Source organism: Actinopolymorpha alba DSM 45243, from assembly GCF_000373925.1.
Taxonomy (GTDB): domain Bacteria; phylum Actinomycetota; class Actinomycetes; order Propionibacteriales; family Actinopolymorphaceae; genus Actinopolymorpha; species Actinopolymorpha alba.
On the sequence record NZ_KB892707.1, the window covers coordinates 172,569 to 230,239 of the forward strand.

General features: G+C 68.2%; 45 protein-coding genes and 1 pseudogene (2 of these 46 cut by a window edge). 20 read left to right on the forward strand and 26 right to left on the reverse strand.

Annotated elements, in window-relative coordinates; all coding sequences use genetic code 11:
- Positions 1-457: the 5' portion of a type I methionyl aminopeptidase gene (gene map, locus B141_RS0100775; protein ID WP_020573257.1), read on the reverse strand. Its footprint begins 392 nt before the window's first position; only the first 457 of its 849 coding nucleotides appear in the window; the start codon lies at positions 455-457; its stop codon lies beyond the left edge, outside the window.
- 113 nt (positions 458-570) lie between these two features.
- On the opposite strand from map, the gene B141_RS0100780 reads away from it, so the two are divergent.
- Both B141_RS0100780 and B141_RS50505 read left to right on the forward strand, forming a co-directional pair.
- Entirely contained in the window at positions 571-780 is a 210-nt protein-coding gene (locus tag B141_RS0100780; protein ID WP_020573258.1) for a hypothetical protein, read from the forward strand.
- Between the two features lie 204 nt (positions 781-984).
- A complete protein-coding gene (locus tag B141_RS50505; RefSeq protein ID WP_202805607.1) occupies positions 985-1,809 on the forward strand; it encodes a hypothetical protein in 825 nt (274 codons plus the stop codon).
- Between the two features lie 113 nt (positions 1,810-1,922).
- Here the strand turns inward: B141_RS50505 and B141_RS0100790 are convergent, their stop codons facing one another.
- Positions 1,923-2,510: a hypothetical protein gene (locus B141_RS0100790; RefSeq protein ID WP_020573260.1), complete on the reverse strand. Its 588-nt coding sequence runs from the start codon at positions 2,508-2,510 to the stop codon at positions 1,923-1,925.
- Positions 2,511-2,579: 69 nt separating this feature from the next.
- Between B141_RS0100790 and B141_RS0100795 the strand changes: the two genes are divergently transcribed.
- Together B141_RS0100795 and B141_RS0100800 are read left to right on the forward strand one after the other, a co-directional pair.
- Positions 2,580-3,584, forward strand: a complete 1,005-nt coding sequence (locus tag B141_RS0100795; RefSeq protein WP_020573261.1) for a TIGR03557 family F420-dependent LLM class oxidoreductase — start codon at positions 2,580-2,582, stop codon at positions 3,582-3,584.
- A 99-nt stretch (positions 3,585-3,683) separates the two neighbouring features.
- Complete coding sequence (locus B141_RS0100800; RefSeq protein ID WP_020573262.1) at positions 3,684-3,944, forward strand: hypothetical protein; 261 nt, start codon at positions 3,684-3,686, stop codon at positions 3,942-3,944.
- Positions 3,945-4,271: 327 nt separating this feature from the next.
- On the opposite strand, the gene B141_RS0100805 is transcribed toward B141_RS0100800, so the two are convergent.
- Positions 4,272-5,969, reverse strand: coding sequence for an alpha/beta fold hydrolase (locus tag B141_RS0100805; RefSeq protein ID WP_020573263.1), 1,698 nt, complete (start codon positions 5,967-5,969; stop codon positions 4,272-4,274).
- A 114-nt stretch (positions 5,970-6,083) separates the two neighbouring features.
- On the opposite strand from B141_RS0100805, the gene B141_RS0100810 reads away from it, so the two are divergent.
- The 4 genes from B141_RS0100810 (at position 6,084) to B141_RS48900 (ending at position 12,581) form a co-directional block, all read left to right on the forward strand.
- Positions 6,084-7,415: a sensor histidine kinase gene (locus B141_RS0100810; protein WP_020573264.1), complete on the forward strand. Its 1,332-nt coding sequence runs from the start codon at positions 6,084-6,086 to the stop codon at positions 7,413-7,415.
- On the forward strand, positions 7,412-8,080 hold the full coding sequence (locus B141_RS0100815) for a response regulator (protein ID WP_020573265.1): 669 nt from the start codon (positions 7,412-7,414) through the stop codon (positions 8,078-8,080). Before B141_RS0100810 ends, B141_RS0100815 begins: the two co-directional genes overlap by 4 nt.
- Before the next feature lie 300 nt (positions 8,081-8,380).
- Positions 8,381-11,662 carry a sugar-binding protein gene (locus B141_RS0100820; protein WP_237742587.1) on the forward strand — a complete coding sequence of 1,094 codons (3,282 nt, stop codon included), beginning with the start codon at positions 8,381-8,383 and terminating at the stop codon, positions 11,660-11,662.
- Positions 11,663-11,879: 217 nt separating this feature from the next.
- On the forward strand, positions 11,880-12,581 hold the full coding sequence (locus B141_RS48900; RefSeq protein WP_157180717.1) for a hypothetical protein: 702 nt from the start codon (positions 11,880-11,882) through the stop codon (positions 12,579-12,581).
- A 596-nt stretch (positions 12,582-13,177) separates the two neighbouring features.
- Here the strand turns inward: B141_RS48900 and B141_RS48905 are convergent.
- Positions 13,178-13,345 (reverse strand): hypothetical protein, encoded by a 168-nt coding sequence (locus B141_RS48905; protein ID WP_020573269.1) that lies wholly within the window; start codon positions 13,343-13,345, stop codon positions 13,178-13,180.
- A gap of 76 nt (positions 13,346-13,421) precedes the next feature.
- The gene (locus B141_RS0100840; RefSeq protein WP_020573270.1) at positions 13,422-15,230 is read right to left on the reverse strand and encodes an NAD+ synthase; all 1,809 of its coding nucleotides are present in this window, start codon (positions 15,228-15,230) and stop codon (positions 13,422-13,424) included.
- A gap of 254 nt (positions 15,231-15,484) precedes the next feature.
- Between B141_RS0100840 and glnA (B141_RS0100845) the strand changes: the two genes are divergently transcribed.
- Positions 15,485-16,831: a type I glutamate--ammonia ligase gene (gene glnA / locus B141_RS0100845; RefSeq protein ID WP_020573271.1), complete on the forward strand. Its 1,347-nt coding sequence runs from the start codon at positions 15,485-15,487 to the stop codon at positions 16,829-16,831.
- Between the two features lie 131 nt (positions 16,832-16,962).
- Here glnA (B141_RS0100845) and B141_RS0100850 read toward each other — a convergent pair whose 3' ends face one another.
- Positions 16,963-19,212: an FdhF/YdeP family oxidoreductase gene (locus B141_RS0100850; RefSeq protein WP_020573272.1), complete on the reverse strand. Its 2,250-nt coding sequence runs from the start codon at positions 19,210-19,212 to the stop codon at positions 16,963-16,965.
- A gap of 314 nt (positions 19,213-19,526) precedes the next feature.
- On the opposite strand from B141_RS0100850, the gene B141_RS0100855 reads away from it, so the two are divergent.
- From B141_RS0100855 to B141_RS0100865, 3 genes are all read left to right on the forward strand, one after another.
- The gene (locus B141_RS0100855; RefSeq protein ID WP_020573273.1) at positions 19,527-22,571 is read left to right on the forward strand and encodes a bifunctional [glutamine synthetase] adenylyltransferase/[glutamine synthetase]-adenylyl-L-tyrosine phosphorylase; all 3,045 of its coding nucleotides are present in this window, start codon (positions 19,527-19,529) and stop codon (positions 22,569-22,571) included.
- Between the two features lie 176 nt (positions 22,572-22,747).
- Positions 22,748-24,442 (forward strand): tetratricopeptide repeat protein, encoded by a 1,695-nt coding sequence (locus B141_RS0100860; protein ID WP_157180718.1) that lies wholly within the window; start codon positions 22,748-22,750, stop codon positions 24,440-24,442.
- A gap of 45 nt (positions 24,443-24,487) precedes the next feature.
- Entirely contained in the window at positions 24,488-25,030 is a 543-nt protein-coding gene (locus B141_RS0100865; protein WP_020573275.1) for a hypothetical protein, read from the forward strand.
- Positions 25,031-25,138: 108 nt separating this feature from the next.
- On the opposite strand, the gene B141_RS45180 is transcribed toward B141_RS0100865, so the two are convergent.
- The 8 genes from B141_RS45180 to B141_RS0100905 form a co-directional block, all read right to left on the reverse strand.
- Positions 25,139-26,530: a serine/threonine-protein kinase gene (locus B141_RS45180; RefSeq protein ID WP_051113910.1), complete on the reverse strand. Its 1,392-nt coding sequence runs from the start codon at positions 26,528-26,530 to the stop codon at positions 25,139-25,141.
- 814 nt (positions 26,531-27,344) lie between these two features.
- Positions 27,345-28,178, reverse strand: coding sequence for a hypothetical protein (locus B141_RS0100875; protein WP_020573276.1), 834 nt, complete (start codon positions 28,176-28,178; stop codon positions 27,345-27,347).
- Between the two features lie 217 nt (positions 28,179-28,395).
- The gene (locus tag B141_RS0100880) at positions 28,396-28,665 is read right to left on the reverse strand and encodes a hypothetical protein (protein WP_040420318.1); all 270 of its coding nucleotides are present in this window, start codon (positions 28,663-28,665) and stop codon (positions 28,396-28,398) included.
- Between the two features lie 184 nt (positions 28,666-28,849).
- Entirely contained in the window at positions 28,850-29,635 is a 786-nt protein-coding gene (locus B141_RS0100885; protein WP_202805608.1) for an FHA domain-containing protein, read from the reverse strand.
- A 401-nt stretch (positions 29,636-30,036) separates the two neighbouring features.
- Positions 30,037-31,422, reverse strand: coding sequence for a DUF2786 domain-containing protein (locus B141_RS38315; protein WP_040420274.1), 1,386 nt, complete (start codon positions 31,420-31,422; stop codon positions 30,037-30,039).
- Positions 31,423-31,526: 104 nt separating this feature from the next.
- Positions 31,527-32,609: a 3-deoxy-7-phosphoheptulonate synthase gene (locus B141_RS0100895; protein WP_020573280.1), complete on the reverse strand. Its 1,083-nt coding sequence runs from the start codon at positions 32,607-32,609 to the stop codon at positions 31,527-31,529.
- 204 nt (positions 32,610-32,813) lie between these two features.
- Positions 32,814-33,698 carry a hypothetical protein gene (locus B141_RS0100900; RefSeq protein WP_020573281.1) on the reverse strand — a complete coding sequence of 295 codons (885 nt, stop codon included), beginning with the start codon at positions 33,696-33,698 and terminating at the stop codon, positions 32,814-32,816.
- 92 nt (positions 33,699-33,790) lie between these two features.
- A complete protein-coding gene (locus B141_RS0100905) occupies positions 33,791-34,234 on the reverse strand; it encodes a GNAT family N-acetyltransferase (RefSeq protein ID WP_020573282.1) in 444 nt (147 codons plus the stop codon).
- A 149-nt stretch (positions 34,235-34,383) separates the two neighbouring features.
- Here B141_RS0100905 and B141_RS0100910 point away from each other — a divergent pair, with 149 nt between their 5' ends.
- Positions 34,384-34,692: a hypothetical protein gene (locus B141_RS0100910; protein ID WP_157180720.1), complete on the forward strand. Its 309-nt coding sequence runs from the start codon at positions 34,384-34,386 to the stop codon at positions 34,690-34,692.
- A 70-nt stretch (positions 34,693-34,762) separates the two neighbouring features.
- Here the strand turns inward: B141_RS0100910 and B141_RS0100915 are convergent, their stop codons facing one another.
- Together B141_RS0100915 and glnA (B141_RS0100920) are read right to left on the reverse strand one after the other, a co-directional pair.
- On the reverse strand, positions 34,763-35,806 hold the full coding sequence (locus B141_RS0100915; protein WP_020573284.1) for a phosphotransferase family protein: 1,044 nt from the start codon (positions 35,804-35,806) through the stop codon (positions 34,763-34,765).
- Between the two features lie 351 nt (positions 35,807-36,157).
- The gene (glnA, locus tag B141_RS0100920; protein WP_020573285.1) at positions 36,158-37,582 is read right to left on the reverse strand and encodes a type I glutamate--ammonia ligase; all 1,425 of its coding nucleotides are present in this window, start codon (positions 37,580-37,582) and stop codon (positions 36,158-36,160) included.
- A 267-nt stretch (positions 37,583-37,849) separates the two neighbouring features.
- On the opposite strand from glnA (B141_RS0100920), the gene B141_RS0100925 reads away from it, so the two are divergent.
- Positions 37,850-38,329, forward strand: coding sequence for an RDD family protein (locus B141_RS0100925; RefSeq protein ID WP_026256781.1), 480 nt, complete (start codon positions 37,850-37,852; stop codon positions 38,327-38,329).
- 98 nt (positions 38,330-38,427) lie between these two features.
- On the opposite strand, the gene B141_RS0100930 is transcribed toward B141_RS0100925, so the two are convergent.
- From B141_RS0100930 to lipA, 3 genes are all read right to left on the reverse strand, one after another.
- Positions 38,428-39,543, reverse strand: coding sequence for a methyltransferase (locus B141_RS0100930; protein WP_020573287.1), 1,116 nt, complete (start codon positions 39,541-39,543; stop codon positions 38,428-38,430).
- A 418-nt stretch (positions 39,544-39,961) separates the two neighbouring features.
- Positions 39,962-40,660 (reverse strand): DUF4191 domain-containing protein, encoded by a 699-nt coding sequence (locus tag B141_RS0100935; protein WP_020573288.1) that lies wholly within the window; start codon positions 40,658-40,660, stop codon positions 39,962-39,964.
- A gap of 79 nt (positions 40,661-40,739) precedes the next feature.
- The gene (gene lipA, locus B141_RS0100940; protein WP_026256782.1) at positions 40,740-41,687 is read right to left on the reverse strand and encodes a lipoyl synthase; all 948 of its coding nucleotides are present in this window, start codon (positions 41,685-41,687) and stop codon (positions 40,740-40,742) included.
- Between the two features lie 175 nt (positions 41,688-41,862).
- Here lipA and yjjX point away from each other — a divergent pair, with 175 nt between their 5' ends.
- Positions 41,863-42,447, forward strand: a complete 585-nt coding sequence (gene yjjX, locus B141_RS38320) for an inosine/xanthosine triphosphatase (RefSeq protein WP_020573290.1) — start codon at positions 41,863-41,865, stop codon at positions 42,445-42,447.
- Positions 42,448-42,558: 111 nt separating this feature from the next.
- Here yjjX and lipB read toward each other — a convergent pair whose 3' ends face one another.
- On the reverse strand, positions 42,559-43,218 hold the full coding sequence (lipB, locus tag B141_RS0100950) for a lipoyl(octanoyl) transferase LipB (RefSeq protein WP_020573291.1): 660 nt from the start codon (positions 43,216-43,218) through the stop codon (positions 42,559-42,561).
- Between the two features lie 198 nt (positions 43,219-43,416).
- Between lipB and B141_RS45185 the strand changes: the two genes are divergently transcribed.
- From B141_RS45185 to B141_RS45190, 3 genes are all read left to right on the forward strand, one after another.
- Positions 43,417-45,090 carry a serine/threonine protein kinase gene (locus tag B141_RS45185; protein WP_020573292.1) on the forward strand — a complete coding sequence of 558 codons (1,674 nt, stop codon included), beginning with the start codon at positions 43,417-43,419 and terminating at the stop codon, positions 45,088-45,090.
- A 183-nt stretch (positions 45,091-45,273) separates the two neighbouring features.
- On the forward strand, positions 45,274-46,989 hold the full coding sequence (locus tag B141_RS0100960; RefSeq protein WP_026256783.1) for a serine/threonine protein kinase: 1,716 nt from the start codon (positions 45,274-45,276) through the stop codon (positions 46,987-46,989).
- 91 nt (positions 46,990-47,080) lie between these two features.
- A complete protein-coding gene (locus B141_RS45190; protein WP_020573294.1) occupies positions 47,081-48,877 on the forward strand; it encodes a serine/threonine protein kinase in 1,797 nt (598 codons plus the stop codon).
- A 41-nt stretch (positions 48,878-48,918) separates the two neighbouring features.
- On the opposite strand, the gene B141_RS0100970 is transcribed toward B141_RS45190, so the two are convergent.
- The 3 genes from B141_RS0100970 to lpdA form a co-directional block, all read right to left on the reverse strand.
- A complete protein-coding gene (locus tag B141_RS0100970; protein WP_020573295.1) occupies positions 48,919-49,827 on the reverse strand; it encodes a TIGR01777 family oxidoreductase in 909 nt (302 codons plus the stop codon).
- Between the two features lie 101 nt (positions 49,828-49,928).
- Positions 49,929-51,683, reverse strand: coding sequence for a 2-oxoglutarate dehydrogenase, E2 component, dihydrolipoamide succinyltransferase (gene sucB, locus B141_RS0100975; RefSeq protein ID WP_020573296.1), 1,755 nt, complete (start codon positions 51,681-51,683; stop codon positions 49,929-49,931).
- Positions 51,684-51,733: 50 nt separating this feature from the next.
- Positions 51,734-53,122, reverse strand: a complete 1,389-nt coding sequence (lpdA, locus tag B141_RS0100980) for a dihydrolipoyl dehydrogenase (protein WP_020573297.1) — start codon at positions 53,120-53,122, stop codon at positions 51,734-51,736.
- A 262-nt stretch (positions 53,123-53,384) separates the two neighbouring features.
- Here lpdA and B141_RS0100985 point away from each other — a divergent pair, with 262 nt between their 5' ends.
- Positions 53,385-53,744 (forward strand): hypothetical protein, encoded by a 360-nt coding sequence (locus B141_RS0100985; RefSeq protein WP_020573298.1) that lies wholly within the window; start codon positions 53,385-53,387, stop codon positions 53,742-53,744.
- 195 nt (positions 53,745-53,939) lie between these two features.
- Here B141_RS0100985 and B141_RS0100990 read toward each other — a convergent pair whose 3' ends face one another.
- Positions 53,940-55,445, reverse strand: a complete 1,506-nt coding sequence (locus B141_RS0100990; RefSeq protein ID WP_020573299.1) for a leucyl aminopeptidase — start codon at positions 55,443-55,445, stop codon at positions 53,940-53,942.
- Positions 55,446-55,623: 178 nt separating this feature from the next.
- On the opposite strand from B141_RS0100990, the gene gcvT reads away from it, so the two are divergent.
- Entirely contained in the window at positions 55,624-56,718 is a 1,095-nt protein-coding gene (gcvT, locus tag B141_RS0100995) for a glycine cleavage system aminomethyltransferase GcvT (protein WP_020573300.1), read from the forward strand.
- Between the two features lie 86 nt (positions 56,719-56,804).
- Here gcvT and B141_RS52640 read toward each other — a convergent pair whose 3' ends face one another.
- Positions 56,805-57,371, reverse strand: coding sequence for a hypothetical protein (locus B141_RS52640; RefSeq protein WP_237742588.1), 567 nt, complete (start codon positions 57,369-57,371; stop codon positions 56,805-56,807).
- Between the two features lie 294 nt (positions 57,372-57,665).
- Positions 57,666-57,671: pseudogene (locus tag B141_RS52645) on the reverse strand (type IV toxin-antitoxin system AbiEi family antitoxin domain-containing protein); its annotated part runs 141 nt beyond the window's last position; the annotation flags it as partial.

Below are 57,671 nucleotides of genomic sequence, written 5' to 3' on the forward strand. Positions count from 1 at the left end.
ACTCCTCGTCAACGTCGCCGACGAAGAACGTCGCATTGGTGTCGCCATGCACACCGTCGATGAACGCGGTGATGTCGATGTTGACGAGGTCGCCGTTATCCAGGGGGCGCGAATCGGGTATCCCGTGGCAGATGACCTCGTTGACCGAGGTGCACAGGGATTTGGGAAAGCCGCGGTAACCAAGAGTCGACGGGTAGGCGCCGGCGGCGATGAGGAAATCATGGCCGATCTGGTCGAGATCGTCCGTGGTGACACCGGGAGCCACCCGCCGTCCGACCTCCTGCAACGCTTGGGCAGCAAGCCGACCCGCCACCCGCATCCGGGCGATCGTGTCGGCGTCCTTGACCTCGGAGCCATCGAACCTCGCCGGACTCGGCCGGTCGACGTACTCAGGCTGGGCGATGTCGAGAGGGACCTTGCGGCGTGGCGAGATCGTGGCAGGAACAAGTGGGCCCATGATTCACGGAGTCTACGGTGCGCCACCGGGCACCCGCGCGGGCGCCGGTCTCAGCCCACAGCCGGCGGGGGAGGCGGGTTGCCGCGGGTCGGAGGCTGGGGAAAGCTCTCAGCATGAGCACCGAGAACGCACAGTGGTTCTACTGCCTGCGGCATCACCGTGTCGAACCCTTCGAGGGCTGCAAGGCCGCCGATCGGCTCGGACCCTATCCCAGCGTCGCCGAGGCTGAGGGTGCCCTCGAAAAGGTCGCCCAGCGCAACGAAAACTGGGACAACGACCCCCGCTGGAACGACGACGACAACGGCGCCGACGACGAACGCTGAGCACCTCGTCGGGCGCCGGTCAGCGAACGCCGAGCCCGACCCGGCCGCCTCGGCGGAACCAATCCGGCGTGGGCGTACCTAACGGGGGATTGGGCTGGGCGTGGTGACGTGCCACGGCGTACGTCGCCACACCCAGTCGCCTACATCATCCGTCCGGATGCCCGGCGCGACATTCCCCGCATCGTCTTCGGGGTCGTCGCACGCGTGGCACGCGTGGAGCGCTTGGCGATCGAGGCGGAGCGGGTCGCCGTCGACTTCCGCATGGACGTTCTCCTGGTGGCGGCCTTCTTGGTGGTCGAGCGCTTCGCCGCCTTCTTCGCGGGAGCCCGCTTCGTGACCTTCTTCGCGGGAGCCCGCTTGGTGACCTTCTTGGCGGGTGCCCGCTTGGTGACCTTCTTGGCGGGTGCGCGTTTGGTGACCTTCTTGGCGGCCTTCTTCGCAGGTGCGCGCTTCGCCACCTTCTTGGCGGCCTTCTTCGCGGGGGCTCGCTTGGCGGCTGCCTTCTTCGCGACCTTCTTGGCCGGAGCCCGTTTGGCCGGAGCCCTTTTGGCGGCGGCCTTTTTGGCGGGCGCCTTCTTCGCCGCCTTCTTGGCGGCAGTCCGCTTGGCAGCAGCCTTCTTTGCCGGCGTTGCCTTCCTGCGGCCCGGAGCGGCCTTGCGTCCGCCGGTGACCATCTCGGTAGCCTCCTGGGCGATCTTCCTCGCCCTCGTCGTCCGCTTCGTGATGGACTTGGCCGTCGACCTCGCGGTCGCCCGAGCAGCAGAGACCGCGGACTTCGTGGCGGCCGCCGCCGAGCCAGGTCGTCGCTGGGTGGTCGCGGCCCTGGTTACTGCATTCCTTCGTGTGGGCACCGTACTGCCTCCCTCTGAGGGGACCCCGGCCTCTACCGGACCGTATGTGTATGGCAGGAACGTCATTCTCGCCTGGTGTCTATGGCAACAACGCGGTTTGCCATCCTCGGTGGATCGTGCGGCATTCAGGCGGCTCGTAAACCACGAAGGACAAACGATTTTCTTGATCCGTGGATAAACGTCTGGTCTTCGGGCCTACGAGATTTCACGACCGCAACTTCGGTGAAGGCGTGATTCTCGGTCTATCGCCAAATATGTAAACAGATTCGAGCGACCGGCGGTGCCATTTCGTCAAGCGTCTGGTCCTGAGATGGTGTCGAGTAGCCGGTTAAGTCGGGCACGAAGTCCGCGTAGCCGGGGTTCGCCGCTTTCTGTGGTTGCGATACTCACCAGATGTTGGGCGTTTTCGAACGACACGATGGCCTGAGTCGCCACGTCGACGGTGAGAACCTCATGCGCCAATGTGGAGAGTTCTGACTGGCCGTTTTCCAGAGCGAATACGTTCGCGCCTTTACGGCGTACGTCATCAACGCGTTCAAGAAGGGCGTCCGGAGGAGCGGATTCCGCGACGACGAGAAGCGACTCGCCGCGGCGGGTGGCGCTCAACCGGTCGAGACCGACCGCGAGATGAGGCGGCGCCTCGGTTGGGGGATTCCAGCGCACCAGAGTGGGGGCGATCTCGGCCAGCCGCGCGAACCGCGCCTCGTCGTCGAGATGGGCAGTGAGATGCCAGGGCTCCGCATCTGGTGGGCCCATCAGGAGAAGCCCGCCTGGCCTGCGCGTGCTGGTGCGGAGCGCGCGGCCGAACTCCTTGGAACGCTCGATCCAGCGAGTCCCTTCCAGGACGTCGCGGAGCGCTCTTGCCTGCTGAAGATCCATCGCTCATACCGTGCCACACTGGGCGGGTGAGTGGGCAGCCTGTCGGGCTGCGACGGAGAGGGGCGTTCAGTGAAGTACGGCTACAAGGCTTCGGCGGAGCAGTTTGGCACTCGCGAACTTCTCGACTACGCGTTGCTCGCCGAGCGGCTCGGGTTTGACCTGGTGGCGGTGTCTGACCACTTCCAACCGTGGCGGCACACCTCCGGCCGCGCTCCACTGGTGTTCAGCTGGCTCGGCGCCCTGGCTTACGCCTCGGAGCGGATCACCATGGGCACGAGCGTCCTCACCCCGATGTTGCGTTACCACCCTTCGGTGGTGGCGCAGGGGTTCGCCACCATCGACCAGCTCGCTCCCGGCCGGGTCTTCCTCGGTGTCGGCACGGGCGAGGCGATGAACGAAGTACCCGCGACCGGTGCTGCGTGGCCGAGCGGCAAGGAGCGGCGCGCCCGCCTGGCTGAGGCCGTCACGCTGATCCGCCGGCTCTGGACCGAAGAACGCGTCGACTTCGACGGCACCTACTACCAGACCGCCAAGGCGACCGTCTACGAACGCCCTGACGTGCCGCTGCCCATCTACGTCGCGGCGTCCGGACCGCTGGCCGGCAAGCTCGCGGGCCGGATCGGTGACGGCGTGATCGCTACCAGTGGCAAGGCGCCGGAGCTCTACGAGTCTGTCCTCGGGAACGTCCGCGAAGGTGCGGAGAGTGTCGGGCGGGATGCCACGAAGTTCCCCCACCAGATCGAGATCAAGGTGTCGTACGACACCGACCTCGACGCCGCCAGGAAGGAATGTGCGTGGTGGGCGGCGCTCGGGTTGGCGCCGGAGCAGAAGCAGGGCGTCGAGGACCCCGTGGAGCTGGAACGCCTGGCTGACGCCGATCCGCTCGCCGGCACCAAGCGGTTCATCGTGTCGAACGACCCCGACGAGGTGGTCGACAAGATCGCGCCGTACGTCGACCTCGGCTTCACCGAACTCGTCTTCCACGGCCCGGGCAACGACCAGCAACGGTTCCTCGAGCTGTTCGCCCGGGACGTCATGCCCAGGTTGCGGGAGCGCTGGCCGGTCACCGGCTGAGCTCCGCCGGGTGCGTCTCACGTGGCACGACCCGCCCCAGGTTGAGGCGCGTTCGCTGATCGGGCGATATTTGTCGGCGGTAATGGGCACCATGAGCGAATGAACCTTCTTTCGCGGGTTGGCGCGTCGGCCGGGCTGGCCGGCCTGCTGCCGCTGCTCCTGCTCTACGCCGCGAGCGGCCTGGTCGCTCCGCTCTGGGCGGTGTGTGGGCTCGTCGTGGTCTGGGTGGTCCTCGTCGTGTTCGCGCTGCGGTGGTTCCGCCGGCGGCCGTGGGCCGTCCTGGCGATGCCCTTCGCGGGTGTCGCGGTGTGGTTAGCGCTCCTGCAGGTAGGCGAGTCGTTCCTCGGCTGGACCGCGTAGGCCTGGGCTGCTGGGTACTTCCTCGAGGCTTGACGTAAGGGCGTCTTCAGGTCTGCCCGCGATATGAGACCGGACCCCTGAGCTTGCCGGGTTGTCATAGGTTTCTCGTTTTCTTAGCCGAGATACCTATGACAACCCGGGGTTGGCGGCGGGTTGTCCCGCGGGCTGGACGGATTGTGGCCTGATCGCGGTCCGGTTCCCGCTTCAATCAGATCCGGCTGGTTCATGATCAAGATGCAGAAACGCCCAGGATTCGCAGGAACCCTGGGCGTTTTCTGCATGTTGATCATGGTCCGGCGCGAGGGCGTGCTCACTCCGCCCGTTCAGTCACCTCGAGCCGAGTAGGGCGTCCACCCCGCGGAAAGCCGGCAGTCCGCCCGGCCAGGAGGTGGCAAAGCCGCGTGCTGCGGACGCCGCAGACGCCGCGGACTCTGCCGCCCGCGGCTCGGCGTCCGGACCTGCCGGTACAGGTACGCCCTGACAGCCCCGCGCCCCAGCGGACCCGGTCTCGAAGTAGCGGAGGATGTGGGTAACGCAGCCCGGCTCCATGAGAGCCGACCCGTGGACGTCATCCTCGACGGTGAACGTCGTCCCTCCCACGGCCTTCCGCATGTCGGCGGTCCATTCGTACACCGAGACCGACTCGTACCGATGGCCCGACAACACCAGCGAGCCGCCGCCGTGATGGAGCCGGATGCGTTCCACCGGAAGCGGCCAGCCCGCGCACGGTGGGACGAAGTTGCTCAGGACGCCGGTCACGGGATAGCGCTCGAGCCGATCCTGGTACGCCGCCCACGTGGAGTCGAAGTCGCGCGCGCCACCGTCGCCGTTGCAGAAGATGGCGGTGTTGGCCGACCTGTTGCCTTGCTCGGGCAGGCCGTCCGGCGGTGGCGGCCGCTCGCCCGGCGGAGGGCCGATCAGCTCCTTCAGCGACTCCGGTGCGGTGGGACCGGTGGCGTCCCGGAGATCCGCGAGCACCCTGGCTGTCATGGGCCACGCCAGGGATGGCTGCGCCGAGAGGAACGCGATGGCGTACCCGTCGATGGGCATGTCGACGTCAGTGAAGTGCCGTGGATGTGCGTCGAACTCCGCCCGAAGTGCGGCGAGTGCCGCCTCCACCTGCTCGCCCGTCGTTCCGAAGCCGTACGTGGAATCGAAGCGGGCAACCCATTCGGCCATCCGGGAGAAGTCTCTGGCGGTGGCCATCGACCGGCCCGCCACGAAGGCGTCCATCCGCGGGTCAGGTGGGGCGACGCTGTCGACCCACATGCGCCCAGAGTTGCCGGGGAAGAGGTTCCGGTACACCGGACCGAGCCAGCTTCCCCAGGAGACCCCGAAGTAGTTCAGCTTCGGCTCACCGAGTGCCTTCCGGACCTGATCCAGGTCGCGGGCAATGGCGCCGGTGGTGAGGTTCCGGAGGAACTCCGGATCGGTCGCGGCGCAGACCTGGTTGGACCGCACCACCCACGCGTACACCTCTCTCGCCTGCTCCTCCGTAACCGATCCCGTCGGCTGCGGAGGCGGGTCCTCCTCTCGTGGGCAGTTGACCTTCGTGCTGTAGCCGACTCCACGCGGGTCGAAGCCGATCAGGTCATACCGCTCGTTGAGCTTCGCGCTCTGCTCCATTGAGGCGACCTCGATCGGCATGAGATAGCCGCTGCCACCGGGCCCGCCGGGGTTGAGGGCGAGGCTGCCGAGCCAACGCGCCTGGTCGGTCGCCTTCAGTCGGGTGATGGCGACCGTGATCGAGCGTCCCTGAGGCCTGTTGTAGTCCAGCGGAACTCGCACGGTGCCGCACTCGGTGCGGTCCCAGAGCTGCCGGAACCCGGGGATGTCCGAGTCGCGCAGCCCCATTGCTCGAAGGACCTCGTCCGAGTACGTCGGACAGGCCTGCCAGCTCACGGTCTGAGGTCGGTCGGTGGACACGGACGCGGCCATCGCTGGCATTCCCGCCGCGCCCGCTCCGGTCGCGGTGAGGGCGGCCGCCAACGCGGCCAGCCCGGCGAATGATCGTCGTAGGTTCATGCGGCTCAGGCTGCAGAGCCCTCAGCCCACCGCGCCTCTGTCTGGGGTTATGGATCAACCCATGACTCCAGACAGGGGCTCGGTGACCCGCGAACTCCTAAGCTTTGTCCAGCCATGAAGACGTACACGACGGCGTTTCGAGCTTTGCTGGGCCGGCCGGTGGTCCAGGACGTCGGCCTGGCCGGATTGCTGTTTGTCAGTACGTCGGTGTTGATGGAGAGCCTCGGCGGAACCCCCATCCTCGCTGGCGCGCCAAAGCCCCTGGCTGAGCTGGCCACGGCGGGGATCTGGTGGTTCCTGACGAGTGCGTGCGTCGCCAGCGTGTTGGGCCGTCGCCGTTGGCCGGTCGCGATGCTGGCCGTGGCGATGGTGGCGACTGTGCTTCAGATGGCTGTGGCCGCTGGGCCGAATCCCGCCAACCTGGCCGTCCCGATCGCCCTCTACACCGTCGCGAGTCGTCGGCCGCGCAGGGAGTCTCTCGGGATCCTCTGCGCCACGTTGGTCACCGCGATGGCTTGGTCGGTGTACGTCGCGAGCGATGGCAAGATCGATGGCTGGTTGTTCAGCCAACCCCTTGAGATCAGGGCTGGGAAAGCCGCTCCGAAAGGGGATCTGCCGTTTCCGCCGCCACCACCGATGCCAACCATCGGGCTCAGTTCCCAACTTGGGCCAACAGACTGGGGCGGATTCCCCATCCTGGGCTCGGTCCTGACCGCCGCTTGGGCGGTCGGCTCCAGTGTGCGCAGCCGGCGCGCGTACCTCGACGAGCTCAGGGCGCGAGCACGCGACCTTGAACGCGAACGCGACCAGCAGGCCGCCCTTGCGACAGCGGCTGAGCGCGGCCGGATCACCCGCGAGCTCCACGACGTCGTGGCACATGGCCTGTCCGTCATCGTCATGCAGGCCCAGGGTGGCATGGCGGCGTTCGCCAACCGGCCCGCGGATACGCTCGCGGCACTGAACACCATCGTCGACACCGGCCGGGCCTCGCTCGCCGACATGCGTCAGGTGCTGGCGGTCGACGGCGAGGTTGACAGCTCACCCCATCCGGTGCCCGGCCTCGGGCGGCTGCCTCAGCTGGTCGAGCAGGTCCGGCAGGCGGGTACGCCGGTGCTGCTACAGGTCGATGGATCGCCGGGCGTACTGCCCACCAGCGTGGACGTGTCGGCGTACCGCATTGTCCAGGAGGCACTGACCAACACCATGAAGCATGCCGGGCCCGGAGCGTGTGCCCAGGTGATCGTCGCCTACGGTACGAACGACCTGAAGCTCGACGTGAGCGACAACGGCACGGCGCGGCCCACTGCTGACGGCGTCGGCAACGGCCTTCGGGGCATGCGCGAGCGGGTGGCGCTGCTGCGGGGTGAGTTCTTCGCCGGCCCCGGACCGCGCGGTGGTTTCGTCGTCCGCGCGCGGCTCCCGATCCAGCAGGAGTTGGTGGCATGATCCGCGTACTCCTGGTTGACGATCAGGCGCTGCTGCGTGCCGGCGTCCGGATGATCCTGGAGAATGCCGACGACATGGAGGTGGTCGGCGAGGCCGACGACGGTGCGGTGGCCGCTGCCATGGTGGCCGAGACCGTGCCCGATGTGGTGCTGATGGACATCCGGATGCCGGACGTCGACGGCGTGGAAGCCACCCGCCGGATCAGGACGGCCATGCCTGACGGACCGAAGATCCTGATCCTCACGACGTTCGACCTCGACGAGTACGTCTATTCCGGCCTGCGCGCCGGTGCCAGCGGCTTCATTCTCAAGGACACCCTCGCCCCCGACCTGCTGTCGGCGATCCGTGCCGTGGCACGAGGTGACGCCATCGTCGCGCCGGCCGTCACCAGGCGACTGATCGAACGCCACATCGGAGGGCGCGGAGACCCTCTTCCCCGTACCGAAGTCGAGTTGCGGGTGCTCACCGAGCGGGAACGCGAGGTCCTCGAACTCATCGCGCGCGGCCTCTCCAACGCCGAGATCGCCGGCCGCTTGTTCCTCACCGAAGGGACCGTGAAAGGACACGTCAGCCGGATCCTCGCCAAGCTCGAGCTGCGGGATCGCGTCCAGGCCGTGGTTTTCGCGTACGAATGCGGTCTGGTGCGCGCCGGCAGCACCTCGTGACTCGCCGCCGCTACGCCGAGGCGACTGCTCGGCTATGACGCATTAAGGCGTACCGCCAGTGCTCGTTGAGCCGATGATACGACCAGTCTGACGTCAGTTTATTGACATGTTAATACTGCATTACTACGGTGCGATGTGTTCTCCTCAGCTCGGTGGAGACAGCGCAGATCCGGTCCGTTCGTTGCGACCTTGCCTCCGGTTTTTGATCTTCCTTGTTCCAGCGACACATCCTCAGTGGTGGCGTTCCCGGGATTGAAGGACTGATCCCGGCAGAGCGCCCCGGAATCGAGAGGTGCCACCATGCACAGAGCTCGAAGATTCGCTGGTTGTTGGCTCGCCGCGATGGTTGTGCTGGCGAGCGTGGTCATGATGGTTCCAGGTCAGGCCGCTCGCGCCGCCGACATCGCCACCCTGATCGGCGGGTTCGAGGCCGCCGACGAGGCGTGGACACTCGGGCTGGGCGGTGAGTTCCCAGGCGCCAAGGGAAGTTTTAGCCGCGACTCCGCGGATGCGAAGTCGGGAAGCTTCTCCGGGCTGCTCCACGGTGACTTCAGTGGCGGCGGAAACTACGTCCAGACGTCTCGCGTCATGAACGTCGATCTCCATGAGCTCAGGCTGTGGGTACGCACGTCCGATGCCAATCGGGTCGGTCTACGTCTCACAGACAGCACCGGTCAGGTCCATCAGCAGCGGATCGCTCTGGCAGGTGGCGGAGACTGGCAGCAGGTGGTCGTCACCAACTTCACGGGTGGGGAGGGCTACGGCCATTACGGCGGGGCGAACGACGGTGTCTGGCATGGTCCCGCGACCCAGGTGGCACTGCTTCTGGACAAGGGGTACCTCCCAGCGGGACAGACCAGTGGTGACGTGCGTTTCGACGACATCACAGCGCTCGCACCCGCGCCGGACCTCGCGATCGAGCAGACCAAGGTCGGCAACGTCTTCACCGGGACCGAGCCCGCCGAGTTCGGCCTGATCTCCAACGGCGATTCGGTGGTCTGGAACGTTCGCGACTTCACCGGCAACGACGTCGGGAGCGGCACGCAGGCCATCGACTCCGCTGGCAGGGCGACCTTGCGCGTGCCGGTGGACCGGATCGGCTACTACCAGCTGAGCGTGACCGCGCAGAATGACGGCACCACGATCGCCACCAGGTCCACGACGTTCGCCCGGCTGGCGCCGTTCGACATCTCGAGGTACCCAGATTCGCCGTTCGGGATGGGGGTTCGCGTGCCCGAAGGAGCGGCCGGCCTCGAGGTCCTTTCACTCTTGACCAGGGCAGGCGTCAAGAACCTGCGGAACGGCCCCAGCTGGGCCGCGGTCGAGAGAACCAAGGGACAGTACGACTTTTCGCAGACGCCGGAGTTCTTCGCGGCTCTGCGGGACACTACCCACCAGTTGATGCCTGTGGCCCTCTACAACAACCGGCACTACGACAACAACGCGACGCCGTACACCGACGAGGGACGTGCGGGCTTCGCGAGCTACGCGGCAGCGGTCTCACGTCAATTCGCCGACCAGGCGAAGTGGATCGAGATCTACAACGAGTTCAACCACCCGGGGTTCGGCGACATCGGCGACGGGCCGGCCGATGCGCGGGCCGACTACTACTATCCGCTGCTGAAGGCGAGTTACGAGAAAGTCAAAGCGCAGAACCCGAACGTCACCGTGGTCGGCGGTGCGACCGCCGGCGTACCGCTGGAGTGGCTGGAGGAGTTGTTCCAGCTTGGTGGGCTGCAATACATGGACGTCCTCTCGATTCACCCGTACGTCTACCCAGGAGCGCCGGAGAACGCGATCCAGAGCTTGACCGCCGTGAAGGAACTCGTCAAGAAGTACAACGGCGGCAAGCTGAAGCCGATCTGGATCAGTGAGATGGGCTGGCCGACACACGTCGGGAGCACTGGCGTGAGCGAGGCGACGCAGGCGGCGAACCTCGTTCGTTCGTACGTGATCGCGTTGTCCCAGGGTGTGGAGAAGTACTTCTGGTACAACTTCATAAACGACGGTCTCGATGCGGGCTACAACGAGCACAACTTCGGTGTCGTCCGCTACACCACCGACCCGGCCGGCAGGTGGACGCCGAAACCCGCGTACGTTTCCTACGCCGCCATGACCCGGCTGCTGACGGGCGCGACCTACCAACGGCAGGAAGACGTCGCCAACGGAGTCTGGAGTTTCGTGTTCGCCAAGGACGGCAAACAGATCCGTCCGATGTGGTCGACCACGCCCACCACGGTGAGCGTGTCGACTGACAAGCCGATCACGGTGACCGATCTCACCGGAGCGTCGGCAACGTACGCGCCGCAGAATGGCCGCGTCGATCTGTCGCTGTCGGGTGCTCCGATCTATGTCGCCGGTGATGACGTACGCGTTACTGCCAACGCGAAGTTCTCCCTGACCGCAGTGGATGGCGGGACGGCCGTGCTGGGCGATGCCGTCAAGCTCAACTTGACAGTGGACAACACCAAGGCGCCGAAGGCGGCAGTCAGGGGCACGTTCGAGGTGGCCGGAGAATCGGTCCCGGTGTCAGTGGGTGTCGGGGAGAAGAAGACGATTCCGGTGACCGTTCCGGCACGGAGCACCCTCGGTCGGCATGATCTCGTGGGTGCGTTCGTGGCGTCCGGCAAGGCGAGAGCGCGGCTGGCCACCCAGGTCACCGTCGTTCATCCGATCAGCGTGCGGGCCAAGCATGTCGTCGCGGGCGGCGCCGACGGCACTGACGTGCTCCGTGTCACCGTGCGGAACCTCGCGAGCGAGGGCCGCGAGGTCGGGGACCTCACGTGGAAGGTAGGGGACCGGAATGGTACGGCGGACCTCGCCTCACCAATCCCGGCCGGCGGCCGCCGTACGGTCGACATCTCCCTCGCCGACCTGGCCAGGAGCAAGACGTACGCCTCGCAGTTGCGGGTCAGCGTGCCTGGCACCACCGACATCGTGGTCTCCGGCAAGGTGGCCCTGGTCGAGCACGCGTCGATGGCGCAGGTGACGAAGAAGTCGATCGCGGTGGACGGAACGCTCGACGACCTGTCTGGCGTACCAGGGGTGGACCTCGCCGCCGACGGTGTGGTGAAGATGAGCGGCTACGGCGGCACCGACGACCTGTCGGGCAACGTGTGGGTGACCTGGGACGCGGACAAGGTGTACCTGTCGGCGCGGATCCACGACGACACGCACTTTCAGCCGGCTACCGAGAGCCAGATCTGGAACGGCGACAGCATCCAGTTCGCGATCGGTGGGGGAGTGCCGGGTGAGATCACGGCGTGGTACGAGTACGGCGTCGCGCTCACCTCAGCTGGTCCACAGGTCTACCGCTGGCAGGCCGCGGAGGGGTCCGTCGGCCTGGTGACCGATGCCGACCTCAAGGTCACGCGGGACGACGCCACCAAGGAGACCACGTACGAGCTGGCGCTGCCGTGGACGCACGTGGCGCCGTTCCAGGCCGACGACCGGTTGCTCGGACTGTCACTCCTCGTCAACGACAACGACGGCTCGGGCCGGAAGGGCTATATCGAGTGGGGATCCGGCATCGGAAACAGTAAGGATTCCAGCCTCTTCAAGCCCGCGCGGCTGACGGACTGACACGTACGTAGGGGCTCCCTGGCTGGTGATCGAGACCGGCCAGGGAGCCCTCGTCACGCCCGCCGCGGTTTCGCACAGTGACGACCAGCCTGCCGGTGGTGCCTACAATAAGTCGGCGTACCAACGACTCTCCAAGCCGGGGGACGGCCTGACGGAGGCTGGGGTTCACGTGCGGCCCTGTTAGCGCCGGGAGTCGCGCAACGGGGGGTGGGGCGAAATGCGGCGGATGCTGGTGGTGTTTCTGGTCACGGCGTTCGTGACGGTCGCCTGCGGGTCTCCCTCGACGTCCCAGCCCACCTCGAGTCCTTCCCCACAGTCGACCGCCAAGGCCACCTCCTCGCCGCCGACACCTCGTGCCGTCCGTGGTCCGCGGGCGCCGCGGGACTACCAGCAGTCCTGCGCATGGCACCCTCAGATCTGCCGGCGCCAGCCCGGAGCCGTCCCCTCGCAGTTGTGGCGCCCGCTGCGTTTTCCCACGGTTGGTGACCGCTGCCCGACTACGCACGGGCGGCGACTTCCCGGCGAAACGCCGTTCGATGGGGTCGCGCTCGGATCGGGTCCGGTGCGGGTGGTGCCCGCGGGGGACGATGCGGATGCCACCGCAGGGATCCTGACCTTGCTCCCGACGCCCCGGGACGGGTGGTACGCCGCGAAGACTCTGTGGTTCGCCGACCCGTCGTACACCGGCCCCGTCCTGCTCCGGGGCAAACGGCTCGACGAGTGGGGCGAGGTGGCGTTCGGAATGGGCCGGCCGCACACGCTCCTCGTGCAGATTCCCCCAGGACCCGGCATCAACGTCGTCGACGGCTACCGGCGCTGGGCGGGCGCCACCTGGATGCGGGCGCCGGGCTGTTACGGACTCCAGGTGGACGGTACGTCGTTCAGCATGTCACTGGTCGTCGAGGTCAGGTTCCGGTGAAGCAGGCGCCCTGAGCGGCCATTCAAGAATGAGGCTCGTTCAAAACTCCGTGCGAGTTCCAGGCCCTTGGTTCGGATCCTCACAGCGGCGCGGTGACCAAGAGTTTTGAATAGGCCTCAGGGTTCTAAAAACTCTTCGGTAGGTGCTCGAACGCGAGTGGGCCCCCGCATCAGGCAGTCCCGGACCGCGAGACCGGGCGTGCCGCGGGTGGCGTCTCACATTGTGCATTTGGCGGGTGAGGTCCAGCGGCATGCGGGCGCGACGGCCGTAATGGACGGCCAATCTCAGGATCGTGAAGATTTTGGGGTGCTATGACCCCCTGAAGTTTTCACGGTCTTGCTGAGGTACGGCGGGTGTGAGACCCGTTCGGGTCCTCGTTGCGGCGAGTCGTCACCCGAGCAAGGCGAGTTGAGCGTGTTCCGTGGGGAGATTGCCCGCGAGCGGGCGCTCCGTCTCGAATGGCGTACCTCCCCGCGTGTTCGGATGCTGAGAAAGCAGGGGGCTGGGCCCGGGTTGTCAGAGGTTTCTCGGCTAAGAGACCGAGAAACCTCTGACAGCTCGGCAGTAATGTGAACAAGCCTCTGACCGACGACGGGTCAGTCGAGCGCGCCGACGTCCTCGAGCCAGCCTTCCTCGTCGCAGGTCGGGCACCGCTGCCGGACCAGGGCCGTGCCGCTGCGGTCCTTTGCGAGTTCGACCGCCGCCCGGTCGACGGCGAGATGACCTGAGCCAGCGCAGGACGGACACAGCGTTCTCACCCCCATCACCGTTCCTTTCCGACGCCGCGGCGAGGGGCCCACACTCTAGCCCGGCCGAGGGACTTGGAGGCCGCACGACCTCTTACTCCCTCGGCCCTTCGCCAGGAGGTGCCGTCCGGTCAGGTGGCGTGACATTCGGGTGCCCGAGGGGCATCGTCTCGCGCCAGCGGTTGGTGATCGGGAGCCTGCGGTCACGGCCGAATGCCTTGAAGGAGATCTTCGGCCCCGGTGGGTACTGCCGGCGCTTGAACTCCGCGGCGTCGACCATCCGGATCACGCGTTCGACCAACTCGGCTTCGAAGCCCGCCGCCACCAGGTCGGCGGCGCCGGCGTCCTGCTCGACGTAGTCGTCGAGCATGTCGTCGAGGAGTTCGTACGGCGGGAGGGAGTCGGTGTCGAGCTGGCCCGGACGCAGCTCCGCGGACGGCTCCTTGTTGATGGAGCTCGTCGGGATCGGCGGCGACTCGTCGAGGTCGCGGGCGGCCTGGTTGCGCCAGCGGGCGAGCCGCCACACCCAGGTCTTGGGCACGTCCTTCAACGGCGCGAACGCGCCGACAGCGTCGCCGTACATCGTGGAGTAGCCGACGGCGAGCTCGCTCTTGTTGCCGGTCGCCAGCACCAGGTGGCCTTCCTGGTTGGCGATTCCCATCCAGATCATGCCTCTGATCCGGGCTTGGAGGTTCTCTTCGGCGATCCCGGTGAGCTCGACGTTGTCGAGGAACGTGGAGACGATCGGCTCGATGGGGAGCACGCGGTAGTTGAGGCCCGTGCGTTCGGCGAGGTCGGCCGCGTCGTCCTTGGAATGCTCGGAGGAGTACCTACTCGGGTTGGAGATTCCGTAGACGTTCTCGGGTCCGAGGGCGTCGCAGGCGATGGTGGCGGCGAGCGCGGAATCGATCCCGCCGGAGAGCCCGAGCGCCACGCTGGAGTAGCCGTTCTTGTGGATGTAGTCGCGCAGGCCGGTGACGATCGCGGTGTAGATCTCGGCCTCTTCGTCCAGCCGGGGTGCGATGCCGGAGCGGCTGGGTTGGTAAGCCGAAAGTGGGGCGTCGGTGAGGACCGTGCGTTCGATCCGGATCCCGGCGTACTCGTCGGCGCCGTGGGTCGTGGTGGCGAGGTCGAGATCGACGGTGAGCAGCCCTTCGGTGAACTGCGGCGCCCGGGTCAGCACGTTGCCCGTCTCGTCGACCACGATGGAGTCGCCGTCGAAGACGAGCTCGTCCTGGCCGCCGACCATGTTGACGTACGCCAGCGGGCACATCGCCTCCCGCGCGCGCCGGGTCACCAGGTCGAGGCGTACGTCGTCCTTGGCCCGCTCGTACGGCGAGGCGTTCACGGTGAGGAGCAGCCCGGCCCCCGCGGCGCGCGCCGCCCGCACGGGACCGCCGTCCTGCCAGAGGTCTTCGCAGATGGCGACCGCGATGTCGATGCCGTGGACCGTGATGATCTGGAGCGTGTCGCCTGGGACGAAGTAGCGGAACTCGTCGAAGACGCCGTAGTTGGGCAGGTGGTGCTTGACGGCGCGGGCGACCACCTTGCCGCCGTGGAGGATGGCGGCGGCGTCCTGCGGGGAGCCCTTCGGGCGTCCGACCTGGTCGAGGCTGCCGTCGGCGCGGTCGAGGTAGCCGCACACGACGACGAGCTGGGAGAGCCCGGCGGCGGCGAGTTTGGCGGCGAGGTCATCGATCGCGTCCCGTGAGGCCTGGACGAACGACGACCGTAACGCGAGGTCCTCCACCGGGTATCCGGTCAGCGCCATCTCCGGAAAGGCGACGATGTGGGCGCCCCGGTCGGCTGCGTGCTGGGCCCACCGGAGGATCGCGTCCGCGTTTCCGGGGATGTCGCCGACCGTGACATTGAGCTGGGCGAGGGCGAGGCGGATTTGTGCCACGCCCCGAGAGTAGTCGGTGACAGCTGGGTGTTGGGAGGGAGTCGGAGCCAGCCGGGTGCGGCTGGTTGGACCCGCATGGATCCGGGTTGCTCAGGGTCACGCACAGGATCCGGTCGTGAACTCTCCGAGGGCCGGTAAGGAGACTCGTGATCGTCGTGCCGGGTGCGGAGGTCGTGCCAGCTGGGGCGCGGTAACGTGCTCGAAACGCGACCGCGTGAGGATGGCGGTCACAGGGGTGCTCGACTCGAGCGGAGATGGGACCAGTGGACAAACAGCAGGAGTTCGTTCTCCGCACGCTCGAAGAGCGGGACGTGCGGTTCGTCCGACTGTGGTTCACCGACGTGCTCGGCTTCCTGAAGTCGGTGGCGGTCGCACCGGCCGAGCTTGAAGGTGCCTTCTCGGAGGGAATCGGCTTCGACGGCTCGGCGATCGAGGGCTTCGCCCGGGTCTACGAGGCGGACATGCTGGCCAAACCCGACCCGTCGACGTTCCAGATCCTTCCGTGGCGCGGCAATTCGCCCAGCACGGCACGGATGTTCTGCGACATCCTGATGCCGGACGGGTCGCCGTCGTACGCCGATCCGAGGTACGTCCTCAAGCGCACCCTCAGCAGGGCCGCCGACCTGGGGTTCACCTTCTACACCCACCCGGAGATCGAGTTCTTCCTCTTCAAGGACTCGCCGGAAAAGGGCCGGCCGCCGGTGCCCGTCGACCGCAGCGGCTACTTCGACCACACCGCGCACGGCATGAGCCAAGACTTCCGCCGCGAGGCGATCACCATGCTCGAGGCGATGGGAATCTCCGTGGAGTTCAGCCACCACGAGGGTGCTCCCGGGCAGCAGGAGATCGACCTGCGCTACGCCGACGCGCTGACCACCGCCGACAACATCATGACGTTCCGGGTCGTGGTCAAGGAGGTCGCGCTCAGCCAGGGCATCTACGCGTCGTTCATGCCCAAGCCGTTCACGCAGTGGCCGGGCTCTGGCATGCACACCCACATGTCGTTGTTCGAGGGCGACCGTAACGCGTTCTTCGAGTCCGGCTCGGAGTACCAACAGTCCAAGGTCGCCCGGTCGTTCATCGCGGGACTGCTCCAGCACGCGAGCGAGATCACCGCGGTCACCAACCAGTGGGTCAACTCCTACAAGCGGCTCTGGGGCGGCGGCGAGGCCCCGGCCTACGTCTGCTGGGGACACAACAACCGCTCCGCGCTGGTCCGGGTGCCTATGTACAAACCGGAGAAGGGGCAGTCGACCCGGATCGAGTTCCGGTCGCTGGACTCCGCCGCCAACCCCTACCTCGCGTTCGCCGTGATCCTCGCGGCCGGGCTCAAGGGCATCGAGAAGGGGTACGAACTCCCGGCCGGGGCCGAGGACGACGTGTGGTCCCTCACCGAGGGCGAACGCCGGGCGCTCGGCATCGACCCGCTGCCGCAGAGCCTGGACGAGGCGATCCGGGTGATGGAGCGCAGCGAGCTGGTCGCGGAAACGCTGGGCGAGCACGTCTTCGACTTCTTTCTCCGCAACAAGAAGACGGAGTGGGAGGAGTACCGCCAGCAGGTCACATCGTTCGAGCGCGACCGCATGCTGCCGGTCCTCTGAGCGCGGCCCGCCTCGTTGTATGGGTGTGCCGCCGAGCCCCCCTCCCGGTGATCATGAAGCCGTATGGGGCCTAACAGCCCGCCAGCCTTCATGATCACGATCATGATCACCGGAAGGGCCTTGTGGGGCGGTCAGGCGGCAGGGTCGGGGGTCTCCTCGCGGTGGCGGCGGACCCGCACCACCGCGTTGTAGTCGGGGATCTTGGCCTGCGGTGAACGCCGGGACCGGTCGAGGAGCACCTCACCCTCCGGCCAGTGCACCTGCAGGTTGCCCGGCGCGATCGGTGCCCGCACCACCTCACCGGCCAGCGAGCCGGTCGCGCTTGTCAAGACCACCTTGTCGCCGTCGGCGAGCCCGAGCCGTTCGGCGTCGTACGTACTCATGAGGACCGACTCCCGGACGGCGCCGGTGAGGGCATCCCGGCGTTCCTGGACCATCGAGTTGAACTGCTTCCCGCGCCGGGTGGCGACGACGAAGGCCCCGTCCGGGCGGGTCAGCGTGGGCAGGCCGACCACCGAGAAGTGCGCCCGGCCGTCGTCGGTCGGGAAGTTCCAGTCCGCGCACAGGTGCGGCCCGCCGTACTGCACCGAGTCGCCGAACGCCGACAGGTGCTGGATCCCGTCATACATCGGCACCGCCCGCGCGATCTCCGCGCGGATCTCCGGGGTGCCGCTGAACCGGACCGCCTCGGCCCGGTCGAGACGGGTGCGGGCGGCGAGTTCGCCGAAGATTTGGTACTCCGGCCAGGCCTCCGCGATGCGCGGCCCAGCGATCTCGGGGCTGAAGATGATCCGGCGTTCGGTCGAGGTCTCCGTGACCCCTCCGACCATTTCGTACCTCGTCTGAGCCGGCAACACCAACACAGTCTCGGCCGGATCGACCAGCATCTGGCTCGACAGGCAGATGTCGATATGGATCCGCAGCGGGATACGGGCGAGCGCGTCGTGGCAGTACGCCGGGTCGGGCAGCACCTCCAGGAAGTTGCCGCCGGAGCTGATCAGGATGTCGAGCGCGCCGTCGTGCGCGGCGTCGAGCATTTCCGTGGCGGTGAGCCCGGTGGTGGTCGGAACGTCGAATCCCCACAGGTCGCCGAACTTGCGCGCATTCTCCGTCGTGATCGGAACACCACCAGGAAGGACCGTCGAATAGGCGCCCATCTCCGCCCCGCCCTGGACTCCCGAATGCCCACGGATCGGCATCAGTCCGCATTTCTCGCGGCCCACGAAGCCCTTCGTCAGGCCGAGGTTGATGATCGCGCGGATGTTGTCTTCGCCGAATTCGTGCTGCGTCACGCCCATGCTCCACACGAGAACGGCGGTCTTGGCCTCCCGCAGCATTTCCGCGAACTCCCGCATCTGGCCGCGGTCGACGCCAGCCAGCGCCTCGAGTTCCTCCCAGGACTGGGTGGAAAGGGATTCGACCAGATCGGCGTAGCCGGTGGTGTGCTGCTCGACGAAATCCCGATCGACCCAGTCGTTCTCCACCAGATGCTTCAGGGTGCCGTTGAGGAATCCGATGTCACCGCCCACGTTGATCTGGAAGAACCGGTCGGTGATCTTGGTGCCGAAGACCGCGCTTTCGAGATTTGACGGCACCCAGTAGCGGTCCATTCCCGGCTCGCGGTACGGATTGATGGAGACGATCCGGGTGCCGGCCTTCTTCGCGTGATAGAGGTATTTCATCGCGACGGGTTGGTTGTTGGCGACATTCGACCCGACGAACACAACAAGGTCGCTGCCGATCCAGTCGCGGTAGGAGCACGTGGTCGCCGCCACGCCGAGCGCGTCCTTCAGGCCGAAGGTGCTGGGTGAGTGGCAGATCCGGGCGGCGTTGTCGACGGAGTTGGAGCCGAGCGCCCGGATCGCCTTCTGGGCGGCGAAGTAGTTTTCGTTCGGCGTTCCGCGGCTGGTGAGGTAGGCGCCCAGCCGGTCAGCCGGAGTGTCCCTGAGCCGGGTGGCGGCGATCTCGAGCGCGTCGTCCCACGAGATTCGGGTGAACCCCGCATCGCCCGCGCGCCGGATCAACGGGAACGGCAGCCGGCCGAGGTCGCGCAACTGCGCGCTCGTACGCCGGCCCAACGCTGCCACGTCGCCCAGCACCTCCGGATCGACGGCGGGCATGGTGTTGAGGCGGAGCAGGCGGAGCCGGACGTTGCAGAGATGCACCTCGGGCATCGTCCAGTCGCGGATGCCCTTGGTGCCGAGCGCGCAGCCGTCACAGGTGCCCTGGGTGAGGATCCGCCAGGCGTACCCCAGGCGGTCGCGGTTGTCCCCGATCGCGCGGGTGATCTCGCGGTAGTTGTTGGGCCGGCCCTCGCCGATCCCGAACGGTTTCCAGCTGGCCCAGTTGGCGGGGTCGATCCACTTCTCGCGCCTGCTCATCGCTTGCTCCTTGGTCGACGTCCGCAGCAATGATCACGTTTACGTGGTCATTACATGCTTCACATGGCAACGGCACCATGCGAGGCGGGTAATGACCACGTAAACGTGATCATTTAGGCCGCGCAAGGCCGCGAGCCATTCTGGCAGGGGCCAGGTGGTCGGAAGCCTCGCGTAATGTGGGCAGGCGGCGCGGTCGTGGGTGTCCTCGGCGAGGAGGGAGCCGGGTTGTTCGGGGCATACCGGAGGGTTCTCGGCGTACACCATCACGTCCTGGTGCGCGGGCCGCGCGGCGATCACCGGAGGAGGGCGAGTCGGTGACGGAGCAGGGGACCGTCACGAGTGCGGGCCACCTGGCGCGCCTGGGTTTCGTCGAGCCAGACGCGGTGCTGAGCCGCCTGCCGGCGTTCGGGGCCGCGCCTGACAGGTTGGTCGACGCCGCCTCCCGGGCCGCGGACCCCGACCAGGCGTTCGCCTTCCTCACCTCGATGCTCGAGGTGGTCGACGACCGGGCCGAGTTCGAGACCGCGCTGGCGGAGAACCCTCAGCTCCGCGACCGGCTCCTGCGGGTGTTGGGCGCCAGCGCCGGGCTGGCCGAGCACCTCCTCCGGCACCCTGAGCATTGGCACGAGCTCACCGACCCCGACCTCGGGGCGTGGCGGCCGGCCACGTGGGCCCTTCGTGCCGCCCTGCTGGACGCCGTGGGAGCCGACCCGCGGGCGCCGGAACCCCTCGCTTCTGACGGCGGTCCGGCGGCGGTCGACACCCTCCGGGTCGCCTACCGCCGGCACCTCCTGCGGCTTGCCGCCCGCGACCTGAGCCACGAGGTCGTCGTCGACGATGCGGCCGCCGAGTTGGCTGACCTGGCCGCGGCGGCGTTGGACGCGGCGCTCGCGATCGCCCGTGCCCGGCTGCCGGCGGGAGCCGTGCCGTGCCGGATCGCCGTCATCGGCATGGGCAAGTGCGGGGGGCATGAGCTCAACTACATGAGCGATGTCGACGTCCTCTTCGTCGCCGAGCCGGCGGATCTCGCGGTCGAGCCACCAGCGGCCGCGGCCGCCGGAGGCGGGGACGAGCGGCCGCCGACCGCGGTGGGGGAGGAGGGGGCTCTGCGTACCGCCACCCAGCTGGCGTCCCAGGTCATCCGGATCTGTTCGGAGCACACCGCCGAAGGCGCCCTCTGGCCGGTCGACGCGGCGCTGCGGCCCGAAGGCAAGTCGGGGCCGCTGGTACGCACCGTCGCCAGCCACCTCGTCTACTACCAGCGCTGGGCCAAGACCTGGGAGTTCCAGGCTCTCCTGAAGGCGCGCACAGTGGCTGGCGACCGGGAGCTGGGCACGGCGTACCTCGACGCGGTGATGCCGCTGGTGTGGCAGGCCGGGAGCCGCGAGGGTTTCGTCGAGGACGTGCAGGCCATGCGTCGCCGGGTCGTCGACCACATCCCGGCCGCCGAACTCAACCGTCAGCTGAAGCTGGGTCCGGGCGGCTTGCGGGACGTGGAGTTCGCGGTGCAGTTGCTGCAGCTGGTCCATGGCCGGTCCGATCCGAAGCTTCGTAGCTCCTCCACCCTGCGGGCGTTGGAAGCGCTCACCGCTGGTGGGTACGTCGGCCGCGAGGACGGTGCGGCGCTCGCCGAGGCGTACCGCTTCCTGCGGACCCTGGAGCATCGGATCCAGCTGTCCCGGCTCCGGCGTACCCACCTCCTCCCCGCTGACGAACATGACCTGCGCGCGCTCGGACGGTCTCTCGGCTTCTGGTCCGAGCCGGACGCGGCGCTCTTACAGAACTGGAAACGCCATGTGCGCGAGGTACGCCGGCTGCACGAGAAGCTCTTCTATCGCCCGCTTCTCGCCGCGGTCGCCCGCATCCCGACAGAGGAGGCACGGCTCACGCCCGAGGCGGCCCGGGCCCGGTTGACCGCTCTGGGGTACGCCGATCCGTCCGCCGCGCTCCGGCACATCGGGGCCCTCACGGCCGGGGTGTCACGGCGGGCCGCGATCCAGCGGACCCTGCTGCCCGTGCTGCTCGAATGGTTCGCCGACGCACCCGATCCCGATGCCGGGCTCCTGGCGTTCCGGCAGGTCTCCGACACCCTCGGCTCGACCCCTTGGTATCTCCGGCTGCTTCGCGATGAGGGCATCACCGCCGAACGCATGGCGCGGCTGCTCGCGTCCAGCCGGTTCGTCGTCGATCTGGTCCGGCAGGCACCCGAGGCGGTCGCCATGCTGGGACACGACCAGGACCTCCAACCCCGCGCTCGTGAGCAGCTCGAGGCCGAGACCATGGCCACGGTCGGGAGGTACGACGATCCGGTGGAGGCGATCACCGCCGTCCGGGCGATCCGGCGACGCGAACTCTTCCGGATCGCGGCCGCGGATCTGCTCGGCCTGGTCGAGGCCGATGTGGTGGGGGAGGCACTCACCGATCTGGCCGCGGCGACGGTGGCCGGTGGCCTGGCGGCTGCCGTCCGGGCCGTCGAGGTCGTCCGCGGCGAGGCGCTGCCGACCCGGCTCGCGGTGGTGGCGATGGGCAGGTTCGGTGGGCACGAGATGGGCTACGCCAGCGACGCCGACGTGATCTTCGTGCACGAGCCGTACGCCGGTGTCGAGGAGAAGGCCGCCGCCGACGCGGCGATGGCCGTCATCACCGAGCTGCGCCGCCTGCTTGCCCTTCCGACCCCGGATCCCCCGCTGGTCGTGGACGCGTCGCTGCGGCCGGAGGGGCGCCAGGGGCCGCTGGTACGCACGCTCGCGTCGTACGCCGCCTACTACCGGCGCTGGTCACACGTCTGGGAGGCGCAGGCGTTGCTGCGGGCCGAACCCCTGTGTGGTGATCCGGACCTGAGGCAGCGGTTCGTCGACCTGATCGACCCGTTGCGTTGGCCCTCGGCCGGGCTGTCGGCTGCCGACATTCGGGAAATCCGCCGGATCAAGTCCCGCGTCGATGCCGAACGCCTACCACGGGGCGCGGATCCGACCACCCACACCAAGCTCGGTCGCGGCGGCCTTGCCGACGTCGAGTGGACGGTGCAGTTGTTGCAGCTTCGCCATGCGGCGGAGATACCCGCGCTCCGGACGACCCGGACGGTGCCGGCCCTCCGCGCGGCCGTGGAGGCGAGCCTTCTCGAACCCGCCGACGCCGAGGCGCTGGAGTCCGCCTGGCGGCTGGCCACCCGAGCCCGCAACGCGATCATGCTGGTTCGTGACCGGCCCTCGGACTCGCTGCCGCGCGAGGCCCGGGACCTGGCCGCAGTCTCGCGACTTCTTGGCTACGGACCACAGGAATCCGGGCGCTTCCTGGAGGACTACCGCCGCATCACCCGCCGCGCCCGCGGCGTCGTGGACCGGCTCTTCTGGAGCTGACTCGCCGTCGGTTCACCAGGGCAGACCGAACGAGTCCAAACTCTGCCACTGCCGCCGGCGAAACCAACACCGTGCCCGCACGGCATGATCGTGCCATTGGGGAGGGGTCCCGCCAGCCGCGCCTTACCGTCTCGTGAGAGCACCGGGATAGGCACGAACGATGAAAGGGGCTTGGCATGGACCCAATGCATTCGGCGCCCGATGACTTTTCGTGTCCACCGTCGGCGGCCGGACCCACCTCAGTGCGCGCCCGCGACCCTGTAGCGGCGTCGCTCGGAAACGCCTCGCTGCTCGGTGTTGGCTATCTGCTGTTGGGGCGGTGGGGATTAGCAGTCGCCAACGTGTTGGTGACGATCGTGCTCGTCAGTTTGCTCGCCTCTCTCGAGCAACCCGGATGGGTCCAGGTCGTCATCGTCTTGTGGTGGGTGGCTGTGACGGCCCACGGTTGGTATCTGGCGGGTGGGCGGTTCCGGCGTACGTCATCGGAATCAATTGTTTCGGTAGAGGGTCCGCCGCTGCCCTCGAATCCCCCGCGACGGACGCAGCGGCTGATCGCCCTCGGCGCGACGATTCCTATCCTGTTGGCGATTGGTGGGTTGCGCGTTGACGCGTGGTGGATCGAGCAGGCGGCTGCGAAAGCTCACCGGGCGGACAACTGCCAGCAGACGCTATCGATTCTGGACGGGCTGTGGCTTGGTCACCGAATCGCAGACGCGCCGCTGGTCGCTCGTTCGGGAGTGAGCATCGAGGCCTGCCAACTGCTCCTCGGTGCGGAGCGGAGCGCCAAGGAAGATCGACTGTTGGCGGCCCGGACGCTGCAGGATTACAGCGCGCATCCGGGGGCGTTATGGAAGGGCGTGAACGATCGGCGGGCTCAACTGTTTCTCGCACAGGCAGCCTCCGAATTCGACACCGCCGTGGCCAGCGACGGCGAGCTGATGCGGTCGGACGACTCCGACGAACTATCAGACACCCTCGAGGATCCCGATCGGGCGCGCGAGAAGGAATTGGAGGCTGGGTTCGGCCAGCTGTCGACCCTTCTGGAAGAGTATCCCGGCCGGGGAGGCGAGGCGGAGAAGGTCGTGGATGGGTTTGTGGACGATCTGCCTACCGAAAACGCCTGCGAGACAAAGGTAATCACCGACTGGCTCCGGCGTGCGAGGCTTGGTCACGGACTGGATCCGTCTGCCGAGGTGCTGCCGGAGGTCGCGCCAGCGGCGAGCGTCGGATGTGGCGACGAGCTCCTGGACGGCGGGAATCCCGAGCAGGCACGTGAAAGCTACCAGCAGTTGCTCGAGCAGTACCCCGACCACGAACTCGCATCCAGGGCCGAACGTGGGATCAGGCAGGCCACGCTGGCGATTCAGCTCGAGCAGGTAAGTAATCTGCTCGGCTCACCACTGGACGAGAACTCCAACCCTGCGTACTGCAGGAACCCCGCACCCTATGGCGGTGCCAAGCCCTATCGGGGCCGGGATCACGGGCCGTACCCCGCCCTGCTGTTCGGCAAGGCCGAGCACAAGGCGCAGCTTCCGTCGTCCTGGTTGGCAAGCGGGCCCGCCAAAGCGGTGCTGGTGATCTGCACCAGTCCGATGAAGTTCGGCTCCGTCGCCGACAGCTGTTTGTACGGGCCAAAAGCGGGGCGGGTCTACTCCGTTGACTTCCGTAACAGAAAGGTTCCCGTCCGGGTCTACGAGCTGCGTACTGGAAAGCCCGTGGCGAATACCAGCATCGAGATCAAGGGCGACAGCTGTCCCTCGTTCCTGCGCTACACGACCGTCGTCGTCGACACCGGACCACCATCGGACGTGTACGTCACGTCGTCAAAGTCCGATGTACGCACGGCGTACGGGAAATTGATTGATCCCTGATGAGGATCATGACGCAGCAGACATGGCGTCCCATTGGAGGAAACAGTGACCAGACCAAAAGCCAGTGTCGTTGTCGCCCCGGTCCTCGCGACGTTGCTCATCGGTGGTGTCATGGCCGGGTGTGCACGAGACGATGACAACGAGCCGACGGGCGACATCGCGCCGAAAGCAACCGCGGAGCGCGAGCTGCAGACCAACACCGAATCAACTCGAAAGGCCACGGCGACGCCCACAGACGAAAGTAGCGACGAACCCACCGAGGACCCGTCGAGCACGTCCGCCACCGGGCCTACGGGAAAGCCGTCGAGCAAATCCCCCGACGGATCCGGCGTTGGCGCATGCTATGACGGCAACTGCACCGTCACCATCACGAAGTCTCCCACCGAGATCCCGCTCGACCCCGGCCTCGGTCTGGGTATTGACTCGGTAGCCGTCCACGTCAGCAGCGGTGGTGTGACAATTGAGAGTGAGTACCTTGCCGTCGGGGGCAGTGAAGGCACTCGTGGCAGGATCAACGGCCTCGGCTACACAATCATTTCGGTTGGGGACGGTACCTGTGTCCTTCAGTTCAGTACCGGGCCTTCGTAGTCGGGGCACCAAGAGCCAACTGGAGCCGCCGCCCCTTAATCAAGCGTTGACGGTCCAGTTGGCTGGTGCCTCTCGAAGTCGGCCGGTCGAAAAGGGCTACCGCACTGGTTATCCCCGTGTCCAGGTGAGCTTGTTCGATACGATTCGCTTCCCGTCGGGTCCTTCCGCGACGATCCACACCTGCTGGCCGACCGCGTTGCACGGGAACTGCTCGTCTTCGTGCTCCATGCCGTTCTCGTCGGTGTTGCGATCCACGCTGTTGAACTCACCCCACCCACTTGTGTATGCGACGAAGCGGTATTTGGTGCCCGGCTCGAGTCCCGTCGCCTGGAACTCGACGTAGGCGCAGCCCTCCTTGCAGCTGTTGCCGTACGTCGTCGCTGGCCCCCTGGACACCGCGACTCTCGGACCGGTCGTTGCCTTGCTGGACTCGCTGCTGGAGCTGGACGGGTCGGCCGACGTGTGCGAAGAGGAAGCGGCGGGTGTGGAGTCACGATCGGATTGCCAGACCAGCAAGGCGATCAGGGCGACCGTGGCAACCGCCAGGGCGCCCGCTCCCGCACCCACAGCGCGCCGCCGTCCAGTAGTGGTGGTGCGCCAGCGGCTCGCGGCAGCGTCGTAAATCCTCCGCCACGGCGTGGGCGGGTCGGTAATGTCGCGTAGCAGCCTGTGGGCCTCGGCGGCGGCCGGCCGCTTGTCCGGCTCGGTCCGGAGCATCGCTGTCAGCACGGGGCGCAGCGGCCCGACATCCGCGGTCATCTCGACGACGCCATGGTGAGCTTGCCCATTCATGGTGCGTTGGTCGTCCGGGTCGCTGTGGTCTCCCTCACCGACCTCTCTGCCTCCGTGCGCCCATCGGCGTGGCGAGACCCCCGCGACCAGGGCATAGACGGTGGCACCGAGAGAGAACACATCGGATGCCGTTTGCGGATTTCCGCCGACGAGCTCGGGTGCCGCGTAGTCGGGGGTGTAAGAGATCGGGCGGTCGGGCGAGAGGGTCTCGATACCGCCAAGCCTCCGAGCGGCGTCGAAGTCGGTCAGCTTCGCCGTCTCGTCATCGGTGAGGACGATGTTGGCGGGTTTGACGTCGCAGTGGACCAGCCCCGTGCGGTGCAGCGCCGCCAGCGCGTCGGCGATCTGGACGCCGATTCGCGCGGCTTCCCGGACGGTGAACGTCCTGCCCGACAGACTGCCGTTCGGCACGTGCTCCATGACCAGCCAGGTGCCGGCCCGTGGTCCATGATGGACGGTCAGGACATCGTGGACGGTGACGATGTGCGGGTGGGCGAGTTTCGCGTAGGCGCGGGCCTCGCCTGGATCGGTCCGCTTGAGCACGACGCGACGGCCGAGTTCCTCGTCGTACGCGAAAGTCACCTCGTTTCTGCCCTCGGGGATGACCTCGGATGCCTCCACCCGGAACCGCCCGCCGAGTCTTTGCTCGTTGCCCCCGCCACCCTGGGGATCACGGTCGTCGACTTCCCCATCCGGACGCACCCTCATCCGCCTCCCTCACCAACCGTGTGCCGCCGCTCGCTGACCGTGCATAGAGATGAGCACGCAGCGCGTCGGACCAAGATCTTTCCTGATCCCAAACTCCGACGAGGATGGACGATACCGGCGAAAACTTGCTGATCGGCACATGTTCGATGAATGAAGCGAAATCAGGCAGACGAGGACGCGGAACCGACGAGGCCTCGGGACCAGCGAGGACTCCACGGTGGGTGACGGTCGGGCCGGCTTCGCAAGTGCGTGGCTGGCTTCTCACGGGAAGTCGAAGCCGACGCAGAGCAGGTACGTGCGGTTTCAGCCGATCGCGCGCGGAAACGTGGACGCCCGTACAGGCGCATCGGATGAGGCGCCGCCAGCTGAGGTGTCCAGTTCACCTCCAGGTCGGATGTCCGCGCAACCGCCCGGCCAACCGCCGTTATCGTTCTTCCAGCCTCCTGCCTGGCCGCCACCGCTCGGATGAGGACGGGCTCCATCCTTCTGGAGGTCATGACTGTCTATGGGATCGTGGTCGTTGTCCTCGGAGTCCTGTTTCAGCGGGGATCTAATGGGGCTCGAATAGCGTTGACCGCGCGTGGAAGCCTGCTGTGTTTCGGAGTGTGGCCTCTCCTGCTCGTTGTTCCTGCACTGGTGCTGCAGTAGCGGCGCGAGAGTAGCGCCTGGTTCGCCGCGCTCCGGGGGCGTGGTGCGTACCCAGGGGTGCCTCCCACGCCGGGCCAGCCCGGATGACCTGAAAAAAAGGGGACGGCGTGATCTGAAGCCGACCAGTCCACTGCATGGCGTACGACTGGTCGTCGCGTCCAGCCTTTCATGTCGCGAACTCGGAGGTCGCGGGATTGTCCGGGTCGACGTGCTTGGGGCGGTTCTCGAAGATCTTGACGATCACCCACAGCTGGCCATGCCGCCCGGCCTGTTGGCCAGGGTAGACGCGCATGTCGTAGGCATCGGTGGTGTAGGCGTCAGACAGGTCGGCCGCGAGGAACCACGCCATTTCGCTGCCGTCGCCCCGGAACCTCTTCTCGTGGTATCCCTTGATCCGCGGATCGTCGTCGAACACGTCGGGAATGACATGCGTACACAATCCGGTCATGAATTCCGGCGACGGTGGCCGCTTTCCCTCCACCAGCACAACGACGTCCACCAGGCGTTTGTTGAGGCGTGGGGTCTGGTTGGTCTTCTGCCGCCCGTTCGGGGGAGGCGCTGGATTCAGTTCCCGGCCACACTGTGGGCAACCGTGGACCATGCCGTAACGGTCTGCCGCCGGCAGATGCCTGCGGCAGAGGGTGACGCCGCAGGCGCGGCACTGGGCGCCAAGCGGATTGCTGACTGCCGCAGTGGCATCGCCCATCAAATGGTGGCCGCTCACCCACGACACCGCACATCCCGGTGCCTCGCAGGCACAGAAGATCGGGTCGAGTCGGCTGTCGAACAGGTGCCGGGGTTCGAGAGTCTCGTCAGCGCTGGCGTCGGTGGTGCGCGTCGAGCCACTGCGGATCAGAGCGCTGGCCAAGATCTGGGCCTGCGGCAGGTCAGGATAGACGTCGAAGATGATCAGCAGCTTCTGAAGCGCCGACCGATACTTCTTCTCCAGAAGCAGCATGTTCACCTCGTCGAGCAGTCCTTGCGTCCACCGCGTCACCATGGCCGTCCCTTCACCGGGTCCTCATCAGCATTGAGTCGTCCTGCCATTGAATCCTCGGGTGGCTGGGTGGGGTCACGGCGCCGGCTGTCAGCTTGCTGCCAGACCCACCACGGTCAGCCGCGGCGGGTCTGCAGCATGAGATCGGGGTCAGCCAGACGAATTCCGCACCGATTGCGCCTGGACAGCGCCGATGCCAAATGGGGAACGGACGGATTGGTCACGACTCAGCGGCCGTCTTGCCGGCGCAGAAATCGTCCCACTCGGGGACCCGAATAAGTGGAGTGGCCCCTGCCGACTGACCCCGGCCGGACGAGGTCGTGGCGAACGCCAGCCCTTGGACGCACGTCCGCGCCACATTCGGAAAGTGGTCGGCGTTGCGGTAAACCTCGATGTAGTCGACGTCGCCGATGACGTCCGGCGGCGCCCCCTCCTGCCCGCCTCTGTCGCGGAGCTGATCGGCGCAGCCAGTCAGCACGAGCACCAGCATTGCGGCTAGGGGAGCGATTGTCTTCCTGACCATGATCCTCGCATTCGTGTCGGTGGGTTTGCGGCCCGGTCGACCACTGCCGCTGATGGCGCCGCGAGCCGGCGCATGGCTTCCTCCCAGTTGCGTCAGTTGCAGGGGTACTGCATCGGCGAATGCGCAACAGCAGAACCCTGGTCCACGCCGCTCAGGCCTCACTCCTTCTGGTCCCGTCTGCATCCGTCTTCTGGTCGAGTAGTCGCAGGTCGGCCGTGGAGATCGCGCTGCTGCCCAGGAGTTCCGTGATCAGGTTGTGGTTGAGTGCATTACCCACGGGAGGCGGGATCTCTTCCTCCTTGAGCCCGGACACTCCACTGCGGCTGAGTCGCTCGCGTACGTTCGCGACCTTGTGGGCGGCCTTCTTCCTTGTCCATTGCTTTTGTGGCTGCAAGGACGCGAGGTCGTTCTCGACGCGTGCCCAGGTTTCCGGCTGCGCGTGTGGTTCGTGGCGAAGGTACCGCTGAGCAAGGCAGACCAGCACCAAGCGCTCTTCTTCGTTCAACTCCCATGGGTCTCGGCGCACGGTTTCGGCGTGATGGGCAACAGCCGCTGGGGGCGATGCCGGTCTCGCGGCGATCCCCACCTCCAGCAGGTGTTCTCGTTGTGGGCCGACGATGAAGAGCGGCGTGAACCCGGGCGGTAGCACCGCATGCTCGCCGCTGGACACCAACCGATCGGGAAACCGGATCGGCAACCGGCCGAGGTTGGTCAGCACCCACCGGGAATACTCGCGGGTGATGTATCCGTGTTGCCGGCTGACGTACCTGTCGTTAGTTCCGACGCACACATGCACGTCGGGCTCGTTGCGCCCGAACACCACGTCGAATTTCGCCTGCGGCGAGACGCTGATCCCGCCGCTTTCACCCAGCACGAACAAGGTGTCTGGTTCGGCGGGCGGAAGTCCCCGGGCGAGCGTTCCGATGTCCCTCGGCAACAGGTTGACCTTGCTCGAATGCCGGGATACCGAAAGCATCGTTATCTGGCCTCTCTCCTTGGCGGCCGCGAAGTGCCTGTCCGTGCGTCGCAACACCGGCTACGGTAGTCGCCGATTCCGGGGAGGGGTCCCAGAACCAGATCACCCCCTGGTCCGAGTGGCGGGCGATATCCGAGTCGCTCAGAAATGCGTCCGGGTTCGTGGCCCCGGACGGTGTCGGCCTAGTCCTGCTGGGCTGAGCGCGTGCGGCGACCCGGTAGCTGGTGCCTGCTCCCCATCTGCTCCACGCGGCAGAGTGGGATAGGGCCGATAACTGTAGACAGTGAAGTGGTGAGGTCTACAGTTATCGGCCCCTGTTTGGCGCAGTTGGCGGTTTCGGCTACCCGACGAGTTTGTGGCGCTCAGCCAGTCAGGGCCTCGCGGGCGTCGAGGGTGGCGAGATCCGCTGCCGCCCGTCCGGCCGCCCAGCCGGCGGAGTTGGATACCGAGACCGACCGCGACACGGTGCGGGGGAAGAGCTCGGTGAAGAGGTTGTCGACCTGCTGCTCGCGCGCTGCCAACACCGGAAGGAGCCGGGCCGAGGTTTCTTCACCGACCGAGGCCTGGGTGGACTCGCTCGCTTCGGCGAGGCGTTCGCCGATCCGGTTGGCATAGGACACGAGGAACGACTGACGCCACGACCGGGTGCTGGAGTGGCCGAACCTGCTGATCTGACTGCCGTGGGCGAGCATGGCCCGGCTCGCCTGCAGGAGCAGCGAGGTCGTGAGGATCTCGACGAGTTCGAGGTCGACCTCGTTGCCGATCACCGCGACGTAGCCCGTCTTGTCGTCCGCGACGCTCCGGCAGCGGTTGGCCCGCGCGACCGCGTGTACGAGCAGAGACTTGGGAGTGACGTACGGCGCCTCCAGCCAGATGCGGCGACCGGTGGCACCAGACGCGAGCTTCGCGGAGTTGCCGTCTTCGGCATCGAGCAGGGCGCGGTCGAGCGAGAACTTCGTCATGAGTTCCTGTGCCTTGCTCGACAAGGCCTCGGCCTCTTCGGGGAACTCCGTCGACTCCGCCTTGGCCAGCAGGGCGCGGATGCGCGCGAGGACCTTCTCATCGACCTCGCGGTGTTCCCGGGTCTCTGGCCGAACCGAGGCGCTGCCAGGCAGCGGAAGGAACCGGCTGAGCGCCGGCGCCGTGCCGCAGAAGGCGAGCACAGTGAGCACCTCGTAGAGGGCGGCCGGCCGGTCGACGCGATGACGGGCCGTCCACTGGGTGAGGTGCGGCTGGTTGGGTTGCCACCATATGGACGCGTTGAGCTCGTCGAGCTGTGCACGCCAGCGCGGGTCGACCGTGTGAGCGGCGTACTTGTCGGCCTCGGCCACCACTACGTCGAGCAGAAAGGAGCGGGCCAGTGGTTCGAGTTTTCGTTTGGCGACTTCGGCCAGGTCACGGGGTTGCCAGCCGCGCTCCCATAGCGCGCGAATGGCTCCGTCGAGGCAGCTGGCGACCGCCGAATCGACCAGCCTGGCGTCCAGGCTCGGGTGGGCGAGCCCGTCACACAGCTCGCGGGCCTCGCTCCACGCACCCGAGGCGCGGGCGCGTACCGCCTCGACAAGTGCCGTCATCACGAGCTCCAGGGTCGGAGCGCCGGATGCCTCGGACCGATCCGACGTACGGCAGCGTGGACAGTCGCAATGCTCTTCGTCGAACCCGAACCTCCCTCCCTCATCTGGCATCCGGGCGCGCTGTTGGCGCTTGCGTTGTTTGGCCGCACGGCGTTGGCGGTTGTTTTTTCCCACGTGACGCATCCTTCCCCGAGTGACGTCGCGATGGGCGCACAGCATGCCGCGTGCCACCGACAAAGGCCGGTGGCACGCCACAGAACGCCAGAAGGAGTACGCCGCTAGGCCGAACGCCGGACCCGCACCGCCTGGGCCAGCTCGCGTAGGACACCGGCCGTCACGTCCCAGCCCATGCACGCGTCGGTGATGCTCTGCCCGTACACGAGGCTGTCGGCCTCGCCTTCGACCAGGTTCTGGCGACCGGGCTCGAGGAAGCTCTCCAGCATCACACCGACAATCCCGCGTTGACCGGCGGCGACCTGCGCCGCCACCTCCTGCGCGACGACCGGCTGGCGGAGGTGGTCCTTGCCGCTGTTGCCGTGGCTCGCGTCGATGACGAGGCGCTCGCGCAGTCCTGCCTTCTCCAGGCGCAGCAGGGCATCGGCCACGCTGGTCGCGTCGTAGTTGGGACCGGTCTGTCCACCACGGAGGATCACGTGGCAGTCGGGGTTGCCCCGGGTGGCGAGGATCGCCGCCACGCCGTCCTCGGTGATGCCCGTGAAGACATGGCTCACGCTGGCGGCGCCGATCGCGTCCACCGCTCCCTGGACGTCACCGCTGGTGGAGTTCTTGAAACCGACCGGCATCGACAGCCCGCTGGCGAGGTGGCGGTGTACCTGACTCTCGGACGTACGCGCGCCGATGGCGCCCCAGCTCACCGTGTCGGCGATGTACTGCGGAATGATCGGGTCGAGGAACTCACAGCCGGCCGGCAGGCCAGCGGCGAGCACGTCGAGCAACACCTGCCGCGCGACCCGCAACCCCTTGTTGACGTTGTAGCTGCCGTCCAGGTCGGGGTCGTTGATGAGCCCCTTCCAGCCGAGCGTCGTACGCGGCTTCTCGAAGTAGACCCGCATCACGAGGCAGAGGTCGTCGGTGAGTTCGGGAGCCAGCGCCGCGAGGCGGCCGGCGTACTCCAATGCGGCCCCGCGGTCATGCACCGAACATGGGCCGACCACGACGAGCAGGCGGTCGTCGTCCCCGGCCAGGATCCCGGTCACCTCCTCGCGACCACGGATCACGACCGCGGCGGCGTCCTCTCCCAGCGGCAGCTCATCCTGCAGCAGGGCGGGGGAGAGGAGCGGCCGGGTATGGCTGATGCGGAGGTCGCGGGTCTGGGCGGCGGGCTCGGGCGTAGATGACACGGTCCGGTGTCCTTTCGGTCGGGAGCCGTCCCACATCGCCTGGTCGGGGCCGGCTCGCCTCGTTTTGGGGCATAAGAAAAGGCAGGGTCACGGAGACCTCTGCCTTCGCCGGCTCTGGATGGTGGGATCAGCGCATACGGTCGCTGCCGGACCCACCCAGGGCCGGCCTGCTAAACCAATAGCGCCACTGCATGACCACGGACCTTACCCGTTGGCCGTTGCCGCCGGCAACGCGGCCTCTCGCCTGTTGGTCAGCTTGCCGTAGGGCCGGGTGGACACCGGAGCGCGTAGAGCCACGACGGCGGCGGCGACCAGGAGAATGGCGTACCCCGCGAGGAGCGGAGCGATCAGGATCGCCGGGACCGCGACGACGATCGCGGTGACTGCCAGCACCAGGCAGGTGCCGATGAATCCGCGCTGGCCAACCCGGCGGGCCTGGGCTGGGCCGATCCCCGCCACGAACAGAAGGACGGCCGCAGCCAGGAGCGGCAGGACCCCCTCGGCGACGAAGATCGCGAGGGCTGCGCAGCCGGTGGGCAGCATGGGTACGCCGGCGAGGCGGGTGACGTCGACCGCCAGCGCCGCTCGCTCGGTCACTTCCAGAGGTCGAGCGACCAGAATGATCACCACGGCCAGCGCCAGTCCGCCGGCGACGGCCCCGACCAGAAGGAACGGCAGCGCGTACTCGCTTCCGTCGGGGCAGACCCCGTCCTGACCTTCCCCGTCGCAGCGCCAGCGCAGCCAGCGGAGCGCGTCGACCGCGCCCCGACCGGCGACGAATCCAACAAATCCAGCGATCAGGACGCCCGCGGCGAGTGAGCGGCGGTATGCCGCGCCGGCCAGGACGCCGAACAGAAGCCGTGGCCGGCCGCACACCGCGGCGCACAGGAGGGCGACCAGCCCGGCGACCCCGGCGGCGAGTGCGAGGTGCCTCGGTCCGTAACCCTCCCGCACACAGGTGGTCAACTTGCCGCTGGCGGTGCAGAGCCAGATGCCCCAGTCGAAGACCTCGGCGGCGACCAGCGTCGTGAGGCCGCCGAAGAGCACTGACGCGACGGCGGTGACGACGGCTGGCTTCGCGCGGCCCATGATCGCGAGTTTGGCAGATCGGGAACGCGTTCGCAGGCGGCCGACCAAGCGGGTCAGGCCGGCGCCGAAGTCAGGCTGGCGGAGGCGGGTGGTCAGACTTGTGGAGTGCTGGGGCGCCGGCTCGGGCGTTCGAGGTAGGTGGCGTCGGGCGCGCCGAACCCGAACCGCTGGTACAGCCCGTGTGCGTCGGCGGTGTGCAGGGTCCACCGGAAGTCCGCGCCCGGCCCGCACTCGATCATGGTGCGTACGAGCTCCTTGCCGACTCCCTGCCCCCGAACATCGGTGAGCACGTACACGTCGGCGAGGTAGGCGAACGCGACTCCGTCTGAGATGGCCCTGGCGAAGCCGACCATCCGGCCGGTCGACCGCTCATAGGCGCCGACGACCCGCCACGCGGACGCGAACTGGCGTTCGAGGACATCGCGGGTACGCCAGCGCCCCCAGTACGCCTCGGTTGACAGGAACACCCACAGAGCGTCGACGTCCACCCGGTCCGGATCATCGTCAAGGTCAAAGCTGCCGTGCTGGAATGCCATGGCATCCGAACCTACCGGCCGGGCGCTCGCCCCGAATTCCTCACCCCTCGTGCCCGAGCTTTAACTGAAAGGGGAATCCTTCCGTTCAGTGCCCGCCAATTCAGGTGAATGCGTCAAGGAAAAGGAAGAGGCGGGGTTACCCTCGTCGGGTGGATGCTATTCGCCGGAGGATCAAGGGTGATCGCCAAACGCCCGAGCGGGACTCTGCGCCGCCCTCGGATGTGGAGCGATATCTCGAGCATGCGATGGCGGCCGCGCGTGAGGACGGGCGCAAGGAACAAGCCGAGCAAACTGTCGCCTGGCTCCGGCATCCAAGCACCGTTGAACGTATCGCCGAGATCCTCTATGAGGCGCGCACCGGTCGGCGGTGGCTGTCGGCCGAAGAAATAGACCGGATCGCCTACATCGCGAATGCGCGTGCGGTCGTCGGATTTCTCATGTTCGAACGACCGCAATAAGCGCGTTCATTTGTGGTTACCTGAGATTTCCCTGCTGTTTGTTTTCGGGGGGTCTGAATTCCGCGTCTCGTCAGACGCCGCGCAGGTGAGTGAGGATGGCGCCGATCTCGTCGTAGGTCACAGCGATCTGGTCTCGCCGCCCAAGACGAATCCGGTCCAGCCGCAGAGCGACCGCGTGCCGTGCCTGGTAGATCCGCTGGCGTACACCGTCGGCGACTGATCTCGGCCGGCCGTAGCCGTCCCAGAAGGCGTCGCGTTCGGTGCCGGCAGGACGCAGGAGCGCCCGCTGGATCGCCCAGTCCGCCAGCGGGTCACCCCACTCCGCGCGGTCCCAGTCGCAGACCCCCGTCAGCGTCAGCGCAGCGGTCTCCGGGTTGACCAGGAAGTTCGCCGTCCACCCGTCTCCGTGCAGCAGGCGCGGCTCGGTGATCTCGTCCAGGATTCCCGCGAGCCGCTCAGCCTCGGTGGCCAGCTCCCACAGGTCCCGCTCGTCGTGGCCGGCGTCCCGCACGTCCTGCGCGGTGGTACGGAAGAACGCGACGGTCGCCTCGCTCCACGTGGCGAACAACGGGCCCGCTACCGGTCCGAACGCCCGCCCTCGCACGTCGTGGATGCGGCGGGTCACGGCGCCGATCTGGTGGAAGAGACTGGACCACTGCGAACGCGGGTATCGTCCCACGCCCTCCGGCGCTGGTACGCCTGGCAGCAGCGTCTCGACCAGATAGTCGCGGTTGATCACCTCGTGGGTGAAGTCGGCGAAGACGATGCGCGGCAGGAGGTCGCGGATCGGGGCGAGGTAGGGCGCGGCGGCGTACTCGTTGCGCATCAACGCGGCCTCGACTCGGAACTGGCGTTCCGGCGCTGGTGCGACCCTGAGCACGACCGGCGGTCCCGACCGCGGCTCGACCCGGTACACGTTGTTGTACGAACCCCAGGGCAGCTCGACGACCGACTCGATCGGAACCTCGTCGCCGAACGCGCGGCAGCACATCCGGGCGATCACGTCCGCGCATACGGGTTCCTGGAACGCGCCAACCGGGCGCTCGACGCACTCATAGCGCACGCTGTGAAACCCCCCTGCCCCGCTGATCTCGGTGATCATGATCGTGATCATGAAGGCTGGTGGTACATATGGCCCCTTTTCGCTTCATGATCACGCGATGGTGGGTGCGTTCAAGCTCGGGTGCTGGGCCAAAGATGATCTTTCCATCTTTCATGAAGCCGAAAGGGCAGATAGCCCCTTCTGGCTTCACGCTCGCGAACATGATCACGGAACGCCGGCGAGCCTTGAGTAGGTGACCAGTTTCGCCGCGAAAGGTGGTCACCAACTCAAGGTTCGGCTCGGCGGGGAAGTCCCGCGTACGCCGAGCAAAAGGGACCGCCGCCGATGCTCCCGAAGGGCAAAGCATCGACGGCGGTCCTCGGACAGCCGGGTGGCCCGCCAGCCAGGCTGGCTTGTGGCGACCTAGATGTCGAAGTACAGCTCGAACTCGTGCGGGTGCGGCCGCAGACGGACCGGGTCGATTTCGTTCGTCCGCTTCCAGTCGACCCACGTCTCGATCAGGTCAGGCGTGAACACGCCGCCCTGGAGGAGGTAGTCGTGGTCGGCCTCGAGCGAGTCGAGCACCTCCGGCAGGGAAGCCGGCACCTGCTGGACGGCAGCGTGCTCGTCCGGCGGGAGCTCGTAGAGGTCCTTGTCGATGGGCTCCGGCGGCTCGACCTTGTTGCGGATGCCGTCGACGCCGGCCATCAGCATGGCCGCGAACGCGAGGTAGGGGTTGCACGACGGGTCGGGCACCCGGAACTCGATCCGCTTGGCCTTCGGGCTCGTCCCGGTCACCGGGATGCGCACCGCGGCGGAGCGGTTCCGCTGGCTGTAGACCAGGTTGACCGGAGCCTCGAAGCCAGGGACCAGACGGTGGTAGGAGTTGACCGTCGGGTTCGTGAACGCCAGCAGGCTCGGCGCGTGCTTGAGCAGACCGCCGATGTACCACCGGCCGATGTCTGAAAGGCCGCCGTAGCCGAGCTCGTCGTAGAACAGCGGCTGGCCGTCCTTCCACAGGCTCTGGTGGCAGTGCATGCCGGACCCGTTGTCACCGAAGAGCGGCTTCGGCATGAAGGTCGCGGTCCGGCCGGCGTCCCAGGCGACGTTCTTGATGATGTACTTGAACAACATCAGCTTGTCGCCGGCGTGGAGCAGCGAGTCGAACTTGTAGTTGATCTCGGCCTGGCCCGCGGTGCCGACCTCGTGGTGCGAGCGCTCGACCTGGATGCCGACCTCGAGCAGCTGAGCCACCATGTGGTCGCGCAGGTCCGCGAAGTGGTCGTTCGGCGGCACGGGGAAGTAGCCACCCTTGTAGCGCGGCTTGTAGGCCTTGTTGCCGCCCTCCTGCTCGGCGCCGGTGTTCCAGGCGCCTTCAACGGAGTCGATGTAGTAATAGCCGGCGTTCTGCTTGGTCTCGAAGCGCACGTCGTCGAAGACGTAGAACTCCGCTTCCGGACCGAAGAACGCGGTGTCGGCGATGTTGCTGCTCTTGAGGTAGGCCTCGGCCTTGGCGGCGATGTTGCGCGGGTCGCGGCTGTAGGCCTCGTCGGTGAACGGGTCGACGATCGAGAAGTTCAGGGCGAGCGTCTTACGCTCGCGGAACGGGTCGACGAACGCGGTCGCGGGGTCCGGGATCAGCTTCATGTCGGATTCGTGAATCGCCTGGAATCCGCGAATCGACGAACCGTCGAACATGAGGCCCTCAGCAAATGCTTCCTCGTCGAACGACGAGGCTGGCACGTTGAAGTGCTGCATGACGCCAGGCAGATCGCAGAAACGGACGTCGATGAACTCGACGCCCTGATCGCGTACGAATGCCAACAGCTCGTCGGCGCTTCGGAACATTCGCCCTCCTCCTAGTCTTGCCACGCGACGCTAGGAGCAGGCCGTTTCCCTGCCGTGTCACATATGTTGCGCCCGTGTTACGGACCAGTCTGACGCACGGCCACCAACAGCCCGGGCCGCGGGGCCCCGCGTGTCGAGGAGGTAGGGGTGGGGGTGGGCCCTGGCGGGCGAAGCCCGCGTGGGGCGGGGTCCACACAGGTTGGGGGTGGGCCCGGACGGGCGAAGCCCGTGAGGGGCCGGATCCACACGGCAGCTAGCCTCGACGGCATGTCCGCGCAGCCCCACTTGGGGGATACCCCGAAAAGCCCCGTGGGTGGCGAATCCGGTGACGCACTGGGGTACGCCGGTCAGCGGCTCGGCCTGCCAGCGACCGGGCGTGGTGCCCTGGCCGGTTGGGGCGCCCGGATCGCGGCCCTTCTCATCGACTGGCTGGTCGCCAACCTCGCGGCGTTCGCTCTGGTGCGGGATGCGGCGATCTGGCAGGCGCCGGTCACCGCCGTCGACTTCCTCCCGCTTGCGGTGTTCGGGCTCGAAACCTGGCTGATGACGGCGTTCGTCGGCGCCAGCATCGGACAGCGGGTACGCCACCTGGTCGTCGCCCGCCTGGACGGTCAGCCGGTGGGGTTGGTTCGGGGGTTCGTCCGAGCGGCGTTGGTGCTGCTGGTCGTACCCGTCCTCATCGTCGACGCCGACGGCCGCGGGTTGCACGACCGGCTGGCCGGGACCGTACTCGTCCGCGGCCGCTGACCACCACGCCCGCGGCGAATGATCACGTTTGCGTGATCATTCGCCACCACACGCGGTAAATTCACCATGCTTGGTCGGGAATGACCACGCAAACGTGATCATTCCCGCAGGGCGGCCAGCCGCCAGAGGGTGATCACCTCCGCTGCGCGGGCCGCGCCCAGCGGGTCGTTGACGGGCCGGATTCGGCGGTGCGCAGGCCGGGTGTCGAGCGTTCCCACCACTGTCAGCCCGGCATGCTGCACAGTGGCGAGGAATTTGGCGCGACTTCGTAGACGAAGGTGTTCGGCCAGATCGGAGAGCACCAGCCACCCCTCCCCGCCGGGCTCGAGATGCTCGGCCAGCCCATGGAGGAACCCTCGCAGCATCCGGCCCTCCGGGTCGTACACCGCCTGGTCGAGCGGTGTACTTGGCGTTGCCGGGATCCAAGGCGGGTTACACACCACCAGGGATGCTCGACCGGAAGGGAACAAATCCGCCCTGACTACCTCCGCCCGATCGGCGTACCCCAACCGGGCGAGATTGTCCGTGGCACAGGAAAGCGCCGCCGGGTTCATGTCCGTGGCGATGATGCGGGCGACTCCGCGCCTCGCGAGTACGCCAGCGAGCACGCCGGTGCCGGTCCCGATGTCAAAAGCCAGCGCGCGTCCCGGCAAGGGCGCCCGGGCGACCAGGTCGACGTACTCGCCTCGGACAGGAGAGAAGACGCCATGGTGCGGGTGGATGCGCCCACCAAGCGCGGGGACGCGGATACCTGTGCGTCGCCATTCGTACGCGCCAATCACGCCCAGCAGTTCGCGCAACGGGAGCACCGCGGGCCCCTTCGGCGGGCCGTACACCTCCGCACACGCCTGCCGGACCTCGGGTGCTCTGCGCAACGGGACGCTGTGATCGCCGTCGAGCGGGACGAGGAGCAGATTCAGCAGTCGGGCGCGGCGCCGGCGTTCCCGCCGATATGCGTGGAAGAGTTCGGCTGCCGAGACGTCGCTCGGCGGCGTCCGGTTGGTGCGGTCGATCCGGCGGGCGAGGGCGTTCTGGAGTTGGCGGGCGTTGTGAAAGTCACCTCGCCACAGCAGGGCTTTGCCCCGTCGCACGAGAGCGTACGCGGTGGTGGCGCGCAACTGGTCATCAACGACGGTGACCCGCGATGGTGGCCGAGTCTGGTGTACGGAGATCCAACGGGCGGACCGGTTCGTGCCGGCCTCGACCCACGACATGTCGGGCACTCAAGCTCCCATGATCGAACGCCAAAGTGGACGCGTGATCACTTCGAAGCGAGGCGTTGGTGCCGCCTTGACGAGCGCGAGCCATTCGACCAACGCGCGGTCGCCGAAGTACGGCGCCAGGCGCGAACGGGTGAGAGGCTGCGCGACCTCTTAGGCCGCAGTGCGTCGAGCACGCATGGTCAGGGCGTGGACAGCCCTCGCGTCGAAGCGAGAGCCGAGAGATCTCCAAGGACCATACCGAGCGTCATGCCATGCCTTTCTGAGCTCGTGTAGCCGCTCGGAATGATCACGTTTGCGTGGTCATTCCCCACCTCACGCGGCAAATTCACCATGCATCGTGGGGAATGACCACGCAAACGTGATCATTCCCCGAGCCCGGCGCGGGTCTGGCGCGGCCGCTCCGCCTGGGTCAACGGGGGCGGGGCGCACCTGGCGGGAGTTTGACGTTCTTGGGCAGAGGGCCCTTCGGGATCGGTAGCTGCTGCCGGTTGGCGGATAGCGCCTTCAGGCGGTGCAGCACCTCGGTCACCTCGGCGGGCCGGAGGTTGCGCGGAAGCTTCATCACGTGCGCGGACAGCCGGCGCAACGGCACCTGGCCTTCACCGTCGCCGACGACGATGTCGTAGATCGGGGTGTCGGGGGCGACCCGCGCGTGCTTGCGCTTCTCGTTGGCGAGGAGGTTGCCCACCCGGTTGGGGGCGCCCTCACCCACCAGCACGATGCCCGGCCGCCCGACCACGCGATGCACCACGTCCTGGTTACGGGTCACGGCCACCGCCGGGTCGACGGTCCAGCCGCGGCGCAGGGTCGAGAGCGCGTTGGCGCCGGCGCCGAGTTGACCCTCGAGCCGGGCGTAGGCCGCCTTCTCCACCCGCCGACCGAAGATGATCACGGTCGCGAGGACGGCGAACGGCAGGCCGGTGACCGCCCAGAGGATGGGGTTCTTGAGGACGAACCCGACGGCGACGAAGACCGCGAGCACTCCGAGGAAGATCCCGAGCAGGATCAACCCGATCCGCGGCTGTGCTTCCTTGGTGATGCGGTACGCGGCACGGACCTGCTCGACCCGGCCGGGTTTGTTCTCGGGGGTGTCGTCGCGCTTGGCCATGGGTGTTGGTGTGCGTTCCTTCTCGAGGGCGGTGTGGAGTTCTCGGGCGACGGACGTGGGTACGTCGTCGTCCCAGGCGTCAGTGTGTGGATGCGGCGGGCAGTCGGCGGGACTCGAGGGCCTGGCGGTAGAGGCGGCCGGCGCGGTAGGAGGAGCGGACCAGCGGCCCCGACATCACACCGGCGAAGCCCAGCTCGAGCGCCTCCTCGCGGTGCTCGACGAACTCCTCCGGCTTCACCCAGCGCTCGACCGGGTGATGGCGTACGGACGGGCGGAGGTACTGCGTGATCGTCAGGAGCTCGCAGCCGGCGTCGAGGAGATCGCGCATGGCCTGCGTGATCTCGGCGCGGTCCTCACCCATCCCGAGGATCAGGTTGGACTTCGTGACCAGGCCGTACGCCCGTGCCTGGCGCAGCACGTCGAGGGACCGCTCGTAGCGGAAGCCCGGCCGGATGCTCCGGAAGATCCGCGGCACGGTCTCGACGTTGTGGGCGAACACCTCCGGCTCGGACTCGAACACCTCCGCCAGCAGCTCGGGACGTCCGGAGAAGTCGGGGGCGAGCAACTCGACGCCGCAGCCGGGGTTCTGGGCGTGGACCTGGCGGACGGTCTCGGCGTAGATCCAGACGCCTTCGTCCTCCAGGTCGTCGCGGCAGACGCCGGTGACGGTGGCGTACCGCAGGCCCATCGTGCGAACGCTCTCACCGACCCGGCGCGGCTCGTCGAGGTCGAGAGCGACGGGCTTGCCGGTGTCGATCTGGCAGAAGTCGCAGCGGCGGGTGCACTGGTCACCACCGATGAGGAACGTCGCCTCACGGTCCTCCCAGCACTCGTAGATGTTGGGACAGCCGGCTTCCTGGCACACAGTGTGCAGCTGCTCGCGCTGGACGAGCGAGCGCAGCTCGGTGTACTCGGGCCCCATCTTGGCCCGGGTCTTGATCCACTCGGGCTTCTTCTCGATGGGGGTCTGGCTGTTCCGCGCCTCCAGGCGCAGCAACTTGCGTCCTTCCGGGGCCACAGCACTCACGCCCACAGCCTACGGTGCCGCCGCGGTACGCGTATCGGAGGCGTACCAGTCCCGGTCAGGCCCGGTCGGGCCCGGGCCCGGTCAGACCGAGCCAGGCTGAGTCAGGCCCGGGCGATCAGGATCGGTCGACCGGTCGGGTGGGCCAGCGCGCGCCCGCCGGGTTAGGTTGTCGGTCGTGTCCTTACGTGTAGCTATCGCTTCCGGCAATCCCGTCAAACGCCGCGCAACTCTCGAGGCGGTCCGTGTCACCCTCGGCTACGACGAGGTGGACGCGGTTGCCGTCGAGGTCGATTCGGGCGTACCCCACCAGCCGGTCGGGGACGAGGAGACGTTGCGGGGTGCGCGCAACCGCGCCGACGCCGCACTGACGCTGCTGCCGGACGCCGACCTCTGGGTCGGTCTCGAGGGGGGTGTCGTCGAGCGGGACGGCGCGCTCGAGTGCATGGCGTGGGTCGTCGTGATCGGGCGGTCCGGTGAGGACGGCCAGCTGTGCAAGGGCGAGAGCCGCACGGCGACGTTCGTCCTTCCCGCGGAGATCGCCGAGCTGGTGCGTGCCGGCGCCGAACTCGGCGACGCCACCGACCAGATCTTCGGCGACAAGGACACCAAACGGAGTACGGGCACGGTTGGTCCGCTCACCGGCGGAGTCATCGACCGGGTGGCGTACTACGCGCACGCGATGGTCCTGGCGCTGGTGCCGTTCCGGAACGCCGAGCTCACCTTCCCGGCGGCCGACAAGGACGCGGCCCCCGTCGCCTGAGCTACCCGTGTCTCGCCTGTGCTACCCGCGTCGGACTTGTCCGAAGGAGGCCTCACCCTCAACCGGGGAAGCTTCGGACAACTCACCGCGGATCGCCCCCGGGCTGTGAGGTCAGACGAGGTGCACAGACTTCGGGGCGAGAGCCTCGATCAGGCGGCGTTCGGTCGACTCGAGGACGTCCTGGACGCCGACCTCGCGGCCGAGTTCGGCGGTCAGCGAGGTGACGCCGGCGTCGGCGAGGCCACACGGCACGATCCGGCCGTACGCCTCGAGGTCGCAGTCGCAGTTGAGCGAGAAGCCGTGCATGGTGACGCCCTGCGAGACGCGAAGGCCGATCGCTCCGAGCTTCCGGTCGGGTCCGCGATCATCGGCGGGCACCCACACGCCGCTGCGCCCCTCGATGCGGCTCGTCGCGAGCCCGGCGTCGGCGCACACGTCGATGAGGGCCTGCTCGAGAAGCCGGACGAACGCCACGACGTCGATCGGCTCCGTCAGCCGAACGATCGGGTATCCGACCAGCTGGCCGGGCCCGTGCCAGGTGATCTTGCCGCCGCGGTCGACGTCGATGACGGGGGTACCGTCCAGCGGGCGCTCGTAGGCCTCGGTGCGCTTGCCGGCCGTGTAGACCGCCTGGTGTTCGAGCAACAGGATGGTGTCGGGGATAAGATCAGCCACTCGCTCGGCGTGGAGGCTGCGCTGCTGCGACCAGGCATCCTCGTAGTCGACGGCCTGCGAGCCGAACCCCGCACGAATGAACTGCGGTGAACTCATATCCTGCAGCTTAGAGTGTGCGGCGGCGAAGCCACGCCAGCGCTGCCCAGTGTGGGGTCTGGAGACAGGTCGCGAGGCGGGGTCATGCCACGTTCGCGTGCGTCCTTCCGGCATTTCTGCGTCTCATGCCGTGAGAGATCACGACGGATCGTGCCACCGGTCATCGTGCCGTAACCGTAAGTCTGGAAGGCTTGGAGCGTGCGGAGCGACTTCGGGGTGGATGGGTATGAGATCGAGGGGCTGCTGGGTGCTGGGGCCACCGGCGAGACGTGGCTTGCCCGGGAGGGGGCCTCCGGTAACCACGTCGCCCTCCAGCGGATCCGGCCGCGCGACGCCCAGGCCGCCGAGCAGATCCGCCGCCTCGTCGAACGCCTCGACGCGCTCGCGCGGCCACACCTGCGGCGGATCAGGGAGTTGCTGCCGTACGGCGAGGAGTTCGTCCTGGTCCTCGACCATGTCGAGGGCGGCACGCTCGAACAACTCCTGCTGGTCAGGGGCATCCTCGACCCCGGCGAAGTCGTCACGATGGCCTCCACAGTCGCCGGCGCACTCGCGGCCGCGCACGAGCGGGGCCTGGTGCACGGTGCGGTCACGCCAGAGACCATCCTCTTCACGGCTGAGGGCACGCCGCTGATCGCGGACGTCGGCCTCGGCCAGCTCGTCCGGTCCCCAGACGGCACTCCGCCCAACCCCTACGCCGATCCGGCCGAGCCCAGCGAGTCCACGCCGTCCCCGGCCGGCGACGTCTACGGCCTGGCGGGGGTCTGCTACACCGCCCTCACCGGGTTGACGCCGCGGGCGGGTGAGCCGCACCGTCCCATCCACCAGGTCTCACCGGGTGTCCCGCCCGGTCTCGCGCACGCGATCGAGGCGGGTCTGCAGCGGGCGTGGGACATGCGCCCGCACATCGGTCAGTTCGCCGCCTTGCTGGACGCGGCCTGCCCGCGGGTGCCGGTCCGGCTTCCCGACGGTAAGCCCGCTCCCGAACCCTCGCCTCCTGAGTACGGCCCCGCGCCGTCCACCACGACGGCGCCCGCACCGGCATACTCCCCGGCACCTCCCTTTGGCCCGCCGCCGGCACGGGAGTCCGGGCAGTCGGGTCAGTCCGGTCAGGAACGCCCGCCACAGAACGCGGGGCCTCGGCGTCCTGAGCAGTCCCCGCCCCCGCCGCCCCGCCAGGGATCGGGTCAGACGCCACCGACCCCGCCGCCGGCGCGGCAGGGCGGCGAGGAGGAGTCGCACGAGCGGGAACCCTCCCGCACCCCCCAACTCGCGATGGTGGGCGGTGCCCTGCTGCTCGTCGTCATCATCATCGTGGGTGTGGTGGTGTGGCGGATCAACGCCAGTTCGACTCCCGATACCACGAAGACCACGCAGCCGACACGGACGGCGACTCCTACGCCGCGCCCATCGGTGTCCCTCGACCCGGTCGCCGCGCAGTGGATGAAGACGTTCAAGACGTTCGACGATCGGCGTACCAAGGCGTTCGCGGAACGCCAGCCCAACCTGCTCACGACGTTGTACGCGCCGGAATCCCAGGCGTACAACGAGAACCGCCAGTACATGCGGCTGCTCGCCCAGCGCGACGCGCGCCGGGTGTTGGGACTCAAACGGCCGATCAGCACACTGCGGACCGTCACCAAGGCCCCGAACCGGATCGTCTTCGAGGCCGAACGCCAGGAGCAGTCGTACACCGTCGTCATGGACAGCGGCCAGCAGTTCCGTTGCCCGGGTGGACCCGTCAAGAAGGTCCGGATCGAGGTCGTGCCGCTGAAGGGCACCACGGCCTGGCGCATCTCCCGCGAATGGCAGGTCGGCGGCCCGACGACGGCGGAGGTGCAGGTCTGCCAGCGGGTCACGCCGACCGGCTGATCGCGGCGGCGCCGTGCTCTGCTCGCGGCTCGATGGGGGTGGCCCCAACGCAGGTGGGGGCCGGAACCAGCACAGACCGGTCCATGACTCCACGCCGGGGGCGTTGGGTAAGGTCGCGAGCCGCCACCACCCGTGAGGTTTCGCGGAGGTGGGGGCGACACCTGGGTCAGCTCACTGGAAGGCTTGGGCATCAGCATGCAGGGCGACTTCCGCGTCGAGGGGTACGACATCGAGGGCCTGCTGGGCGCTGGCCCCGCGGGCGAAGTGTGGCTTGCCCGCGAACTCTCCTCAGGTACCCAGGTCGCGTTGAAGCGCCTGCGTCCGCGCGACACCGACGCCCAGGACGAAGCGCGCCGGATCGTGTCGGTGCTCGGCCAGCTCGCTCATCCGCAGGTTCTCCCGATCCGGGAGATGGTGTTGTACGGCACCGAGGTGGTGTTCGTGCTGGAGTACGCCGACGGCGGGAGCCTCGGCCAGCTGCTCCTCGCACGGGGCACGCTCGACCCCGGAGAAGTCGTCGGCGTGGCGAGCGCGGTCGCGACTGCGCTGGCGGCGATCCACCAACGCGGCCTGGTCCACGCCGACGTGACGCCTGAGAACATCCTGCTGCGGTCTGACGCGCGGCCGCTGCTCGCGGACGTGGGTTTCCTTCGCCTGGTCGAGGGTGGCGAGGGCGGGACGCTCGGCTACACCGACCCGGCGGCGCAGAGCGACTCCGATCCCACGCCGGCGGGGGATGTCTACGGCCTCGCGGCCGTCTGCTACGCCGCCCTCGCGGGAAACCCGCCGGAGCCAGGACCCCAGCACCGTCCGCTCCACCAGGTCGCGCCGGGTGTGCCGCCGGGCCTGGCGCACGCCATCGAGGCCGGTTTGCAGAGCACACCGGCGCAGCGTCCGGGCGCGGCGGAGTTCGGCGCCCAGCTCGCGGCGGCGTGCCCGAGTGCGCCGATCCGTTTCCCTGACGGGTCGATGGGGGACGCGGACTTCCTCGCCGCACTCGGCCAGCACCCCTCTGACCAGGGGTCTGGTGCGGGGCAGAGTCCGTTCAGCCTCGGCGAGCTGGCGGGGCCGCAGCGGGGCGAGACCGAGCCGGGTGTCGCCGCTCAGGACCCACCACCTGCCGGGAGCAACCAGCCGCCGGTCTTTCAGCAGGGTGCGCCAGGTGCTGCGCCGCCGGTGAGTCCGTTCCCGGGCACCACCGCCCGGCCCGTTCCCGAGCACACGCCGGACGATGACGACGATGAGCGGGATGGGCGCCGGCGGCGCGGCCTGGTGCTCGGTCTCGCGATCGGAGCCCCGCTGGCCCTCGCGGCGATCGTGGCGGTCGGAGTTGTCGGCTGGCGAACGCTCGCCGGATCCACGCCCTCAGATCCGCGGGTCACGACCGGCGCCTCCAGTGCTCCGGCAGTGCCGCCCGAGTCGACGGCCTCGGCCACCCCCTCGGCAGCGGCGTCGGCGCGGCCGACCAGCGCGCCGCGCAGTGCGGCGGAGGCGCGCTGGACGCGGGTCCTCACCACGCTCGACCAGCGCCGTGCGCAGGCCTGGCGAACCTGGAACCCCCAGCTGCTGAGCAAGGTCTACCAGCCCGGATCCAAAGCCCTGCAGGAGGAACTCGCCCTCATGCAGCTCCACGAGGACAAGAACGTCACCAGCGTGGTGGGCCTCAACACCCCGATCCTGTCGTTGGACGTGGTGTCCGAAAGCTCCAGCAAGGTCGTCGTCGACGCGGTGAGCCAGCTCCAGCCGTACCAACTCGAGCTCGACGGTCAGCTGTACCCGCACCAGGGCGGGACCCCCAAACGGTTCCGGATGACCCTGGTCCCTGACGGATCGAACGGCTGGCTCATCGCGTCGAGCCGGGAGATCGGCGGCGTACCCACCACCGGGCCAGCGCGGTGAGCGCGGCGAGCGCGACCGGCCGGCGGTCCGGGCGCGGCGCTGTGGACAACGCTGATCACCGCCGGTCCCTGGTCTGAGAGGCTTGGCGACCATGCGGGGCGAATTCCGGCTGCGAGGGTATGACGTCGGCACGCTGCTCAGTGGGAGCGCGACCGGCGAGGTGTGGCTGGCCCGCGTCCAGGGTTCGGGTGAGCAGGTTGCCCTCAAGCGGCTGCGGTTGCGGAGTGTCCAGGCACGCGAGGACGCCCGCCGGCTGGCCTCGGTGCTCGGGGTTCTCGACCATCCGCACGTCTTGCGCGTGCGTGAGGCGCTTCCGTACGGCGACGAGCTCGTCCTGGTGCTCGACCACGCCGAAGGGGGCAGCCTCGACCACCTCCTCAACGCCCGCGGCGGCCTGGATCCTGGCGAGGTGGTGACGGCCGTCGCGCCGATCGCCGAGGCCCTGGCCGCCGCCCACGAGCGTGGGTTGGTGCACGGCGACGTCACGCCGGAGGCGATTCTCTTCACCGCCGATGGTCGTCCCCTCCTGACCGACCTGGGTGTCCTCCCTCTCGTCGAGGGCGGCGAGGTCCTGGCCACGGTTGGCTACACCGACCCCGCTGCTGTGGGGGAGACGGGTCCGACGCCGGCTGGCGACGTCTACGCCCTGGCCGCGGTGTGCTACGCCGCACTCACCGGCCTGGTGCCGCGCCCAGGGCAGCCGCGACGGCCGTTGACGGACGTCGTTCCTGACGTTCCGCCGGGTTTCGCGCACGCCGTGACTGCCGGGCTGCAGCCGCTGCCGGCACGCCGTCCGACCGCCGCGCAGCTCGCCGAGATGGTGTACGCCGCGTGCCCGCCGGCGCCCGTGCGGTTTCCCGTGGGGCTGGTGCTGAGCGATTCCGACATCGCCGCCGCGATGGCGGCCGCGGCCGGTGACGGGCCGACGTCCCCGCCGGATCCGTTCGCCCGCGGGCTCCAGGGACCTGGCCAGCCGGGTGCACCTGGCTGGCCAGGCACCCCCAACCAGCCGGGGGGACCCGGCGGGGGAGTGGCGAATCCGGCCGGATCAGGGCCTGCTGGCGCCCCGACGGCCGGACCCGCACCCGCTGGTGCGCCCGCCGACCCGCTGGCGAGCCCGATGGCACACCGGGCACCGGCCGGGACCGGACCTGACAGTTGGAACGACCAGCTCGACGCCGATGACGAAGGCCGCGGCCGCAGGGTCGGACTCATCGTGGCGGCCGGTATCGGCGTCCTCCTGGTCACCGCGGCCGTCATCGGGGGCGTCATCTGGGCCACCCGGTCGCGCCCGGTGAGTCCGCCCACGCTCGCCGAGCTCACGGCCTCTCCAGCGACCAGCGCCGCGCCCAAGGCCACCACGACGCCTGACACGTCCACGGCGCCGAGCCCTCAGCCCACCCGAACGCCGGCCACTACCCGTCAACCCACGGCCGCGCCGCCATCGACCACGCCCGCACCTCCACCGACCTCGACGGCGAAGCCCGCACCCCCACCAGACGGACCCGAGGCGCGATGGCGCGACGTCCTGACCCAGCTCGACCGGCAGCGGGCGCAGGCGTTCGCGGAGCCTGACGCCGCCGTCCTCAAGAACGTCTACACCGCCGACTCCGAGCTGCGGACCAAGGATGCCGCCGAGATCGAGAAGTGCGTGGACGCCGGCTGCAAGGTCGAGGGCCTGAGGTTCGACATCAAGACGCTCGACGTGGTGTCGTCCGGCCAGACGCGGACGGTGCTGCGGGTGGTCGACCAGCTCCAGGCGTACTCCATCATCACCGCGTCAGGTGAACGCCTGGATCAGCCGCCGGGACAGGTCAAGACCCGCCAGATCACGCTCACCAAGGATGCCGGCGCGGGTTGGCTCATCGCTCGCATAGACGAGGGCTGACCGCCGAGTCGCACAGCCCGTTCAGGAACTCGCTCTGCGCCTCACTCGCGTGTGCCGGGCTTGTGCAACGCGGTCGTCACCAGGCTGGTGACGTCTGGCGAGCCGAAGGTGAAGCCCGCCTCGAGCAGGCGGCGCGGCAGGACACGGACGCTGCCCAGGAGCTCGTCCGCCAGTCCGTTGAGCATCAGCCGCAGCGCGAACGCCGGAGCGGGTAGCAGGGTCGGGCGATGTAGGACCGCACCGATCGCGGCGGTGAGTTCGGCGTTCGTCGTGGGTTCGGGCAGGGACACGTTGTAGGGCCCGCGAGCGTCGGCCTGGCCCGCGACGAATGTCGCGGCGGCCACCCAGTCGGGTAGGGACACCATCCCCACGAACTGCCGTCCGGAGCCCAGCCGCCCGCCGAGGCCGAACCTGAACGGCAGGGCCATGAGGGGGAACGCGCCGCCGGAAACGTCCAGGACGAGGCCGGTCCGCAGACGGACGACCCGCACGCCGGCATCCTCAGCGGGCGCGGTGGAGTTCTCCCAGTCGCGGGCGAGGTCGGCCAGGAACCCTTCGCCCGGCGGGCTGTACTCGTCGATCTCCTCCGTGCCGCGTTCCTTGCCGTAATAGCCGGTGGCGCTCTGGGCGATGAAGGCGGGTGGATCGTCAAGACCCGCGAGCGCGCGGGCGAGGGTGAGCGTCGTACCAATCCGGCTCTGACGAAGAGTCTCGCGATACGACGACGTCCAGGGGATACGCCCGATGCTGGCGCCGGCGAGGTTGACCACCACGTCGGCATGGCTCAGGACCCCGTCGTCGACCTCGCCACGAGCGGGGTTCCAGTACGACTCGTGCGGGGTTCGGGGCTCACTCCGCACGAGTCGGGTCACCTCGTGGCCGTCGCGCGCGAGCTGGGCCCGCAACGCGCGCCCCAGGAAGCCGGATGCTCCCGCGATGACGTAACGCATGGCAGGAGCATCCCCGCTTCCCTGGTTTCGAACTCAGGCAGTGCTTCTCGGTCGCCGACTGTGGCCGGGTAGCACTCGTGGCCCGAGCCGGCTCGTGCTTCTCAGGCTCCGAACTCGGCCGCGACGCTGCCGTCCTCGAGGCGGGACTTGATCGCCACCAGGAAACGGGCCGCGTCGGCACCGTCGATCAGGCGGTGGTCGTAGCTCAGCGCGAGATAGACCATGTGCCGGATCGCGATGGTCTCCCCGAGCGGGGTGTCGACGATTACCGGACGCTTCACCACGGACCCGGTGCCGAGGATCGCCACCTGGGGCTCGAAGAAGATCGGCGTGTCGAAGAGCGCACCCCGGCTGCCGGTGTTGGTGAGGGTGAAGGTGCCACCGGAGATCTCGTCGGGCGTGATCTTGTTGATGCGGGTGCGCTCCGCGAGGTCGGTGATCCGCTTCGCCAGTCCGGTGACGTTCAGGTCGCCGGCGTTGTGAATGACCGGGACCATCAGGCCACGCTCGGTGTCGACCGCGATGACGAGGTTCTCAGTGCTGTGGTAGGTGACCTCGCCCTTCTCGACGTCGATCGTGGCGTTGAGCTTGGGGTGTTCCTTGAGCGCCTCGAGCGCCGCCTTGGCGAAGAACGGCAGGAAGGACAGCTTGACGCCCTCCCGCTGCTCGAACGCACGCTTCGCCCGGTCGCGGACCTTGGCGATCGCGGTGACGTCGACCTCGACGACGGTGGTGAGCTGGGCGGTGTTCTGGAGCGACTCGTGCACCCGCTGGGCGATCACCCGGCGCGCGCGGCTGAGCTTCTCGGTGGTGCCGCGCAGCGGGCTCGGCTGAGCCGGCGCACTCGGGACCGACGGCGCCGCGCCGGGGAGCCCGGGGGCCGCGGCGGCCTGCTGGGCGCTGAATCGGGCGGCCTCGTCCCTGGCCCGCGCCGCGTCGAGGACGTCCTGCTTGCGGACCCGTCCACCGACGCCGGTGCCGGAGATCGTCGACAGGTCGATGCTGTTGTCGGCCGCGAGCTTGCGGACGAGCGGCGTGACGTACTGGGTCGGCGCGCCGTTGGACACCGCAACGGGCGGCTCGGCCGGCACCGCGCTGGGCTGGGGTGCGGGTGCGGCCGGCGTAGGAGCGGGCGCCGGGGCTGGCGGCGCTGCCGGGGGCGCGACCTGCGGCGCCGCGGCCGGTGCGGGAGCGGCCTGCGGTGCGGCGGCCGGTGCTGGTGCCGCGGCTGGGGCCTGCGCCGCGTTGCCGATGACGCCGAGTTCGGCGCCCACGGCGACCGTTTCGTCCTCGCCCACGCTGATCCTCAGGAGGGTGCCGGACGTGGGTGCCGGGATCTCGGTGTCGACCTTGTCGGTGGAGACCTCCAGCAGCGGCTCGTCCGCCTCGATGGAGTCACCGACCTGCTTGAGCCACCGCGTCACGGTGCCCTCGGTGACGCTCTCACCGAGCGCGGGCAGTGTGACCGACATGCCCTCGGTGGCGACTGCCTCAGCGGGAGCCGGTGCTGCCGGGGCCGCGGGTGCGGCGGGCGGCGTGATGAGCGCGGGCTCCGGGGCGGTGGCCTGCGGCACGGCGGCTGGCGCCACCGCGGCCGGCTCGGCGGCGGGTTGTTCGTCCTCAGAACCGATCACGGCGAGTTCGGCGCCGACGGCGACCGTCTCGTCTTCACCGACGCGGATCTGCAGCAGGACACCGGACATCGGTGCCGGGATCTCCGTGTCGACCTTATCGGTGGAGACCTCCAGCAGCGGCTCGTCCGCCTGGATCGTGTCGCCTACCTGCTTGAGCCACCGCGTCACGGTTCCCTCGGTGACGCTCTCCCCGAGCGCGGGGAGTGTGACGGAGACCGGCATCCTTGCTCCTTGTCCTGGTTCTGAAGCGTATGGGCGATGGAGTGAGTCGCTCAGCCGTGCACGTGCAGGGGCTTACCCGCAAGTGCGAGGTGCGCCTCGCCGATCGCCTCACTCTGCGTGGGGTGCATGTGGATCAACTGGGCGACGTCAGCGGGGAACGCCTCCCAGTTGTAGATGAGCTGTGCCTCGCCGATGAGTTCACCGACCCGCGCACCCACCATGTGAACGCCAACAACGGGGCCGTCCTTGGCGCGTACCAGCTTGACGAATCCCTGGGTCTTGAGGATCTGGCTCTTGGGGTTGCCCGCCAGGTCGTAGGTGAACGTCTCGATGCCGTCCTCGCCGTACTTCTGCTTCGCCGCGCTTTCGGTCAGCCCCATCGAAGCTACCTCGGGATCGCAGTAGGTCACCCGCGGGATGCCCGTCTCGTCGATCACCGGCGGGTTGAGCCCGGCGAGGTCCTCGGCGATGAAGATGCCCTGCTGGAAGCCCCGGTGGGCAAGCTGCAGTCCGGGCACGATGTCGCCGGCCGCGCGGATGCCGTCGATGCTGGTGCGGAGTCGCTCATCGGTGAGAACGAAGCCGCGGTCCATCGCGACCCCGACCTCCTCGAAACCGAGGCCACTCGTGGCGGGACCACGCCCGACCGCGACCAGCAGGATCTCGGCCTCGAACGTCTCGCCGGTCTCGACAGTGAGACGGACGCCCTGGTCGGTGCGCTCGACGGAGCGGAACGGAGTGCCGGTCTTGACGTTGATCCCGCGGCGGCGGAACGTGCGCTCGACCTGCTTCGAGGCGGCCTCGTCCTCGGCGGCGACCAGCCGGGGGAGCGCCTCGATGATCGTGACCTCGGCGCCGAAGGACCGCCACAGGCTCGCGAACTCCACGCCGATCACACCGCCGCCGAGCACGATGGCCGAGCGGGGTACGTCGTTCATGAGGAGCGCGTGCTCGCTGGTGATGATCCGCTCGCCGTCGACGTCGAGGCCGGGCAGCGTCTTGGAGTAGGAGCCGGTGGCGAGGACGATCTGGGCAGCCTGGTAGTGGGTGCCGTTGACCGCGACCGTGTCACGGGCGACGAGCCGGCCGTCACCCTCGATGATCGTGATGCCGCGGCTCTTGATCAGCCCGGTGACGCCCCGGAAGGCGCGGTTGACGATGCCGTCCTTGTATTTGTTGACGCCGGCCATGTCGACACCGTCGAACGTCGACCGGATCCCATAGTCGGCGCCGTCGCGCGCGTTGTCAGCGACCTCCCCGGCATGGAGGAGAGCCTTGGTGGGAATGCATCCGCGGTGGAGGCAGGTGCCGCCCAGCTTGTCCTTTTCGACGAGGGCAACCTTCATGCCAAGCTCGGCGGCGCGCAGGGCGCATGCATACCCGCCGCTGCCCGCGCCCAGGATCACAAGGTCGAACGAGGTACCGGCGTTGTCCGCCACGGGGTCCTCCGTGCCGTTGATCGGGAACGTAGTGTCGACGAGCGTCGTACGGTGGACGAGCCCGCCGCGTCACCGTCATCTTTCCACCCTCGGTGCGTAGCCGGCCAAAGGGCCTCCTCGCGGGCACTTGGCGCCGGCCCACCTGCCACCTGGGTCCAGTCTGTGCGGTCGTTGTGCGAGGGTGTGGAACCTAGGCGACACTTGATGCGTTCGGTGGACAACGACCGGCATCGCCTCGTGCGGGTGGTAGGGAGGTCAGCGGATGCTGCGGTGGTTCCGGCGCCGCCCCCGTGCTGGCGGATCTGAGGCTCGAAGGCAGCCTTCGAGTGAGGACCTGCGGCATCTTGAGCACTTTGTCCAGTCCCGGCGCGGCGTCGAGGGTTTCGTTGAGCCGCGTACGACCGTGACCGAGACCACGCTGCTGCTGGTCGCCTCCGATGGTGAGTGGACCCGCCGCCGGGTGCCGAGCGCGTCGTTCGCCCATGACTTCGCCAACAAGCTCGGCATCCCGAGCTACGACGCCCAGGTGGTGGGCTACCCGCAGCGCATGCGCGAGTGGAGTCGCCGCCGCGCCGCCGCAGAGAAGGACATCCTCGGCAAGCCCGGCGAAACCAGCGCCTGATCCACGGCCCGTGATCATGATCGTGATCATGAAGGAATTCGGGACACATAACCCTTTCTGCCTTCATGATCACGCTGGTTCTGTCGGAGGTAATCTCGACCACGAGACCGAGATAGCTCCGACAGACTCGGGAAACCTCGGTGGCAGTCCGCCGAGCCCGCACTGGGCGGGCCCGGCGCTGGTGACTCAGAGTCCTTACAGGTCCCCGGCGACGGCCGCCTCGGCGAGCCCGACGAGGGTGCGGACGCTGCTGCCCGTTCCCCCGGCCGGGGTGTAGCCCCACGGCGCCGACTCGTTGAACGACGGCCCGGCGATGTCGAGGTGCGCCCACCGGATCCCGTCGCCGACGAACTCCTGGAGGAAGCTCGCCGCCACCAGGGCGCCTCCCCACCGGCCGCTCGCGACATTCGCCAGGTCGGCGACCTTGGACTCGAGGCGCTCGCGGGTGCCTTCGGGAATCGGAAGCGGCCAGCCGTCCTCGCCGACCTGCTTCGCGATCTGCTGGACCTGCTGGGGGAACTCGTCCTCGCTGCCCATGATCCCGAAGACCCGCGACCCGAGCGCGACCATGCACGCCCCGGTGAGGGTCGCGACGTCCACGATGACGTCGGGCTTGTCCTCGCTGGCCCGGACGAGCGCGTCGGCGAGGATGAGCCGGCCCTCGGCGTCGGTGTTGAGGACCTCGACGGTCTTGCCGCCGTAGATCGTCAGGACGTCAGATGGGCGTTGTGCGGATCCCGACGGCATGTTCTCCGCCATCGGCGCCCAGGCGGTGACCGCGACCGGCAGCTTGAGCTCGGCCACGGCGAGCACGGCCGCGAGGACCGCCGCCGCACCGCCCATGTCGCTCTTCATCGTGACCATGCCCTCGTTGGGCTTGAGCGAGATACCGCCGGTGTCGAACGTGATGCCCTTGCCCACGAACGCGAGGTGCTTCTTGGCCCGGGCCGGCTGGTAGCTCAGCTTCACCAGGCGCGGCGGGCGTTCGGAACCCTGGCCGACGCCGAGGATGCCGCCGTACCCACCGGCCTTGAGCGCCTTGTGGTCGAGCACCTCGACCTGCAGACCGGCCCGCTTGCCCTCGGCCTTGGCCTCGTCGGCGAAGACCGCCGGGTAGAAGTCGGAAGGCGCGGCGTTCACCCAGTCACGCGAGAGGTTGACGGCGCGGGCCACCGCCTCCGCCCGCGTCAAGGCAGCCTTGACGTCCTTGTCGCGGGTCTGCTCGGTCAGCAGCGTGATCGTCGCCACGGGCTTGGGCCGGTCGCCGTTGGAGCGGTACCGCTCATAGGTGTAGGCCCCGAGTAGTGCCCCCTCGGCCAGCGCGCCGACGGAGGTCGCGTCCCCGCCGATCGCGAACGCCGCCGAGCCGGCCTTGCCCGTGAGCCGGCGTACGGCGGCACCGGCCGCGCGGCGAAGCGCCTCCGGTGAAGGCTCGGCGTCACCCAATCCGACCGCGACGATGACCGGGGCGGTCACGGCTCCGCCCGACGGGACCAGCGTGACTTCCTCGGCCTTGCCCTTGGCGCCGAGTGTGGTCAGCGTCTGCGTGAGCTTCCCGCCGAAGGTAGCGTCGACATCCTCCGCGCCCGCGAGGAGAGTCAGCCCACCGTCAGCAGGTGCGACACCGACGACCAGCGCGTCGACCTTCGCTGACGACGCCGTTGCCTTGCGAAGGGAAATGCTCGGACTTGTGCGACTCACGCGCGATCGTCTCCTTTTCGTCGTACCAGCTTGGATGAAGGCGGTTGGCCATCCGGCAGAAGCTGGGGTACGTGGTGAGTTCTTTGGACAGGTGCCGGGGCTCGTGGGGCACCCGGAGCGGATGTTACGCCGTGTGCCCGTGCTGGGGGAGTGTGCCGGCCGGGATAGGTTCGCCGTCATGAAACGCTCGCCCCTTCATGATCGGCATCTGGCCCGTGGCGCGAAGTTCGCGGAGTTCGGTGGCTGGGAGATGCCGCTCGAGTACGCGGGCGGGGGTGTGCTCCGTGAGCACGCGGCCGTCCGCGCCGCCGTGGGCGTCTTCGACGTGAGCCACCTCGGCAAGGCGCGGGTGAGCGGGCCAGGGGCGGCGGCGTACGTCGATGCGAGCCTGACCAACGCGCTGGCGAAAATCGCACCCGGGCAGGCGCAGTACACCCTCTGCTGTGACGATGCGACCGGTGGCGTCGTCGACGACCTGATCGCCTACCTGATCGGGCCGGACGAGGTGTTCCTCGTACCCAACGCCGCCAACTGCGCCGAGGTGGTGAGGCGGCTGCGCGCGCAGGCACCGGCGGGTGTCGAGGTGGTCGACCTGCATGATGAGTACGCCGTCCTCGCGGTGCAGGGCCCGCGCAGCGACGAGGTCCTCGCTGCCGTCGGGTTGCCGGTGGGGCACGCGTACATGTCGTTCGTCGAGACGTCGTGGCAGGCTGTGCCGCTGACCGTCTGCCGGACCGGCTACACCGGCGAGCGAGGCTATGAACTCTTACTGCCCGCGGACGCCGCGGGTGGGTTGTGGGACGCGTTGTTCGAGGCCGGGGCGGCGTACGACCTGATGCCGTGCGGGCTCGGTGCGCGCGACACGCTGCGGACCGAGATGGGCTATCCGCTGCACGGACAGGACATCTCACTCGACGTGACGCCGGTGCAGGCCCGGCTCGGTTGGGCGGTGGGCTGGAAGAAGCCGGCATTCTGGGGGCGGTCGGTGCTGGTCGCCGAGCGCGCGGCCGGACCCGCACGGCGGCTGCTGGGGCTCGAGTCGGCTGGGCGGGGCATTCCGCGACCGGGGATGCCGGTGGTCGACGCGGTCGGTTCGCCGGTGGGGGTCGTGACGAGCGGGACGTTCTCGCCGACCAGGCGGGTCGGTATCGGCCTGGCCCTGCTCGCCGCGGAAGTCGCCGAAGGTGCGGAGATCGCGGTCGACGTACGCGGCCGGCAGGAGCCGTTCGTGGTGAAGCGCCCGCCCTTCGTGTCCGCCTCCCCGACGACCTGAGCCGACGGGGAATGATCACGTTTGCGTGATCATTCCCCACGACACAAGGTAAATTGGCCATGCATCGTGGGGAGTTAGCGCGCATCCTATGACGCTTTCGCGTCCTTCTCCGCTGGACGACGAAGGGCTGCTCGGGCGAAGCCTGCGCGGATCCGTGCGGCAGTACGTGCGGGCGTGGCAAGATCGGACCACACGAGGCGTACCACCTCCAGGCCGGCTTCCTCGCGGATCGCGTCTTCACGTCTCTTTTCCTTGAACAAGAGCTCGGCCGGATCCTCGTCGGCGACGCCGGACGAATCCAGTGTGGCCGCCGCGTACTTCATCTTCCCGTCGAATTCCACGAGGGTCTGTTCTTTCTCGAAGAGGAAGTCGCCACGACCGAGGTAGCGGTTGCCCTTCCCTAACAGGTCGGCCTGCAGGCGTGGTGTCGGGAGTCCCTCCTGGTAGCAGAGGACCCGCGTCCTTGATTCACCCACTGATTCGGCTCGGGCGTCGGCGAACGCGAGCGCACGGATCGCTCCCCGCGCTCCAGGCCATTGTGCTTGGCGGTCGAAGATCTGGCGTACGACCTGGGGATTGGCGCCCGAGCGAAGAGCGGCGTCGCAGCTCACGACGGCTGACTCGTATCCCGTCATCCGCGCGAAGTCCACCATGGTGCGCTCCGGCGATGTGACAGGTACGCCAGCGATCCATATGACATCTTCGGCAGGGAGTTCGGCTATCAAGTGGTGTACGCCGGCCTCCGCTCGCGATCGCTGGCTCAAGCTCTTGCGAGTCACCCAGACGTTATCGAGGTTTACGTTCCACGTCGGCCAGCCGTGCAAGATCACTGCTGACAGGTGGCTCACCACCAGATCGGCGCCGCATCGAAGGAGGACTCCGCGGACCTTGGCGAGATGCTGTGCTTCTGGGTCTAGGTTTTGCCATAGGTCCGTCTCCGCGTAGACCCCATG

Coding starts and splice junctions, on each gene's coding strand:
- B141_RS0100780 (WP_020573258.1), top strand. CDS start 571: ATGAGCACCGAGAACGCACAGTGGTTCTACTGCCTGCGGCATCACCGT.
- B141_RS0100790 (WP_020573260.1), bottom strand. CDS start 2,510: ATGGATCTTCAGCAGGCAAGAGCGCTCCGCGACGTCCTGGAAGGGACT.
- B141_RS0100800 (WP_020573262.1), top strand. CDS start 3,684: ATGAACCTTCTTTCGCGGGTTGGCGCGTCGGCCGGGCTGGCCGGCCTG.
- B141_RS0100805 (WP_020573263.1), bottom strand. CDS start 5,969: ATGAACCTACGACGATCATTCGCCGGGCTGGCCGCGTTGGCGGCCGCC.
- B141_RS0100810 (WP_020573264.1), top strand. CDS start 6,084: ATGAAGACGTACACGACGGCGTTTCGAGCTTTGCTGGGCCGGCCGGTG.
- B141_RS0100815 (WP_020573265.1), top strand. CDS start 7,412: ATGATCCGCGTACTCCTGGTTGACGATCAGGCGCTGCTGCGTGCCGGC.
- B141_RS0100820 (WP_237742587.1), top strand. CDS start 8,381: ATGCACAGAGCTCGAAGATTCGCTGGTTGTTGGCTCGCCGCGATGGTT.
- B141_RS48900 (WP_157180717.1), top strand. CDS start 11,880: ATGCGGCGGATGCTGGTGGTGTTTCTGGTCACGGCGTTCGTGACGGTC.
- B141_RS48905 (WP_020573269.1), bottom strand. CDS start 13,345: ATGGGGGTGAGAACGCTGTGTCCGTCCTGCGCTGGCTCAGGTCATCTC.
- glnA (WP_020573271.1), top strand. CDS start 15,485: ATGGGACCAGTGGACAAACAGCAGGAGTTCGTTCTCCGCACGCTCGAA.
- B141_RS0100850 (WP_020573272.1), bottom strand. CDS start 19,212: ATGAGCAGGCGCGAGAAGTGGATCGACCCCGCCAACTGGGCCAGCTGG.
- B141_RS0100860 (WP_157180718.1), top strand. CDS start 22,748: ATGGACCCAATGCATTCGGCGCCCGATGACTTTTCGTGTCCACCGTCG.
- B141_RS45180 (WP_051113910.1), bottom strand. CDS start 26,530: ATGAGGGTGCGTCCGGATGGGGAAGTCGACGACCGTGATCCCCAGGGT.
- B141_RS0100875 (WP_020573276.1), bottom strand. CDS start 28,178: ATGGTGACGCGGTGGACGCAAGGACTGCTCGACGAGGTGAACATGCTG.
- B141_RS0100880 (WP_040420318.1), bottom strand. CDS start 28,665: ATGCTGGTGCTCGTGCTGACTGGCTGCGCCGATCAGCTCCGCGACAGA.
- B141_RS0100900 (WP_020573281.1), bottom strand. CDS start 33,698: ATGGGCCGCGCGAAGCCAGCCGTCGTCACCGCCGTCGCGTCAGTGCTC.
- B141_RS0100905 (WP_020573282.1), bottom strand. CDS start 34,234: ATGGCATTCCAGCACGGCAGCTTTGACCTTGACGATGATCCGGACCGG.
- B141_RS0100915 (WP_020573284.1), bottom strand. CDS start 35,806: ATGATCACGATCATGATCACCGAGATCAGCGGGGCAGGGGGGTTTCAC.
- glnA (WP_020573285.1), bottom strand. CDS start 37,582: ATGTTCCGAAGCGCCGACGAGCTGTTGGCATTCGTACGCGATCAGGGC.
- B141_RS0100925 (WP_026256781.1), top strand. CDS start 37,850: ATGTCCGCGCAGCCCCACTTGGGGGATACCCCGAAAAGCCCCGTGGGT.
- B141_RS0100930 (WP_020573287.1), bottom strand. CDS start 39,543: ATGTCGTGGGTCGAGGCCGGCACGAACCGGTCCGCCCGTTGGATCTCC.
- B141_RS0100935 (WP_020573288.1), bottom strand. CDS start 40,660: ATGGCCAAGCGCGACGACACCCCCGAGAACAAACCCGGCCGGGTCGAG.
- lipB (WP_020573291.1), bottom strand. CDS start 43,218: ATGAGTTCACCGCAGTTCATTCGTGCGGGGTTCGGCTCGCAGGCCGTC.
- B141_RS45190 (WP_020573294.1), top strand. CDS start 47,081: ATGCGGGGCGAATTCCGGCTGCGAGGGTATGACGTCGGCACGCTGCTC.
- B141_RS0100970 (WP_020573295.1), bottom strand. CDS start 49,827: ATGCGTTACGTCATCGCGGGAGCATCCGGCTTCCTGGGGCGCGCGTTG.
- sucB (WP_020573296.1), bottom strand. CDS start 51,683: ATGCCGGTCTCCGTCACACTCCCCGCGCTCGGGGAGAGCGTCACCGAG.
- B141_RS0100985 (WP_020573298.1), top strand. CDS start 53,385: ATGCTGCGGTGGTTCCGGCGCCGCCCCCGTGCTGGCGGATCTGAGGCT.
- gcvT (WP_020573300.1), top strand. CDS start 55,624: ATGAAACGCTCGCCCCTTCATGATCGGCATCTGGCCCGTGGCGCGAAG.
- B141_RS52640 (WP_237742588.1), bottom strand. CDS start 57,371: ATGGTGGACTTCGCGCGGATGACGGGATACGAGTCAGCCGTCGTGAGC.